Source organism: Phytoactinopolyspora halotolerans, from assembly GCF_010550675.1.
In the GTDB taxonomy this organism is placed as follows: Bacteria; Actinomycetota; Actinomycetes; order Jiangellales; family Jiangellaceae; genus Phytoactinopolyspora; species Phytoactinopolyspora halotolerans.
In genome coordinates this window covers 1-57671 of the sequence record NZ_JAAGOA010000019.1, presented here as the reverse complement: position 1 = coordinate 57671, position 57671 = coordinate 1, and the positions used below count along the sequence as shown (strand labels likewise).

General features: G+C 67.6%; 49 protein-coding genes and 1 pseudogene (1 of these 50 running past the window's edge). 17 read left to right on the top strand and 33 right to left on the bottom strand.

Annotated elements, in window-relative coordinates; translation table 11 throughout:
* The 4 genes from G1H10_RS23250 to mraZ form a co-directional block, all read right to left on the bottom strand.
* Positions 1-555: the start of a penicillin-binding transpeptidase domain-containing protein gene (locus tag G1H10_RS23250; RefSeq protein ID WP_163742292.1), read on the bottom strand. 1473 nt of this gene lie to the left of the window's left edge; only the first 555 of its 2028 coding nucleotides appear in the window; it begins with the start codon at positions 553-555; its stop codon lies off the left edge, out of view.
* 359 nt (positions 556-914) lie between these two features.
* Positions 915-1292 (bottom strand): cell division protein FtsL, encoded by a 378-nt coding sequence (ftsL, locus tag G1H10_RS23245; protein WP_163742289.1) that lies wholly within the window; start codon positions 1290-1292, stop codon positions 915-917.
* Positions 1293-1294: 2 nt separating this feature from the next.
* A complete protein-coding gene (gene rsmH / locus G1H10_RS23240; protein ID WP_163742286.1) occupies positions 1295-2383 on the bottom strand; it encodes a 16S rRNA (cytosine(1402)-N(4))-methyltransferase RsmH in 1089 nt (362 codons plus the stop codon).
* A 263-nt stretch (positions 2384-2646) separates the two neighbouring features.
* Positions 2647-3078 carry a division/cell wall cluster transcriptional repressor MraZ gene (gene mraZ, locus G1H10_RS23235; protein WP_163742283.1) on the bottom strand — a complete coding sequence of 144 codons (432 nt, stop codon included), beginning with the start codon at positions 3076-3078 and terminating at the stop codon, positions 2647-2649.
* A gap of 1215 nt (positions 3079-4293) precedes the next feature.
* On the opposite strand from mraZ, the gene G1H10_RS23230 reads away from it, so the two are divergent.
* Genes G1H10_RS23230 through G1H10_RS23220 form a run of 3 tightly spaced genes read left to right on the top strand, consistent with a single transcriptional unit; the run spans position 4294 to position 8918 of the window.
* On the top strand, positions 4294-5235 hold the full coding sequence (locus G1H10_RS23230) for an AAA family ATPase (protein WP_376778655.1): 942 nt from the start codon (positions 4294-4296) through the stop codon (positions 5233-5235).
* Positions 5236-5241: 6 nt separating this feature from the next.
* Positions 5242-6576 (top strand): DUF58 domain-containing protein, encoded by a 1335-nt coding sequence (locus G1H10_RS23225; protein ID WP_163742278.1) that lies wholly within the window; start codon positions 5242-5244, stop codon positions 6574-6576.
* A complete protein-coding gene (locus tag G1H10_RS23220) occupies positions 6573-8918 on the top strand; it encodes a transglutaminase TgpA family protein (RefSeq protein ID WP_163742275.1) in 2346 nt (781 codons plus the stop codon). Before G1H10_RS23225 ends, G1H10_RS23220 begins: the two co-directional genes overlap by 4 nt.
* Positions 8919-9324: 406 nt before the next feature.
* Here the strand turns inward: G1H10_RS23220 and G1H10_RS23215 are convergent, their stop codons facing one another.
* The 3 genes from G1H10_RS23215 to mgrA all read right to left on the bottom strand — a co-directional run bounded on the left by G1H10_RS23215 (position 9325) and on the right by mgrA (position 11910).
* On the bottom strand, positions 9325-9771 hold the full coding sequence (locus tag G1H10_RS23215; RefSeq protein ID WP_163742272.1) for an SCO2097 family morphological protein: 447 nt from the start codon (positions 9769-9771) through the stop codon (positions 9325-9327).
* Positions 9772-9972: 201 nt separating this feature from the next.
* Positions 9973-10719 (bottom strand): methyltransferase domain-containing protein, encoded by a 747-nt coding sequence (locus G1H10_RS23210; protein ID WP_163742270.1) that lies wholly within the window; start codon positions 10717-10719, stop codon positions 9973-9975.
* A 129-nt stretch (positions 10720-10848) separates the two neighbouring features.
* On the bottom strand, positions 10849-11910 hold the full coding sequence (gene mgrA, locus G1H10_RS23205; RefSeq protein ID WP_163742267.1) for an L-glyceraldehyde 3-phosphate reductase: 1062 nt from the start codon (positions 11908-11910) through the stop codon (positions 10849-10851).
* Positions 11911-11928: 18 nt separating this feature from the next.
* On the opposite strand from mgrA, the gene G1H10_RS23200 reads away from it, so the two are divergent.
* Entirely contained in the window at positions 11929-12894 is a 966-nt protein-coding gene (locus G1H10_RS23200; protein ID WP_163742264.1) for a spermidine synthase, read from the top strand.
* 175 nt (positions 12895-13069) lie between these two features.
* Here G1H10_RS23200 and G1H10_RS23195 read toward each other — a convergent pair whose 3' ends face one another.
* From G1H10_RS23195 to G1H10_RS23185, 3 genes are all read right to left on the bottom strand, one after another.
* The gene (locus tag G1H10_RS23195; RefSeq protein WP_163742261.1) at positions 13070-15973 is read right to left on the bottom strand and encodes a vitamin B12-dependent ribonucleotide reductase; all 2904 of its coding nucleotides are present in this window, start codon (positions 15971-15973) and stop codon (positions 13070-13072) included.
* Between the two features lie 101 nt (positions 15974-16074).
* Positions 16075-16548, bottom strand: coding sequence for a transcriptional regulator NrdR (gene nrdR / locus G1H10_RS23190; protein WP_163742259.1), 474 nt, complete (start codon positions 16546-16548; stop codon positions 16075-16077).
* A gap of 410 nt (positions 16549-16958) precedes the next feature.
* On the bottom strand, positions 16959-17219 hold the full coding sequence (locus tag G1H10_RS23185; RefSeq protein WP_216853590.1) for a LysM peptidoglycan-binding domain-containing protein: 261 nt from the start codon (positions 17217-17219) through the stop codon (positions 16959-16961).
* Positions 17220-17843: 624 nt separating this feature from the next.
* On the opposite strand from G1H10_RS23185, the gene lexA reads away from it, so the two are divergent.
* Positions 17844-18641: a transcriptional repressor LexA gene (gene lexA, locus G1H10_RS23180; RefSeq protein WP_163742254.1), complete on the top strand. Its 798-nt coding sequence runs from the start codon at positions 17844-17846 to the stop codon at positions 18639-18641.
* Positions 18642-18743: 102 nt separating this feature from the next.
* Here lexA and G1H10_RS23175 read toward each other — a convergent pair whose 3' ends face one another.
* The gene (locus tag G1H10_RS23175; RefSeq protein ID WP_312856626.1) at positions 18744-20924 is read right to left on the bottom strand and encodes an ATP-dependent DNA helicase; all 2181 of its coding nucleotides are present in this window, start codon (positions 20922-20924) and stop codon (positions 18744-18746) included.
* A 95-nt stretch (positions 20925-21019) separates the two neighbouring features.
* Between G1H10_RS23175 and G1H10_RS23170 the strand changes: the two genes are divergently transcribed.
* Positions 21020-22864 carry a S9 family peptidase gene (locus G1H10_RS23170; protein WP_163742251.1) on the top strand — a complete coding sequence of 615 codons (1845 nt, stop codon included), beginning with the start codon at positions 21020-21022 and terminating at the stop codon, positions 22862-22864.
* 224 nt (positions 22865-23088) lie between these two features.
* On the opposite strand, the gene hflX is transcribed toward G1H10_RS23170, so the two are convergent.
* From hflX to G1H10_RS23140, 5 genes are all read right to left on the bottom strand, one after another.
* Positions 23089-24597: a GTPase HflX gene (gene hflX, locus G1H10_RS23165; RefSeq protein WP_163742248.1), complete on the bottom strand. Its 1509-nt coding sequence runs from the start codon at positions 24595-24597 to the stop codon at positions 23089-23091.
* A gap of 200 nt (positions 24598-24797) precedes the next feature.
* Positions 24798-24962 carry a hypothetical protein gene (locus G1H10_RS23160; RefSeq protein WP_163742246.1) on the bottom strand — a complete coding sequence of 55 codons (165 nt, stop codon included), beginning with the start codon at positions 24960-24962 and terminating at the stop codon, positions 24798-24800.
* 238 nt (positions 24963-25200) lie between these two features.
* Complete coding sequence (locus tag G1H10_RS32530) at positions 25201-26214, bottom strand: diaminopimelate epimerase (protein WP_216853589.1); 1014 nt, start codon at positions 26212-26214, stop codon at positions 25201-25203.
* 60 nt (positions 26215-26274) lie between these two features.
* Positions 26275-27198, bottom strand: coding sequence for a tRNA (adenosine(37)-N6)-dimethylallyltransferase MiaA (gene miaA / locus G1H10_RS23145; RefSeq protein WP_163742243.1), 924 nt, complete (start codon positions 27196-27198; stop codon positions 26275-26277).
* A gap of 125 nt (positions 27199-27323) precedes the next feature.
* The gene (locus G1H10_RS23140) at positions 27324-27734 is read right to left on the bottom strand and encodes a sensory rhodopsin transducer (RefSeq protein ID WP_174264593.1); all 411 of its coding nucleotides are present in this window, start codon (positions 27732-27734) and stop codon (positions 27324-27326) included.
* A gap of 405 nt (positions 27735-28139) precedes the next feature.
* On the opposite strand from G1H10_RS23140, the gene G1H10_RS23135 reads away from it, so the two are divergent.
* Both G1H10_RS23135 and G1H10_RS23130 read left to right on the top strand, forming a co-directional pair.
* Entirely contained in the window at positions 28140-29558 is a 1419-nt protein-coding gene (locus G1H10_RS23135) for a helix-turn-helix domain-containing protein (protein WP_163742240.1), read from the top strand.
* A 154-nt stretch (positions 29559-29712) separates the two neighbouring features.
* Positions 29713-29949, top strand: coding sequence for a hypothetical protein (locus G1H10_RS23130; RefSeq protein WP_163742237.1), 237 nt, complete (start codon positions 29713-29715; stop codon positions 29947-29949).
* Positions 29950-30025: 76 nt separating this feature from the next.
* Here G1H10_RS23130 and G1H10_RS23125 read toward each other — a convergent pair whose 3' ends face one another.
* From G1H10_RS23125 to G1H10_RS23105, 5 genes are all read right to left on the bottom strand, one after another.
* Positions 30026-31015, bottom strand: coding sequence for an AraC family transcriptional regulator (locus G1H10_RS23125; protein ID WP_312856625.1), 990 nt, complete (start codon positions 31013-31015; stop codon positions 30026-30028).
* A gap of 984 nt (positions 31016-31999) precedes the next feature.
* Entirely contained in the window at positions 32000-32242 is a 243-nt protein-coding gene (locus G1H10_RS23120; RefSeq protein WP_163742230.1) for a helix-turn-helix domain-containing protein, read from the bottom strand.
* A gap of 174 nt (positions 32243-32416) precedes the next feature.
* Entirely contained in the window at positions 32417-32866 is a 450-nt protein-coding gene (locus G1H10_RS23115) for a helix-turn-helix domain-containing protein (RefSeq protein ID WP_163742227.1), read from the bottom strand.
* 667 nt (positions 32867-33533) lie between these two features.
* Entirely contained in the window at positions 33534-34589 is a 1056-nt protein-coding gene (locus G1H10_RS23110) for an AraC family transcriptional regulator (protein ID WP_163742224.1), read from the bottom strand.
* A gap of 274 nt (positions 34590-34863) precedes the next feature.
* Positions 34864-35787 (bottom strand): helix-turn-helix domain-containing protein, encoded by a 924-nt coding sequence (locus tag G1H10_RS23105; protein WP_216853588.1) that lies wholly within the window; start codon positions 35785-35787, stop codon positions 34864-34866.
* Positions 35788-35877: 90 nt separating this feature from the next.
* On the opposite strand from G1H10_RS23105, the gene melA reads away from it, so the two are divergent.
* The 4 genes from melA (at position 35878) to G1H10_RS23085 (ending at position 40526) form a co-directional block, all read left to right on the top strand.
* Positions 35878-37260 carry an alpha-galactosidase gene (gene melA, locus G1H10_RS23100; RefSeq protein ID WP_163742222.1) on the top strand — a complete coding sequence of 461 codons (1383 nt, stop codon included), beginning with the start codon at positions 35878-35880 and terminating at the stop codon, positions 37258-37260.
* 173 nt (positions 37261-37433) lie between these two features.
* Positions 37434-38702, top strand: coding sequence for an ABC transporter substrate-binding protein (locus G1H10_RS23095; RefSeq protein WP_163742219.1), 1269 nt, complete (start codon positions 37434-37436; stop codon positions 38700-38702).
* A 4-nt stretch (positions 38703-38706) separates the two neighbouring features.
* Positions 38707-39642 carry a carbohydrate ABC transporter permease gene (locus G1H10_RS23090; protein WP_216853587.1) on the top strand — a complete coding sequence of 312 codons (936 nt, stop codon included), beginning with the start codon at positions 38707-38709 and terminating at the stop codon, positions 39640-39642.
* Positions 39639-40526, top strand: coding sequence for a carbohydrate ABC transporter permease (locus tag G1H10_RS23085; protein ID WP_216853586.1), 888 nt, complete (start codon positions 39639-39641; stop codon positions 40524-40526). The genes G1H10_RS23090 and G1H10_RS23085 overlap by 4 nt, the downstream gene beginning before the upstream one ends.
* Before the next feature lie 149 nt (positions 40527-40675).
* On the opposite strand, the gene G1H10_RS23080 is transcribed toward G1H10_RS23085, so the two are convergent.
* The 4 genes from G1H10_RS23080 to G1H10_RS23065 all read right to left on the bottom strand — a co-directional run bounded on the left by G1H10_RS23080 (position 40676) and on the right by G1H10_RS23065 (position 44174).
* Positions 40676-41383, bottom strand: a complete 708-nt coding sequence (locus G1H10_RS23080; protein WP_163742216.1) for a VOC family protein — start codon at positions 41381-41383, stop codon at positions 40676-40678.
* 117 nt (positions 41384-41500) lie between these two features.
* Entirely contained in the window at positions 41501-41911 is a 411-nt protein-coding gene (locus G1H10_RS33290) for a helix-turn-helix domain-containing protein (RefSeq protein WP_163742213.1), read from the bottom strand.
* Positions 41912-42339: 428 nt separating this feature from the next.
* Positions 42340-42981, bottom strand: coding sequence for a VOC family protein (locus tag G1H10_RS23070; protein ID WP_163742210.1), 642 nt, complete (start codon positions 42979-42981; stop codon positions 42340-42342).
* Positions 42982-43184: 203 nt separating this feature from the next.
* A complete protein-coding gene (locus tag G1H10_RS23065; protein WP_163742207.1) occupies positions 43185-44174 on the bottom strand; it encodes an AraC family transcriptional regulator in 990 nt (329 codons plus the stop codon).
* 293 nt (positions 44175-44467) lie between these two features.
* Between G1H10_RS23065 and G1H10_RS23060 the strand changes: the two genes are divergently transcribed.
* A complete protein-coding gene (locus tag G1H10_RS23060) occupies positions 44468-44917 on the top strand; it encodes an Rrf2 family transcriptional regulator (RefSeq protein ID WP_216853585.1) in 450 nt (149 codons plus the stop codon).
* Positions 44918-45046: 129 nt separating this feature from the next.
* Positions 45047-46462, top strand: coding sequence for an MFS transporter (locus tag G1H10_RS23055; RefSeq protein ID WP_163742201.1), 1416 nt, complete (start codon positions 45047-45049; stop codon positions 46460-46462).
* A gap of 552 nt (positions 46463-47014) precedes the next feature.
* Here G1H10_RS23055 and G1H10_RS35125 read toward each other — a convergent pair.
* The 7 genes and pseudogenes from G1H10_RS35125 to G1H10_RS23025 form a co-directional block, all read right to left on the bottom strand.
* Positions 47015-47153 (bottom strand): annotated as a pseudogene (locus G1H10_RS35125) (UvrD-helicase domain-containing protein); the annotation flags it as partial.
* Positions 47154-47278: 125 nt separating this feature from the next.
* Positions 47279-47695 carry a very short patch repair endonuclease gene (locus G1H10_RS23050; protein WP_216853584.1) on the bottom strand — a complete coding sequence of 139 codons (417 nt, stop codon included), beginning with the start codon at positions 47693-47695 and terminating at the stop codon, positions 47279-47281.
* A gap of 4 nt (positions 47696-47699) precedes the next feature.
* On the bottom strand, positions 47700-48614 hold the full coding sequence (locus G1H10_RS23045) for a NotI family restriction endonuclease (protein WP_163742480.1): 915 nt from the start codon (positions 48612-48614) through the stop codon (positions 47700-47702).
* A gap of 87 nt (positions 48615-48701) precedes the next feature.
* Positions 48702-49706, bottom strand: coding sequence for a DNA cytosine methyltransferase (locus G1H10_RS23040; RefSeq protein WP_163742198.1), 1005 nt, complete (start codon positions 49704-49706; stop codon positions 48702-48704).
* A gap of 880 nt (positions 49707-50586) precedes the next feature.
* A complete protein-coding gene (locus G1H10_RS23035; protein ID WP_163742195.1) occupies positions 50587-53964 on the bottom strand; it encodes a DEAD/DEAH box helicase in 3378 nt (1125 codons plus the stop codon).
* Positions 53965-54177: 213 nt separating this feature from the next.
* Positions 54178-55020: an alpha/beta fold hydrolase gene (locus G1H10_RS23030; RefSeq protein ID WP_163742193.1), complete on the bottom strand. Its 843-nt coding sequence runs from the start codon at positions 55018-55020 to the stop codon at positions 54178-54180.
* Between the two features lie 7 nt (positions 55021-55027).
* Positions 55028-55408 carry a nuclear transport factor 2 family protein gene (locus G1H10_RS23025; RefSeq protein ID WP_163742190.1) on the bottom strand — a complete coding sequence of 127 codons (381 nt, stop codon included), beginning with the start codon at positions 55406-55408 and terminating at the stop codon, positions 55028-55030.
* A gap of 249 nt (positions 55409-55657) precedes the next feature.
* Here G1H10_RS23025 and G1H10_RS23020 point away from each other — a divergent pair, with 249 nt between their 5' ends.
* From G1H10_RS23020 to G1H10_RS23010, 3 genes are read left to right on the top strand one after another with little or no spacing between them, the layout of a single operon-like run.
* Positions 55658-55999, top strand: coding sequence for an ArsR/SmtB family transcription factor (locus G1H10_RS23020; RefSeq protein WP_163742187.1), 342 nt, complete (start codon positions 55658-55660; stop codon positions 55997-55999).
* A gap of 3 nt (positions 56000-56002) precedes the next feature.
* Entirely contained in the window at positions 56003-56518 is a 516-nt protein-coding gene (locus tag G1H10_RS23015; protein ID WP_163742184.1) for an SRPBCC family protein, read from the top strand.
* Entirely contained in the window at positions 56518-57138 is a 621-nt protein-coding gene (locus G1H10_RS23010) for a dihydrofolate reductase family protein (protein WP_163742181.1), read from the top strand. Before G1H10_RS23015 ends, G1H10_RS23010 begins: the two co-directional genes overlap by 1 nt.
* Before the next feature lie 2 nt (positions 57139-57140).
* Here G1H10_RS23010 and G1H10_RS23005 read toward each other — a convergent pair whose 3' ends face one another.
* Positions 57141-57440 (bottom strand): winged helix-turn-helix transcriptional regulator, encoded by a 300-nt coding sequence (locus G1H10_RS23005; protein WP_376778654.1) that lies wholly within the window; start codon positions 57438-57440, stop codon positions 57141-57143.
* Positions 57441-57671: the final 231 nt, after the last annotated feature.

Below are 57671 nucleotides of genomic sequence, written 5' to 3'. Positions count from 1 at the left end.
CGGGTTCGTCACCTGGGTCTGATCGACGAAGACGTTGTAGGCCTCGACGGCTCGCGCCAGCGGCTCACCGTTGCGGTCGACGATGTCACCGCGTTCCGCCGGCAGCGGCACCATCTTCCGGCCGATCTGGCTGGCCGTCAGCATGTACGTGGATGCGTCCAGCCCTTGCAGCTGGACCAGCCGGCCGGCGAACAGCGACATCAGCACGCACAGGCCGGCGAGCAGCACTCTGAGCCGCTTGCGCGAATCGGCCATCCGGAACAGCCGCGGCGTCTTGTGGCGTTGCCTGGCCGTTTTCGGCTTGGCCTGTTCCGGCCGGGCCTGCTTGGGCCTGGCGGCTGCGGGCTTGGTCAGGCGCGCGCTCGCCGGCTTGCGCGGACGTGCCGGCGTGCCGGACGCACGCTCAGACGGCTGGCGCGTCGCCGACGCGCGGGTGCGTGCGGAGGTGGGACGGGTCGTGCGGACCGCGCGCTTGATCGACGACGACTTGCCGGCATCCGATCCGGGCCGTTGCTTCGGCTGCGGTGTGGCCGACGTGCCGGCGTTGCGCGCCACGCCGCCACGGCCGCGGCCGCCTGTGCTGCCGGAGGCCGATCCGCGTCCGGTCTTCCCCGCGTTCGCGGCGTTCGTGGTTTTCCCGCGGTTCGCGGACTTCCCGCCGTTCGCGGCTCTCCCGCCGTTCGCGGACTTCCCGCCGTTCGCGGCTCTCCCGCCGTTCGCGGACTTCCCGCCGTTTCCGCCGTTGCGACCCTGGCCGGCCGCCGGACCGGCCGAACGCCTGCCCCCCGATGCGTCGGCACCGCGCCCGTTGTTCTTTCCACCGCTCCGCTGTCCCGCGGCGGTACGGCCAGAACGGCCGCCGCCACCCGGGTCACCGGTCCCTCGACGCCCGGAGCGGCGCGGGTCCGGCTCTCTCACTCGTCACCGCCGTTGGCCGGCGGGGGCGTGGTGATCTCCAGGATCTCCAGATCTTCGGCCGGTACCATGCCCAGTTCCTCGGCGCGCTCGGCGAGTCCGGCCGGCGACTCCTTCTCGGCGACCTGGCTGGCCAGAATCTCCGCGCGGTCCCGCAGGGCCGTGGTCTCCGCCTCCAGCCGGGCCAGCTCGAACGAGCCTTGCTGCAGCGCCGTGTTCAGCAGCAGGAGCCCCACCAGGCCGATGCCGAGCACCAGCAGGATCAGAACGACAAATGGCGCCCGCGGTGTCCGCGCGACGCCCGGCAGCACGCGTAGCGTCCGGCGCGTGCCTGGCCGGGCCGCTTCAGGCGTGGTCAGTGCCCGCTCAGCGCTCATGGTCATTCCTCCCCGTGTGTTCTGTCGTCCCGCGGTGCATCCGGTGGTGGCGATGCACCGGACGGCCGTGTCTTCTCCGTCGTCCGGGGCGACTCGGTCTGCCGTCGTGTGTCGGCCGACCGTGGTTCCGTGCTTCTCGCGCGCTCTGCCGCACGTAGCCGTGCCGATCCTGCGCGCGGGTTGGCCGCCACCTCGTCCGGCGTCGGCGCCTCGCCTCTGGTCAGCAGCTTCAGCACCGGCCGGTGTTCGGGCAGCTCCACCGGCAGTCCCGGCGGCGCGGTGCTCGCGGCTCCGGCAGCGAGGGTGCGTTTGACCATCCGGTCTTCAAGAGAGTGGTAGGCGAGGAAGACGATGCGACCGCCCACCGCCAGCGCGTCGATCGCGGCCGGCAATGCCGATCGCAGCGCCTCCAACTCGCCGTTCACCTCGATCCGCAACGCCTGGAACGTGCGCTTGGCCGGGTTGCCTCCGGTACGCCGTGCGGGGGCCGGGATCGAGTCCCGGATCAGCTCGACCAGGCGTCCGCTGGTTCTGAACGGTTCGCGGGCACGCTCGCGGACGATCGCGGACGCGATGCGGGAGGCGTACCGCTCCTCGCCGTAGTCGCGCAGCACCCGGGTCAGATCCGCGGCCGGGTAGGTGTTGAGCACGTCCGCTGCTGTGGGACCGCTCGACTGCTGGTCCATCCGCATGTCCAGTGAGGCGTCCTGCGCGTAGGAGAAGCCGCGGTCGGACTCGTCGAGCTGCAACGACGAGACGCCGAGGTCGAACAGGATGCCCTGCACCTGGTCGATGCCGCGATCGGCCAGCACCGCGCCCAGTTCGTCGTAGACGGCGTGGACGGCGGTGAACCTCTCACCGAACGGGTCGAGCCGACGGGTCGCCGCCTCGATCGCCTGAGTGTCCCGGTCGAGACCGATGACGTGCGACTGCGGGCATCGGCGCAGCAACGCTTCGCTGTGCCCACCCAGGCCGAGTGTCGCGTCGACGGCGATGCTGCCGGGTTCCTGCAGAGCAGGCGCCAGGAGCTCGACCACCCGGTCGAGCATCACGGGCACGTGCTCCGCGCCCGGCGCTTCCCGCTCCGACATCTGAACCCCCGTTCTCGCCTGTCGTTTCGGCCGCGCCGTTGAGTCGCTGCGCCGACATCTGCCGATCTGTTGGTCGCGTCCCTTCTGGTTCGTGCAACCAGGTCCCCGCCCGCTCGTGCTTGGTCGATTCGTCGGTACTGCCTGGCGCCGGGGAAGGTGCGTCAGCCAGTGGTGAGCGGGCCGGAGACCTCGTTGCACGAGACAGCGTGGTCTGGGGCGGCGTGGGCTGGATTGCCGTGGACTCGGTCGCGGCTGGTCGGCGGTTAGAAGATGCCGGGCAGTACCTCCTCGGAGATGTCGGCGAACATGGGTTCCTTCTCCGCCTGGTAGGTGTCCCAGGCTTCGGTGGACCAGATCTCGACGCGGGTCATCGCGCCGACGACGGTGCACTCCTTCTCCAGGCCGGCGTACGTCCGCAGGCCGGGCGGGATGGTGATGCGCCCCTGCTTGTCCGGCACCTCGTCGCTGGCGCCGGCGGCGAGCATCCGCGCGAAGTCGCGAGTGCCTTTGTGGGTGAACGGTGCCGCGCGGAGCTGCTCGGTGAACCGCACGAACTCGGCGCGCGGCCACACGTAGAGGCAACGCTCCTGCCCTCGTGTGATCACTACGCCCTCCGCCAGGTCTTCTCGGAACTTCGCCGGGAGGAAGAGCCGCCCCTTGTCGTCCAGGCGCGGGTTGTGGGTGCCCAAGAACATGTGCCCCACCTCCCCGTCGGCTAGGCCACTCTCGCTCCATTGCTCGCCACTCTACTCCACTTTCCCCCACTTGCAACCACAAACGACCCCGTCAGCACCACGATCTCCCCCACTTCACCTTTCGGCGTCGGCAAACACCGAGGTCAGGGAGGTGTGGGGCAAAGTGGGTGAGGAGTGGAGCAGTGGTGGGGCGGACGCGCGCCCGCCACCTCGCCCCACACCGACCGTTCCGCCCGCGTCCGCTGCCCCGCCCCGCCTCCGCTGCCCCGCGCCGCGTCGACTGCCCCGCCCCACATCGACCCACGCCGGCCGCCCCGTCCGCCTCAAGGAGGCCATTCGCCCCACTGACCGCCCCACCCCACATCGACCCCACCACAACTCGCCGACCACGGCGGGGAGCGGGAACCACGACCGGAGCCGTGTGAGGAGAGTGGAGCATCGTGGGGGACGCGAGGTGAACGACATTGTGGTCGCCGGGATGACCGCTTTGTCGTTCGTTACACGCTGAGAACCGACCGTGCGGTCTGCCGTGTGAGAAAGAGCGGTCTCAGAACCGACCGTGCGGTCTGCCGTGTGACCGGATGCCGAGTCCCGGCCCGGAAGATCACGATCGGGCGGAACGCGCGCTCGAAGGAACGACAATCTGGTCGTCAGAACAACCACTATGTCGTTCGGTTCCCCGCCCGCAGTCGGTTCCGCACGCCCGCCCGAAGGTCGCGAGCACTGGTCCAGACCGCTTGGGGCCCGGATTCACTCCCGCCGTTCGGCGGCCTACGTGCAACCGGCCGGCAGGCCGCCACACCGCACATCAAGGAACGCCATGCTCAGCCCGCGGGCGGGTGGCGCCGCGCGCCGATCCGGAATGCGCCGGATGCAACTCTTTTCGCCTGCCGTACGTCTGACAGATGATGCCGGCAACTCGATACGGCGGAGCCGGCCGTGGTACACGAGGGGAGCAAGTGGGTAACCGTAAGGCCGCCGCCGACGATGAGCGCAGCATCGGACTCGTTTATCGGCGCACAATTTGCGAGACTCGTGGAACAGAACACCCCACAGTGGGGCGCGGTGGAGCGCGCAAGCCTTGCATCCGCTCGCGGCGCCGGTGAGAAGGAGACGTCAGTGCCAGATCCCGTCACCCAAAGCCACCTCGGACCGCCGCCCGCGCCACCGGCCGGTGCCGCCGAGCCGGACGGCCATCGTCCCGGTGAGCTCGACCTGGCCGACCTCACCGACACCGCGGACCGGTTGCAGAACGCCATCGGCGGGGTCATCGAGGGCAAGGCCGACGTCATAGAGCTGGCACTGGCCACGCTGTTCGCCGAGGGCCACCTGCTGATCGAGGACGTCCCCGGTGTCGGGAAGACCATGCTGGCGAAGTCGGTCGCCCGCGCCATCGACTGCTCGGTCCGCCGCATCCAGTTCACGCCGGACCTGATGCCCAGCGACGTCACCGGGGTGTCGGTGTTCAACCAGGAGACCCGGGAGTTCGAGTTCAAGCCCGGCGGCGTGTTCGCCAACGTCGTCGTCGGTGACGAGATCAACCGCGCCTCACCCAAGACGCAATCCGCCCTGCTCGAGTGCATGGAAGAGCGCCAGGTCACCGTCGACGGCACCACCTACCCGCTCGACACGCCGTTCATGGTGGTCGCCACCCAGAACCCGATCGAGATGGAGGGGACCTACCCGCTGCCCGAGGCGCAGCGCGACAGGTTCATGGTCCGCCTCTCCATGGGGTACCCCGCCGTCTCGGACGAGATCGAGATGATCGACACGCACGGCTCCTACACCGGGCTGGACAGCCTGGAGCCGGTGACCGACGCGGCACACATGCGCAAGCTCATCGGGCTGGTGCGCTCGGTCTACGTGTCGTCCGCGGTGAAGCAGTACGCCGTCGCGATCACCAGCGCTACCCGCACCTCCCCGGAGCTTCGGCTCGGCGCATCGCCACGCGCCACATTGCACCTGGTCCGCGCCGCCAAGGCGTGGGCGGCGCTGGACGGCCGCGACTACGTCCTCCCCGACGACCTGCAGACACTCGCCGCACCGGTACTCGCGCACCGGCTGCTGCCGACGGCGGAGGCGCAGATCGGTCGCCGCGAGGCGTCGGCGGTCATCTCCGACATCGTCCGTCAGGTACCTGTGCCGGAGGGCCGGTAACAGCAGATGGGCCGATCCCTCTCGGGGCTCACCACGCGTGGCTGGGCGTTCGTCTCCCTCGGCGGCGGCATCACGCTGTCGGCGGTCCTCATCGGCCAGCGTGATCTGCTCCGGGTCGGCATCCTGCTGCTGATCCTGCCGCTCACCAGCCTGCTGGTCGCCGCACGCAGCCGGGTCCGGCTGGCCGCCAGCCGCACCGTCGAGCCGTCGCGCGTGCAGGTCGGCTCCAGAGCGACGGTCCATCTGGAGCTGTCCAACGCCACGCGCATCCCCACCGGGGTGGTGCTGGTCGAGGACACGCTTCCGTACACGCTGGGCAGCCGCCCCCGTTTCGTCCTCGACCACGTCTGGTCCCGGTTCCGGCGCGAGGTCACCTACGCCATCCAGCCGTCCATGCGCGGCCGCTACCCGGTCGGGCCGCTCGCGATCCGCGTCACCGACCCGTTCGGCCTGGTCGAGCTGCGTCGTTCGTTCGACGACGTCGGCACGCTGGTGGTCACCCCCACGGTGTGGCGGTTGCCCGCCGTACGACTCGTCGGCGAGTGGAGCGGCAGCGGCGAGACCCGGCCGCGCGCGATCGCCACCGCCGGCGAGGAGGACGCCACCATCCGCGTCTACCGGGACGGCGACGACATGCGGCGTGTGCACTGGCGCGCGACCGCCCACCACGGAGAGTTGATGGTGCGCCGGGAGGAGCAGCCCTGGCAGAGCCGGGCCGGCATCCTGCTGGACACCCGCCTGGGCGGGCATATCGGCGACGGGCCGGACTCGTCTCTGGAGTGGGCGGTGAGCGCGGCCGCCTCCATCGGTGTGCATCTGACCGAACGCGGCTACTCGGTGCAGCTGTTCACCGACGCGGCCGACGCCGCACACGCCGGCGACACGGACCACCGCTCCCCCGCCCACGCCGCGGACTCCCGCGTGGCACTGCTGGACCGGCTCGCCGTGGTGTCGGCGAGCCGGCACACGTCGGTGGCGCACTGGCAGGAGATGCTGGCGGGCACGGCCAGCGGGATGCTGATCGCCGTGCTGGGGCGGCTGCATCCGGAGGAGGCGAACATGGTGGCCCGGCTGCGGCAGGGTTCGTCGGCCGCGCTGGCCATCCTGCTCGACGTCCCGTCCTGGACGACCATGGCCAACGTGGACGCAGAACGGATCCGGCAGGCGGAGGTGGTGCAGAACATGCGGCGCGGCGGCTGGAGTGTGGTGACGGCGGGCCGCAACGAGCACCTCGCCTCGGTATGGGAAGGCCTGGGCCTGCAGCGTGGCGGCGGGCCGGCGATGAGTGACGACGGGCGGGCGACGAGTGCCGGCGGGCCGGCAACGAAAGGCGCGGCATGAACAACAGCAGCCGGTTGACGCTGGTGGGAGGCGTGGCCGCCCTGGTCTCCGTGCTCCCGCTGCTGGTGCTGACTCAGGACTGGGACTGGTTGCTGCCCGCCGCGCTTGCCATCGCGCTGGTCACGGCCACCGGATATCTGGGGCGGCTGCTGCGGATCCCGGGCGGGTTGGAAGCTCTGGTTCAGATCGCGGTGCTGACGTGGTGGCTCGGCTTGCTGATCGCCGCGGACCTGGCGTGGATGGGCGTCTTTCCCAGCACCGCCTGGCCGGAGCGGTTCGAACTCGTCTTCCGCGAGGGTGCGGAAACCATCAACATCATGCCGAGCCCGGTGCCGGTGACCGACGGCGTCCTGATCTTCCTGGTCGGCGGGGCCGGCGTCGTCGCGCTGCTCATCGACATGTTCTCCGCCAGCCTGAAGCGCACGGTGCTGACCGGCGCGCCGATCGCCGCGTGCTACGCGGTCACCGCCGCCGTCGAGGGCGGCAACATCGGCTGGTGGTGGTTCATCGCGCCGGCGGTCGCCTACCTGGCGATGTTGCTCACCGAGAGCCGCGCCCGGGTGGCCGCGTGGGGCCGGGTGGCCGCGCCGTCCGGCCCGCGCGGCGTCCAGGACCTGCCCGGTGTCGACGCTCTCGCCCGCAACGGCCGACGGGTCGGCGCGTTCGCCCTGATCGCCGCCGTGACCATCCCGGCCGCCGCACCGGCCCTGTCGGACGGGTTCGTCCAGGGCCGCGGGAGCGGCGGGGGCGGCGGCGACGGACGGACCATCCGCACCGACAACCCGATCCTGGACCTGCAGCGCAACCTGAACCGGCCGGACAACGTCGACGTGCTGCGGTATCGCGCATCCGACGACGCTCCGCACTACATCCGCACCGTGACGCTCGACTCGTTCGACGGCGACGTGTGGCAGACCTCGGACCGGCCGGTGCCGGAATCGCAGCGGGTGAACGAGGGTCTGCCGGACCCGCCCGGCATGGATCTGGACGATCCGCCGGAGATCGAGTTCGACTTCGAGATCACCGACAACTACAGCTCGCGCTGGTTGCCGCTGGCCTACCCGGCGCAGGAGATCGAGATCGCCGGCGACTGGCGCTACGACAACGACACGCTCGACGTGGTCTCCACCGACGACGACGTGCTGGGCACCGAGTACACCGCGGTCAGCCTCGACGTCACCGTCGACGCGGAGACGCTGCGCAACGCCGACGAGCCTGACTCGGACCTGTCGGACGCGACGGAACTCCCGGACGACCTGCCGCCGATCGTCACCGAGCTGGCGGAGGAGGTGACGCGCGACCGGGACACCGACTTCGGCCGCGCCGCCGCGCTGCAGGAGTGGTTCCGCGGTCCGGAGTTCACCTACGACACATCCACGCAGCCTGGAACCTCCGCCGGCGCCGTCGCCGATTTCCTCAACGACCGCACCGGATACTGCGAGCAGTTCGCCGCGACGATGGCCATCATGGCCCGTCACCTGGGCATCCCGGCGCGGGTCGCGGTCGGGTTCACCCCCGGCACCTACGAGGGCAACGACACCTGGCTGGTGCGCTCGCACGATTCGCATGCCTGGCCCGAGCTCTACTTCGACGGCGTCGGCTGGGTGCGCTTCGAGCCGACACCCGCGGGACGGACCGGAACGGCGCCGTCGTGGACGGTCCAGCCGGTCGAGCGGACGCCGTCGGACAACTCCCCCGTGCCCGACTCCACCGCCACGGCGGCGCCGAACGAGGACCCCGAGACGCCGATCGGCGGCCGAGACTTCGAGGGTGGCGTCGGGTCCACGGGCGATGGCGCGAGTCGCTGGCCGTGGGTGGTGGCCGCGGCCGTGCTGGGAGCGGCGATACTCGCGCTGGTGCCGACCGGCCTGGCCCGGCTGCGCAGCTGGCGTCGGTGGGCGCGGGCCGGTGACGATCCGGCGGATGTCGCGGCGGCGGCCTGGGCTCAGTTCCGGGAGACGGTCCGCGACGCTGGATTGAGCTGGGACGACGCGGCCACGCCGCGATCCGCCGGGCGCTCGGTCGCGGCGGGCGCCGGGTTGTGGGACGAGAGCCGTGAGATGCTCGACCATCTCGTCTCGGTGGTGGAGCGGTCGCGGTACTCCCGCTCGGCCGAACCTGTCGCCGGGCTGCGGGCGGACACGGCGATGCTGTGCCGCACCATCATGCGTTCGCGTCCGCTGCGCCGGCAGGTCCGCGCGTTCCTCTGGCCGTCGTCGTTGCGAGACGGCTGGGCGTCGCTGAGCCGCAAGGCGTCCTCCGGCCTGGACCGGATCGACACCGCGGGCGACCGAACCCGCGCCTACTTCGACCGCCGCCTGCGCACCGCCCTCCGCCGCTAGCCAACCCTCACCCACGCCCTAAATGATCATGTGAAGTGGGTTTTCTCGTGCTCTACCATGCCTCCAGACCCGGTAGAGCACGAGAAACCCTGGTAAGGCGCACGGCGGCACCTATGGGCAGACGCTCGCGACCCGCGTAGGGGTCGCGTCATAGCGGCAACGCGCAGGTGACGACGGATCCCGCCACGGACGGCCGCACGATGTCAACGGGTCACGGCAGGTAGCGCCGCACGTATCTCGTGCTCCATCCTGGCCTTGCCGACGGCAGCACGGATCGTCTCCACATTCACGTACGACGCGCGCACAACGACGTCAGCAGTGCGCGGACAGCTCAAACCCCAATGGGTCCGCGTAGTGACAGCAGGCAATGATGCCGCCAGAACCCGGCTGCACGCAGCCGATCAGATCAGTTGCCGTAGCCGCGCTCGCGACGATTCCGCCAGCGCTCTTCCATCCTCTGCATGAACGTGCCATCATGCTTCGGCCCCTTGGACCGGCCGCTTCGCCGCTGACGACGCGGCGAGCCGGGACTGATGTCTGGCACGTCTGCATCGTCCGACGCCTCCGGCGCACGGCGCCAGGATGTGACCCCCAGCCATGCGGACACAAGCATGACCACGAAGCCGGCAATGGGCAGGACAAGCATCTCGTTACCGTTGGTGCTGAACAACAGCGCGCCCGCCATCAACAGCACAACGCCCAGGACGAAACAGATCCCCGCCCACACGGTACGACGCACATAGCGTCGCCGTATGTCGGCGCCACGCATCGTGGTGGCGAACTTCGGATCCTCGGCCTGGAGCGCCTGCTCCATCTGCTCGAGCAGCCGCTGCTCATGATCGGAGAGAGGCACCGTATTCCCTCCAACGAACGCGGACTATCTGGGGCCTTTCCTGCTGTACCCTCCAGCATATGCGTACTGAGCGCTGGGGAAAAGCCGGGGTCACGGAGAGAGCGATATGAGCCTGGAGAAAATCGGACCAATCGTGCGGATCGCGCTCTAGCGATGGTCCGGGCCGGCCTCGAACCGGCGCCGCATCACTCATCCGGCCCATCACGGACGCGCCGCGATCACGTGTAGCACGGCGGCCATCGCGCGCATCTCCGGCACGCCGGCCGCGGCCGCCTCCAGCGCCGCCAGCGCCCGGACGTCGGCCGGCTCGTCGACCAGTGCGCCAGGCACCAGATCGGTGAAGATCCGCACCCCGTGGATCTCCTCGATGGTGAAGCCCGTCTCCGCCAACACCGCCCTCAGCTCAGCTTCGCGGAACCTCCTGGGCAGCGGATCGGTCGGCCCCCATCGGCCGTCCGGGTCGTCGAGCAGCCGGCGCGCCTCATGCAGGTGACCCGCCACCGCCTTGCTGATCACGGCAGCGTTGCGCTGCGCGACGACGATACTGGCCAGCGCACCGGGCCGCAGGCATTCGGCGATGCCGGCCAGGGCGGACGACGGCTCGTCCACCACCTCGAGCACACCGTGACACAGCACCAGATCCGCGGACTCCTTGCCGACCAGTGCGCCCAGGCCGGCAGCGTCCCCCTGAACCGCCGCGACCAGGTCGGTCACCTGCGCCTCGCTGGCCCGCTGCCGCAACGTGGCCAGCGCGTTCGGGCTTGGGTCCACGACGGTGACCCGGTGGCCGTCGGCGGCCAGTGGCACCGCGAAGATACCGCTGCCGCCGCCGACGTCGACGATGTCAAGTCCAGCCCGGCCCAGCGCCGACGTGCGCCGCGCCACCACGCCGGAGACCTGTTCCCACACCGCGGATCCGCGCACCCCGCGATGCGAATGGTCCGTCATCCCACCACCGTTGCCCATCGACCGAAGCCCTCCTGCGCCCGCCCACGTCCGAGCATCGCACCCAGACCCCACCCTACGTGTGGCCCGGCGATGCAGCGCCGGTTCCCCACCGATACGACGTCTGACGCGTCAGCTGTCGCTGGACCGCGCCCACAGGTTCAAACCGGCTTCCACAGCGTACTGATCGATCTCCGCCAGCTCGTCGTCGGTCAGCTCCGGCCGCTGCAGGATGCCCAGATTATCCATGAGCTGATCCACGGTCCGAGCCCCGACCAGCACCGACGTCACCCGCCGATCACGCAGCGCCCAGCTCAACGCCAGTTGCGCCAGCGATTGGTCGCGCCGCGCCGCGATCTCGTTCAGGGCCCGCAGCCGCCGCACCGCGTCGTCGGTGATGAGCGACGGGTCGAACGACCCCGGCCGGGCGGCGCGCGCGTCGTCGGGAATGCCGTTCAGGTACTTGCCGGTGAGCAAGCCCTGCGCCAATGGCGAGAAGGCGATCACGCCCATCCCGTGTTCACCGGTGACGTCCAGCAGGCCGTCCTCGATCCACCGGTTGAACATCGAGTACGACGGCTGGTGGATCGCGATCGGAGTGCCGAGGTCGGCCATGATCTGCACCGCCTCCCGGGTCCGTTCCGGCGAGTACGACGAGATACCCGCGTACAGAGCCCGGCCCGACCGTACCGCCGTGTCGAGCGCGCCCATCGTCTCTTCCAGCGGCGTGTCCGGGTCGAAGCGATGCGAATAGAAGATGTCGACATAATCCAGGCCCATTCGTTCCAGCGACGCGTCCAGACTCGCCAGCAGGTATTTCCGCGACCCCCACTCCCCGTACGGGCCGGGCCACATGTCGTATCCGGCCTTGGTGGAGATGATGAGCTCGTCCCGGTACGGCTTCAGGTCCTCGGCGAAGATCCGGCCGAAGTTCGTCTCCGCCGAACCGGGCGGCGGGCCGTAGTTGTTCGCCAGATCGATGTGGGTGATGCCGTGGTCGAACGCCGTCCTGATGATCTGGCGCTGGTTCGCCAGCGGGGTGTCGTCGCCGAAGTTCTGCCAGAGCCCGAGCGAGACCGCGGGCAGCTGCAAGCCGGTTCGGCCGCTGCGTCGGTACTCCATCGCGTCGTATCGCGACTCGGCCGCTTGGTACGGCGCGTTGGCATGCAGGTTCTTTGGAGGTCGTTGTGCCATGGTGCGAACCTATCGTCTATGCCGAACCGCCGTTCGTCCCGCCGTGCGGGCCCCTCCCACAGCCCCGGATCCGCATCGTCCTCGGCCGGCGCCGCGCACCCGCGGTCCCGCCCGACGCGTCGAGGGCGTCAGCGGGCCGAGCCGGCCGAGGGGTCGTTCGAGATCGACGGGGGCGTTGCGGACCTGATCCCCGACGACGAGCGCCAGCGTGGCTGGACCGTCGCGATCAACGGCGTGCCCAGCTCACACGTCGACCTCGACGATCCGACGCGGCTCGACTTCGAGTACATGCAATGGACCGGCCGGATCCTCGACGTTTTCGCAGCCGACGGAGCACCGATCGACGCCGTCCACGTGGGCGGCGCCGGGTGCACGCTTCCCCTGTACATCGCCGCCACCCGGCCGGGATCGAGGCAGTTGGTATTCGAGGTCGACGCCGGGATGGTGGCGCTGGCCCGTTCCGCGTTCGGGCTTCGCGGCGTCGCGGGCCTGCGGCTGAAGACCGGCGACGGCCGGGCGGGGCTGTCCGGGTTGGCCGACGACGATGCCGACATCATCATCCGGGACGCGTTCAGCGACCGGGTGCGCGCCGACGACCCCAGCGCCGACGACGACACGGACGCGCCCAAGGCACGTGTCCCCGCGCATCTCTCCACCGTCGGATGGTGCCAGGAAGTGGCGCGGGTGTTGCGTGGTGACGGGATCTACGTGGCGAACGTCGCCGACAGCGCGCGGGTACGGGAGTCTCGGGTGGAGGCGGCGTCGGCGCTGGAGGTGTTCCGGCACGTCGCGCTGGTGGCCGAACCGGCCCAGCTGCGCGGCCGCCGGTACGGGAACGTGCTGGTCGTGGCGTCCCAGGCGGAGTTGCCGGCCGAGGCGTTGATCCGCCGGCTGGCGGGCGGCGCCGTGCGGGCCAGATACGTGGAACCGCCTCGGGTCCGTGAGCTGGTGGCCGGGGTCCGTCCCCGGCACGATTCTGAGTGAGCCTCGGTGAGTGTTCCAGCTCGCACGACAGTGAAGCGGGGAACCGGGAGACAAGTCACCGGTTCCCCGCTTCCCTTTCCCAACGGACGAACGTGGGGTCTTGGGGGATGTCACCCGGCGAGCGCCAGCTTCAGCGTCCGTGCCCGAATCTTGGCGCCGCCGGGCGACTCATATATCAACTGCAGCCACTCGTCGAACCACAGCCCTCGCAGACATAGCAACTGCCGGCTGGGCGCATCTTGGTGCCGCAGGTCATGCACAACGGAGCATCGGTGCTGGTGCCCTGGATCGCTTCCAGAAGCTCCGCCGAGGTGTGCGCATCGGCCGGAGCAGGCTTGGCCGCGGCGGCCGTGGCCGTATCGCTCTCCGCGGACCGCTCCTCCTCCTGCGTCGCGGCCGAACTCTCCCTCATCGGCACCGACTGCCGATAGGACTCGACCTCGAACGCCGTGTCGTCGTCGACGGGTGCGTACTCACCCGTCTTCAGCTGCTGAGTCCGCTCCGCCGCGGTGTAGATGCCGAGCGCGGACCGGGTCTCGAACGGCAGGTGATCCAACGCCAGCCGACGGAAGATGTAGTCGACGACGCTCTGCGCCATCCGCACATCCGGGTCGTCGGTCATGCCGGCCGGTTCGAAGCGCATGTTGGTGAACTTCTCGACGTAGGTCTCCAACGGCACGCCGTACTGCAGCGCTATCGAGATGGCGATGGAGAACGCGTCCATCACCCCGGCCAGCGTCGAACCCTGCTTGCCCAGCTTGAGGAAGACCTCACCCAGGCCGTTGTCCGGATACGAGCCGGCGGTCACATAGCCCTCCGCGCCGCCGACCGTGAACGACGTGGTCTGGCTCGGGCGGGACTTCGGCAGCCGACGGCGCGTGGGCCGGTACTCGACCACCACTTCCTTCTCCGGCTCATTGCTGTCCTTGCGGCTGCTGCCGTCCGACAGCGGCTGGCCCACCTTGCAGTTGTCCCGGTACACCGCCAGCGCCTTGAGGCCGAGCTTCCAGCCCTCGAGGTAGACCTCCTCGATGTCCTCCACTGTGGCGGATTCGGGCATGTTCACGGTCTTGCTGATCGCACCGCTGAGGAACGGCTGGACCGCCGCCATCATCCGCACGTGGCCCATCGGCTCGATCGCCCGGGGCTGGCCCGCCGCGCAGTCGAAGACCGCGTAGTGCTCCGGCTTCAGGCCGGGCGCGTCCACCACATTGCCGTGCTGGGCGATGTACTCGACCACGGCCTCGATCGTCTCCTCGGTGTACCCGAGCTTGCGCAGCGCCTCGGGCACGGTGTGGTTGACGATCTGCATCGAGCCGCCACCGACCAGCTTCTTGAACTTCACCAGGGAGAAGTCCGGCTCGATCCCCGTGGTGTCGCAGTCCATCATGAAGCCGATGGTGCCGGTCGGCGCCAGTAGGCTGGCCTGGGCGTTCCGCCAGCCGTTCGTCTCGCCGAGCTTGTTTCCCTCCTGCCAGTACGTGGTCGCCAGCTTCTGCACGGCCCCGTCGAGCGACGAGTGCGTGCGCAGCGCGTCGTTGGCGGCCGCGTGCTTGCGCATCACCCGGGCGTGCGCCTCGGCGTTGCGAGCGAAACCGTCATACGGTCCGACGACGCCGGCCAGTTCGGCGGAGCGCTTGTAGGCCGCACCGGTCATCAGCGAGGTGATGGCCGCCGACATCGCCCGGCCCGCCTCCGAGTCGTATGCGAAACCCGACGCCATGAGCAGCGCACCCAGGTTGGCGTAGCCGATACCGAGCTGGCGGTACGCCCGCGTGGTCTCGGTGATCTTCTCCGTGGGGAAGTCCGCGAAGCAGATCGAGATGTCCATCGCGGTGATGATCAGCTCGACCGCCCTGGCGAACGTCTCGCCGTCGAAGCTGCCGTCCGGGTTGAGGAACTTCAACAGGTTGAGGCTGGCCAGGTTGCACGACGAGTTGTCCAGGCTCATGTACTCCGAGCACGGGTTGCTGGCCGTGATGCGGCCGGTCTCGGGGTTGGTGTGCCAGTCATTGATGGTGTCGTCGTACTGGATGCCGGGATCCGCGCACTCCCAGGCCGCCTGGGCCATCTTGTTGAACAGATCGCGCGCGTCGACCGTGTCGATGACCTCCCCCGTCATGCGTGCCCGCAGGCCGAACTTCTCGTTCTGTTCGACCGCACGCATGAACTCGTCGGAGACCCGCACGGAGTTGTTCGCGTTCTGGTACTGCACCGAGACGATGTCCTTGCCGCCCAGATCCACCTCGAAGCCGGCGTCGCGCAACGCCCGGATCTTGTGCTCTTCGCGTGCCTTCGTCTCGATGAACTCCTCCACGTCGGGGTGGTCGACGTCGAGCACGACCATCTTGGCCGCTCGCCGCGTCGCACCGCCGGACTTGATCGTGCCGGCCGAGGCGTCCGCACCGCGCATGAAGCTCACCGGGCCGGATGCGGTACCTCCGGAGGAGAGCAGCTCCTTGCTGGACCGGATCCGGGACAGGTTCAGGCCGGCACCGGAACCGCCCTTGAAGATCATCCCCTCCTCGGCGTACCAGTTCAGGATCGACTCCATCGAGTCGTCCACCGAGAGGATGAAACAGGCCGACACCTGCTGCTTGGACGCGGTGCCGACGTTGAACCACACCGGCGAGTTGAAGCTGAAGACCTGGTGGAGCAGCATCCAGGTCAGCTCGTGCTCGAAGATCTCCGCATCGTCCGGCGTGGAGAAGTAGCCGTGCTCCTCACCCGCGCTGCGATAGGTCTTCACTACACGGTCGATGAGCTGCTTCAAGCTCCACTCGCGCGCATCGGTACCGAGCGCACCGCGGAAGTACTTGGTGGTGACGATCGTCGAGGCGTTCAACGACCAGAACTCCGGGAACTCGACGCCCTTCTGCTCGAAGACCGTCTCCCCCGTCTGCCAGTTCTGCTGGGAGACGTCCCGTCGCTCCCAGCTCACCTCGTCATATGGATGCACGCCAGGTGTGGTGTAGAGCCGCTGGATGGTGAGTCCCCGTGCGGCCCCTTTGCCCCTGCCCCGCCCCGGACCCTTCGCCCGGGAACCGCCGCGGCTCGGACCGCTCACCGTCTCTGTCATGGAATGCTCCCTCGTGTTCGTTCCCCCGTTGCCGACACCCGCCCGGAGTGAGCATGGCGTGCCGGAATCGAGCCGGATCTTCAGTTCTCTGCGGTGGACGTTCAGTGCTGTGGCTCTGGCATGTGCTCCGTCCGGTCGCCCCGCAGTGCGGCGATCTCGGCTTCGAAATCCGCCAGAGTGTCGAAACTCCGATAGACGCTTGCGAACCGCAGGTACGCCACCTCGTCGAGCTCCCGCAACGGCTCGAGAATGGCCAGCCCTACTTCGTTGCTCGGGATCTCGGCGGAACCCGAGCCGCGGATGTGGTCTTCGACGCGCTGCGCGAGCCTGGCCAGCGCGTCCTCGTCGACGCCCCGGCCCTGACACGCCTTACGCACCCCGGCGATGACCTTCTCCCGGCTGAACGGCTCGGTCACCCCGGACCTCTTCACCACGGCCAGCGTCAGCTTCTCGACAGTGGTGAACCGGCGCTCACACGCCGGGCACTGCCGCCGCCGCCGAATGGCCGCGCCATCATCGGCGGTCCTGCTGTCGACCACCCGGCTGTCTGGGTGCCGGCAGAAGGGACAGTTCACGGCAATCTCTCCCTTCCGTTACCTGACCTGTGGATGAGTTGGGGACAACCTGTGCACTACCGACCACAATCTGTGGACTACTTACAGCTATGTAACTACTACATCTAGGGGTACGGTACGTCGCAACGAGTGGGCATGCAACCGAATCCGAAGGAACGGCCGCCACCTCTTCATCCGAGCAGGTCACACGCCACACGACGGCCGACACTCGGCGCGTCGCCGCCACATCGGCCCACGTCGCTCGAGCCGAGAGTGAGCAAGCACACCTCGCCGAATCGCCGTGAGCAAGGCCACGCTCGGCACATACGCTTTCCACGTTCCTCCATGTGGAGACCCCGCCGTGGCTCAGGGAGAACCGCGCGCCGCGGTAACCGAGCCGTCAGAACTCGGCGGTCGGCCGCCCAGGCGGCTCAGCGGCCCTCAGCGGGAACCGTCAGCGTGTCACCCGGGCGGATATCCGCTCCAGACGTCAGGCCATTGAGACCCATGATCGCGTCCACCACTGCGCGCGGGTCACCGTCAGGGTCGACCTCCCGCGCCAACTGCCACAGCGTGTCACCGGGCTGGACCTCGACCCGAACCGTCTCGACCTCAGCGCTCGTTCCGCCCACGTACTGGACGATGGGCAGCGCCGCCAGTGCCACCAGCACCATCCACAGGGCGGCGACCACAACACGACCGCGACGAGTGAGCCGCGACCCATGCATACTCGGCGCGGCAGACGTGGCGCATCCCGCACGGCGCGACCGCCCCGACTCTGCCCCGATGCGTCGCAGACGTGGCTCGTCACTCACCGCGGGTCGCCGCGGTCGGAGCGTCGGAGACGGCGCTACCACCGGCGCCCGGCCACGATCACCGGTCTCGGCTGGTTCGGCGGTCCGCGCCGGCCGAGTGAACGGAAGCACCACCGCCATCCCGGGCTGGTCTGACAGAGAGTCCCAACCACCGTCCTCGCGCGTGTCGACCAACTGTCGCCCATGTGCCGAGCCCGACCCATCGGTGCGGGGGCCGACACGCCGCGACGCGTCGGACTCAGGCGCCTCACTCGCTTCGCGGGCAAGCGCGACGGAACGCGCCGCCGGCCGCGTCGACGTGATCGACATCGCCTTTACCTCCAGCTCTTTCCGGACACGACACACGGAAGGTACCGAACAGCCGTTCGATAGAACATCCGTGCGATTATTTGTACACCGTGGCACCGACAATGTCGAGAAACCCTCGAACAGATGTTTGATCGTGTCGCGTTTTCGAGCTAGCCTGACGTCGATAGATCAACAGGCACAGGGCTCTGGCACATGCCACGGCGTGTCCAGGGCCGTGCGGCAGAACTACCCGGAGGTAGCGTCGTGGCCAGACAAGGCAAGAATGAGCAGGAGGTGAACTCGGGCTCCGCACGGGGTGCCTCTGTTCACCAGTTCCCCGACCCGACCACGGGCGGTCGTCCCATCCTGACGCCGCGCCAGTGGAAGGTGCTGGAGGTCATCCGTGATGCGGTCGAGCGTCGCGGATATCCGCCGAGCATGCGTGAGATCGGGCAGGCGGCCGGCCTCGCCAGCCCGTCCAGCGTGTCGCATCAGCTGAGCGTCCTGGAGGCGAAGGGGTATATCCGCCGGGACCCGCACCGGCCGCGCGCGTTGGAGGTGCTGGCCCCGCCGCAACGCGATCAAGAGACTGCGCCGGTCGAGGCCGAACCGACACCCGAGGACACGCCGTTGCCGGCACCGTCCTACGTCCCGCTGGTCGGCCGGATCGCCGCCGGTGGCCCGGTGCTGGCCGAACAGGCGGTCGAGGACGTCTTCCCGCTCCCCCGCGAGCTGGTGGGCGAGGGCGAACTGTTCATGCTCAACGTCACCGGGGATTCCATGATCGACGCCGCCATCTGCGACGGTGACTGGGTGGTCGTGCGCCAGCAGCAGGTCGCCGAGAACGGCGAGATCGTGGCGGCGATGATCGACGGGGAAGCCACCGTCAAGACGTACAAGCGTCGCGACGACGGTGTCTGGCTACTGCCGCACAACGACGCGTACGACCCGATCCCGGGTGATGACGCCGCCATCCTCGGCCGCGTGGTCGCCGTGATGCGACGCATCTGATCTGTCTGTGCGCAACGCGGTAGCGCGAGTTCAATACCCTCCGGCTTGGCCACGGCCGTCGGCTGTCAGGCGCGATCATCGCGGCCTGGCAGCCGGCGGTCATCAGTCGGGCTGTGCCGGCGCCGGCTCGTTCAGTCGCCGCAATGCTCCCGTGACGACGGCGCGGTCGGAGGTGAACCACATCGGCGGCAACGAGGCGCGCAGGTAATTGCTGTAGCGAGCGGTGACCAGGCGGGGGTCCAAGACGGCCACGACGCCCCGGTCGGTCGACCGCCGTATCAGCCGCCCTGCCCCTTGGGCCAGCAACAGCGCCGCATGGTTCGCCGCGACCGTCATGAAGCCGTTCCCGCCGTTCTTCTCCACCCAGCGCTGGCGCGCGGAGCTCAACGGTTCGTCCGGACGCGGGAACGGCAGCCGGTCGATGATCACCAGCCGGCACGAGTCGCCCGGCACATCGACACCTTGCCAGAGTGAGAGCGTGCCGAACAGGCTGGTCGCGCTGTCTTCACTGAATTTGCGCACCAGCGTCGGCACCATGTCCTCGCCCTGACACAGGATGGTCAGCTCCGGCAGTCGCTGACGCACCGCTTCGGCCGCTTCTTCCGCACCTCGCCTGGAGGAGAACAGCGCAAGCGTGCGTCCGCCCGCCGCCGAGATCAACTCGACGAGGGCATCGACCGCCTGCGGACGCAGACCATCTCTCCCGGGTGTCGGCAGGTCCCGGGCGACATACAGAATCGCCTGCTTGGCGTAGTCGAACGGCGACCCGACGTCCAGGCCACGCCAGGCGGGTGCCTTCTCTCCGGTCAGTCCGAACGCGCCGGCGGCCGCCTCGAACGAGCCTCCCAGCTCGAGCGTGGCCGAGGTGGCGATCACCGTCGTTTCGCCGAACAGCTTGTCTCGCAGCAACCCGGCCACCGTCAGCGGAGCGATGCGCAGGATCTTGCCGCCCCGATCGCGGTCTTCCACCCAGACGACATCGTGCTCGCTCTCGGCCAGGATCCGTTCCGCGGTCTCGAAGATCTCGTCCACCATGGTCTTGGCCGCACGTCGGGCCGCCTCCGCGTCCGGTTCCTTCTCCCGATCGCCGGACGCCGCGAACCCCGACTGCACCGCCCGGGCCGCATCACGCACACCGACCAGCGCCTCCAGCAGCGCGTCCGGCAACTCGTCGATCCGCGCGGCCGGAGCGTCGGCGAGGACCTGACGCAATCGCTCTCCGGCCAGGCGCAACTCGCCGGCATCGCCTTCACCGGCGTAGGAGCGAGATCGCGTCGCCGCACGGTCCACCACGCCCGGCCAGAGGTCGGCCGCCGCTACGCTGGTGACCCGCGCAGCGAGCTCATGGCCCTCGTCGACCACCACCACCTCGTGCTCCGGCAGCACCGGCACACCCTCCAGCGCATTGATCGCCAACAGCGCATGGTTGGTCACCACGATGTCGGCGTCGCCGGCCCGAAACCGAGCCCGCTCGGCGAAGCACTCTGTGCCGTACGGGCAACGCTGCGCACCGAGACACTCCCGCGCACTCACCGATACCTGGCTCCAGGCACGGTCGCTGACGCCGGGCTCCAACCGGTCACGGTCACCGGTACCCCCGCGCTCCGCCTGCTCTTCCGCCCAGTCACGGGCTCGGATCACCTCGGCGCCCATGGCACCGACGGAAAGATCGTCCGCCGCGACCAACTCCCCCTGATCGTCCGGAACCCCGTTGCGGACCCGGTGCAGGCAGGCGTAATTCGCCCGTCCCTTCAGCGTCGCCCACCGTGGCCGCCGGCCGAGCAGCGGTTCCGCCGCGTCGGCCAGCGCCGGCAGATCACGGTCGACCAGCTGCGCCTGGAGCGCGAGCGTCGCCGTAGCGACGACGGTGGGCTCGTCCATGTCGGCGGCGAACAACAACGACGGCACCAGGTACGCCAACGACTTGCCCGTTCCGGTACCCGCCTGGACAAGCAGGTGTTCGCCGGTCCGGATCGCCTTCTCCACGGCCTCTGCCATCTGCACCTGGCCCGGACGCTCCGACCCGCCGAGCGAGGTGACCGCGGCATGCAACAGTTCCTGCACGCTGACGTCCTTGGCGCGGGAGATGCGGGGAGCCTCGCCCCGGTCCGCGGCATAGGGGTCCACGATGCCGGCGGCGTTGTGTTCCTCGTCGTCCGCGCTGCCGCCCGATACGTCGTCGTCGATCAGCTCCTCGCCGTGGGCCCGTGGCGCGGCGTCGAGACCCGCGTCGTCGAGCGCCGTGTCAACGTCATCTGTCAGCGAGGGTTGATCGCGGTTCACCGACGTGAGGCTACCCCTTTCGGCGCGCTCGGACGATCGTGGCCCGCCCGCCACCCCGCGACTCGTCTGTCGGACCGCCGTGATGGAATCGGTTCATGAGTGATGACCGGCCGCAACTGATCCCGCGCGACGTCCTCTTCGGAAATCCGCAACGTGTCTCGCCCACGCTTTCGCCGGATGGGACGCGCCTGGGCTTCGTCGCACCCGACGAGGGTGTCCTCAACGTGTGGGTCGGTCCGGCGGATGATCCGTCGGCGGCGCGTCCGGTCACCGCGGATCGCGGTCGCGGCATCCGCATGTTCGACTTCTGCCACGATGACCGCACGCTCGTCTACCTTCAGGACACCGACGGCGATGAAGACTGGCGGCTCTACGCCCTCGACCTGGAAACCTCAGAGGCGGTGCTGGTCACGCCGCAGACCGGGGTGACCGCCGGGGTGCTCGCGCACAACCGTTGGCACCCGACCACCATGCTGATCGCCCTCAATGCGGACAATCCGGCGCTGCACGACGTGTACCGCCTGGATCTGACCACCCGTGAGATCGAGAAGGTCGAGACCAACCCCGGCTACGCCGGCTGGATGGTCGACTCCGATCTCAACATCCGCGGCGGGGTCGCCATGACCGAGGACGGCGGCGCGGTCGTTTATGTGCGCAACCGACAGACCGGCGAGGACGAGCCCTGGCTCGAGGTGGGGCCGGACGATGTCACCGCAACAGGCGTGTACGGGTTCAGCCGCGACGGCAACACCGTGTACATGACCTCCAGCATCGGCGTGAACGCCTCACGGTTGCTGCGGGTCGATCTCGCCACCGGCGAACAGAGCGTGCTCGCCGAGGATCCCGAGTACGACGTGGCCGGCGTGACGTCGCACCCGGAGACCCTGGAACCGCAGGGAGTGACGTTCGTCAAGGAACGCAAGGAGTGGGTCCATCTGGATCCGGAGTTCGGCGCCGAGGTCGACTTCCTGCGTGCGCAACTCCGCGGTGAGGTCGGCATCTCCAGGTCGGTGCGGGACGACCGCCGCTGGGTCGTGCACGACGTGCTCTCTGACGGGCCGATCCGGTACTACATCTTCGACCGCGACACCCGCGAACTCACCTACCTGTTCTCGCACCGGCCCGAGCTGGAACAATACGAGCTGGCCGAGATGGAGCCGTTCAGCTTCACCGCCCGCGACGGACTCACCGTGCACGGGTACCTGACCTTCCCGGTCGGTGCGGAACGTAAGGATCTGCCCGCCGTCCTCAACGTGCACGGCGGACCGTGGGCACGGGACACCTGGGGATATGACCCCGAGGCGCAGTGGTTCGCCAACCGCGGATATGTCTGCGTCCAGGTCAACTTCCGCGGCTCGTCCGGCTACGGCAAGACGTTCATCAACGCCGGGAACAAGCAGTGGGGCCTGACCATGCACACCGACCTGCTCGACGCCGTCGAGTACCTGGTCGGGCTGGAGTGGATCGACCGGAAGCGGGTCGGGATCTACGGCGGCTCGTACGGTGGCTACGCGGCACTGGCCGGCGCGGCGTTCACACCGGACGTCTTCCGGTGCGCCGTCGACCTGGTCGGACCGTCCAACCTACTCACGCTGCTCACCTCGATCCCGGAGTACTGGAAGCCGCAGATCTCGCTGATGTACAGCCGGGTGGGCAATCCGGAGACGGAGAAGGACCTACTCTGGGCGGCGTCGCCGCTGTCCAAGGTCGACGACATCCGCATCCCGATCCTGGTCGCACAGGGCAAGAACGACCCGCGCGTGAAGGAGGCCGAGGCGGAGCAGATCGTCAATGCGCTCGCCGAGAAGGGCCTCGATTACGAGTACCTGCTCTTCGAGGACGAGGGGCACGGCATGGCGAAGCCGGAGAACCGGGAGCGCTTCTATGCCGCCGCCGAGAAGTTCCTCGCGCAGCACCTCGGCGGCCGCTCCGCCGACTGAGCACCGTCACGTCACGTCACACCACCACCCGCTGCGCCGCACCCCTCGACCCTGCCCTAAATGATCATGTGAAGTGGGTTTTCTCCAGCACTACCATGTCTGCAGACCTGTTGAAGCACGAGAAAACCCACTTCACATGATCATTTAGGCGACAGGGAAGCGCCCGGGAGAGCACCGGTGACGGGCCGCTCCCGGGCGTTCGTGATACAGGTACGCCCTGGCTGCTACGTGGCGTAGGGCTGCAGGGCCGCGGCGAGCGGTTCGGAGACGCGCGCGTGGATGCGTGTACCCGTCGGCTCGTGGTCGACGGTGAGGATCTCCCCGGTGGAATGCACCTTGGAGATGAGCTCGCCCCGGTCGTACGGAACCAGCGCGTCGACCTCCACCGGAAGCTGCGGCAGGCTCTCCTCGATCACCGAGCGGAGCTTGTCGATGCCCTCCCCGGTCCGTGCGGAGACCGCCACCGCACCGGTGTCGGCACGCAGCAGCCGGGTCACGACGTAGGGGTCCGCGGCGTCGAACTGGTTCACGGCCACGATCTCCGGCACTTCAGAGGCGCCGACCTCGGCGAGCACCTCGCGCACCGCGCTGATCTGGCCTTCCGGATCGGGATTCGAACCGTCGACCACATGCAGCAGCAGGTCCGCCTGGGCGACCTCCTCCAGCGTCGACCGGAAGGCCTCCACCAGTTCGTGCGGCAAGTGGCGGACGAATCCGACCGTGTCGGCGAAGGTGTACACCCGTCCGTCCGGCGTCTCCGCGCGACGCACGGTGGGGTCCAGCGTCGCGAACAACGCGTCCTCGACCAGCACTCCCGCGCCGGTGAGCCGGTTGAGCAGCGAGGACTTGCCCGCGTTGGTGTACCCGACGATGGCGACCGCAGGCACCTGGTGCCGACGACGGTCGGACCGCTTGGTCTCCCGCGCGGTGCGCATGCCGTCCAGGTCCCGGCGCAGCTTGGCCATCCGGGTCCGGATCCGGCGCCGGTCCGTCTCCAGCTTGGTCTCACCGGGTCCACGGGTCCCGACGCCGCCGCCCGCGCCGCCGGCCCGACCACCGGCCTGCCGGGAGAGGCTGTCACCCCACCCGCGCAGACGCTGTGACAGGTAGTCCAGCTGCGCCAGCTCGACCTGTGCCTTACCTTCACGGCTCTTGGCGTGCTGCGCGAAGATGTCGAGGATCAGCATGGTCCGGTCGATGACCTTGACCTTGATCCGGTCTTCCAGGTTGCGCAACTGCGACGCGGACAGCTCTCCGTCACAGATGACGGTGTCCGCTCCAGTGGTCAGGACCACCTCGCGCAACTCCTCGACCTTTCCGGAGCCGATGAACGTCGCCGGGTCTGGCGTCCTGCGCCGCTGGATCAGGCCCTCGAGCACCATCGAACCGGCCGTCTCGGCGAGGGCGGCGAGCTCGGTCAGCGAGTTCTCCGCGTCGGCGGACGTGCCGTCGGCCCAGACTCCGGCGAGGACCACACGTTCCAGGCGCAGCTGCCGGTACTCGACCTCGCTGATCTCTTCGAGTTCGGTCGACAGGCCGGCGACGCGGCGCAACGAATAACGGTCTTCGAGGTCGAACTCGCCGGTGGTGAGCTCAGCATCGGCCCGATCCGCATCCTGCGGGTCGATCTCAGACGCGCGGCCATCGCTCGCGGCGTCATGCGTCCCAAGGTCGTTCTCTGGCGTCTCGGTGTATGGATCGAAAGTGATGACCCGCTGCGGGTTTGTCGTCATGCTCCTTCTTCCGCCCCGGCTGGCTTGGACCGGGACATGAGGGATGTCCAGTTATGTCTGTAGGAATAACGCGAACGACGCGCCCACGCTTCCCGTAACCCAAGGATGACACGTGAGCGGCCGTCAATCACCATCTTTTTGCGCCGACGGCGCCGGCCGCACGGCGCCGACGGTGTGGTCACCGCCGACGCCGTGGGCCGTCACCGCTCGGGACTCATCCGCGTGGACGCCGCCAACCGCAACGCCGACGTGGTCCGCACCGAAGCCGCCAGGCGGCGGCCTCTCCGCTGCGCAGCACGTCGACGGGAACGGAGAACGGCGCTGGCGAGCACCGCCTCACGGCGTTCCGACTCGATCTTCATCATGTTGCCACCTCTCAAACCGGTAGCCCTCCCCCGCAGAAGGCCACCACGTACGACGCTAGTGTGCGGATCACAGCCCGAGATCAGACTGTGGTCGGCAATCGGCGTCGTCCTATGGGAGGAGACGCCCCGGAGACGCATAAGGATTCTGTAACCTACGTCACATGCTCCTGAGCTGCGCAGAAGCGCTGGCGCAGGGCGTGCCGATCAGCGCGGGTGCGACGTCAGCGCGGGCACGACGTCAGATCGTGACGCTACCGCGGACACCGAGCACGGCGGGTCCCGTCAGCAGCAGCTCGCCGTCGTCGCGCCGCGTCACGCGCAGCCGACCGCCCGGCACATCGACCACGTACGACGTCGACGCCGCAGCGCCGTCACGCACCATCGCCACCCACGCCGCGGCGCACACGCCGGTGCCGCACGAGCGGGTCTCGCCGACCCCGCGCTCCCAGACTCGCAGCGCGATATGCCGCTCCCCCGCCACCGTCACGAACTCGACGTTGGCCCCTTCCGGGAAGATCTCTTCCGGACTCAGGGTAGGCGGCTCCGCCAACATGCCGAGGCGGGCCAAGACGCTCGTCGGATCCATCCGGCCGTGCTGATCGGCTCCGCTGTGCCCCGGCCGCCCTGCCGCATCCGCGCTCGCGCTCGCCCCGGAGCTCACCCCGTCCGGGTCGGTGGGCGCGCCATCCAAGGCATCCTCCACGAAGACAACCGCATGTGGGTTCGGCGCGGCCACCGCCACGGCCGGCCAGGTACGGCCGGCCCCGATGTCGACGGTGACGCGGGCAACGTGCGCGTCGCCGTCCGCCACGGCTGCCGCCCCATCTTCCCCGCCACCCATCGGTGTGGCACGGCCCATGTGCACCGTGTACTCGCCATCCGCTTCGGCACGCACGGTCCGCGGACCGCCGCGGGTGGCCACGGTGAGCGTGTCGTCGTCGGCCATGCCGTGGTCGAACAGGTAACGGGCCATCACACGCACGCCGTTACCGCACATCTCGGCGAACGAGCCGTCCGCGTTGCGATAGTCCATGAACCACTCGGCCTCGGAGGCCTGCTCGGCGACCTCGTCGACGCGCGCCGTGCGCACGACGCGGATCAGACCGTCGGCCGCCAGCCCCGAGTAGTGGTCGGTCAGCCGCCGAACGGTCGGCGGATCCAGAACCCGGTCCAGCTCTCCGTCCGGGTCCGGCACCACCACGAAGTCGTTCTCCGTGCCGTGCCCCTTGACGAAGTCCACCAATGCCTCCATACGACGTATCGTTGCTCCGACTCTCCTACCCCCATGATCATGAACAGTAACCGTGCCATATCAACGGTAAGTGTTCATGATCATGGGGAGGTGAAGTGCGCGTTCTGCCCGGTCCGGCGCGTCGAACGGGATCCACTCGATCCGCTCGTCCTTGCGGAACCACGAGTCCTGCCGCCGGGCGAAGCGCCGCGTCGCTCGCACGGTCTCCTCCCGGGCCTCGTCCTCGGTGCATTCGCCGGCCAGGAAGGACAGTACCTGCGCATAGCCCAGCGCCCGGCAGGCGGTCCGGCCGTCGCGTAGCCCGGCGGCCTCCAACCGGCGCACCTCATCGACCAGCCCCGCGTCCCACATCGCGTAAACCCGGCGCTCGATCCGGTCGTCCAGCACCGGCCGCGGAACGTCCAGCCCCGCCTGCACGACGCCGTCGTACGCGTACTCCCTGGGCGGCAGCGTCGCGGAGAACTCCCGGCCGGTCAATTCGATCACTTCCAGCGCCCGCACGATGCGCCGTCCATTGCTCGGCAAGATCGACGCGGCGGCGTCCGGATCCCTCTCGGTGAGGCGCTGGTGCATACGCGCCGCCCCGACCTCGGCCAGCTCCGCCTCCAGCCGCGCCCGGATGTCGGGGTCGGTGCCCGGAAACTCGAACCGGTCCAGGATCGCCCGCACATACAGCGCACTGCCGCCGACGACGACCGGCACGACGCCACGCCCGCGGCAGTCGTCGATCGCCGACCTGGCCATCCGCTGAAACTCCGCGACGGTCGCCGTCTCCGTCACATCCAGCACGTCCAGCAGGTGATGGATCACGCCGCGCCGCTCAGCGGGCGGAACCTTGGCGGTGCCGATGTCCATGCCACGGTAGATCTGCATGGAATCCGCGTTGACCACCTCTCCCCCGAGCCGCAGGGCAAGCTCGATGGCCAGGTCGCTCTTGCCGGCGGCCGTGGGGCCCACCACGGCGACGATCGGCGTCTGCGTCACGTCCGCCGTCTCCCCTCTCCACCCATGCTCATCAGTCCAGTTTCACACGGCGCCGCGCACGACGACGACGCGCGCCGGCGGCCGGTTCCACAGGTGCGCCGCGGCCGCCGCCGACGTACGAGCCGTCAGGCGATCGGCATCGCGGCGGTGGTCATGAGTTCGTAGCCGTCTTGCGCGTCCAACCGGCTGTACTGCACGGTCACCGGCACCGAGCTCTGGATCCGGCAGCCGTACGGCACGTCGCGCGGGATGGTGACGCCGACCATCTCCGGCTGGTCGGTGCGGATGTGCACGTTCCGCCGCGCCGGCACGGTCACCACGGACGTCACCGGCTCCCGGTCGGCGAAGAACAGCTGCAGTTCCAGCCGCGCGTCCTCGTCGGAGACGTTCAGCACGCACAACGCCTCGTGACTGGGGTGCTCGCCCACCGACCGGCTCGGCAGGAAGCAATCCGGCACGTGCCAGACGCGGTGTCCCTCACCCGCCGGAGAACGCTCCGCCTCGACCGGCTGCGATGTCGCGATGGTGTCTGTCAACGATCCTCCCGAGTCGACCCTGTCATGGTGGCCGATTACGCCACCCGTACGCCGATTGTCTCGTCAAGGACATCGGCATGGCGAGAGAGGTCCGGCCCGGCGCCGCACTCACTCCGCCCTGACGCTATTCGACACGCGCGAAAAGACGCACAAAGTACCCAAATGCGATGCCACATTTCGCCGCCAGGAAACCGCAGCCGGACTCGACAATCATCATGAACGCGCTGTTCACAGCGATGTCACTAAGACGCCGCACCATCTCGCCGGTCTTCGCAAAATGAACGAGTGCCGTCGCGTACCGCACTCACTTCGCGTCCGTTTCGGGCCGTAATGTCGATCCCGGAGAACCGGCCCCGGGACACGTTTACGGGGGTTCGGAAGGTGGAACGAAGGGGTGCATGTGAGATGACTACAACCGTCGATCAACCCATTGGGCAGATCATCCGCTCGGCACGCCAGCGCCTGGGATTGAGCCAGTACGTGCTGGCCGATCAACTCGCGGCGATATCCGGGAAAAGCACCATGGGGCGCGACCGGATCGCGCGCTGGGAGCGCGGCAGCCAGGTGCCACGAAGCGAGTGGCGGCAATGGCTGGCCGCGGTCCTGGATGTGCCCGCCGAGCGCCTGGACGCCGGCGCCGAAGCCGCCCGTCGGCAGAACCGGCTCGGCCATGCCATGGTCACCGCCACGGCACCGAACGGCTCGCACACGGCCCGCCGCTCGCAGGGCACGCCCGCGCTACTCCCCGTCTTCCGGTCCCGGGTCCAGGCCGGCATCCTGGCCGCCACACTGCTCAACCCGAACCGCGCGTTCAGTCTCTCTGAGCTGGCTGAGCAGGCGGGCGGCTCGCTCGCCTCAGTCTCCAAGGAGAGCAAGCTGCTTGAAGAGGCCGGCATCCTGTACACCAGGTACGACGGGGCCATCCGGCTGATCCGCGCCGCCACCGACGAGCCCATGCTGACGCCGCTCACCGAACTGATCCGAGTGACCTACGGCGTGCCGCAGGTCATCGGCGAGGAGTTCGGCCGCGTGCCGGGTATCGGCCGCATCGCTTTGGTCGGCACCTGGGCCGAGCGGTTCGCCGGGCTGATCGGCCCCGAGCCGGACTCGATCCAGGTCCGCATCGCGCCGCAGCGAAACGAGAAGGTCAGTGACCAGGATCTCGCCGCCGCCGCACGGCGCGCCCAAACCCGGCTGCACCGCCCCGTCACCTACAACGTCGTCCATCCACCGCCGCGCGCCGGTGACGCCGCGAACGGGCGCACCCCCAACAGGACCGCGCCCGCGCGCGTCCCAGCGCAGCGCCGCCGACGGCCGGTGGTCCAGATCGTCTCGCACTCCGCCCTGAATGCACTGCCGCCCGCGGCAGACGCCTGGACCACCGGCGCCGACAAGATCAGGAAATTCCTCGACGACGGCCAACTCGAGCTTTTCAGCGGCGACTCGGCCGACGCCCGGCCATACTTCGAGGTCGCCGACGCGCATCTGACCTCCGCCGAAGAAGTCGCCGGACACTCGCCAGGATCGGCGTTCGTGCTGCTCTGCCAGGCAGTCCGGTCCATCGCGCTCGGCCTGCTCGCGGCGCAAGGGCTCCGCCCAGTGGCCGGAAGCCGGGCCAGCGTGCTGGGGCAGGCGGTGGTCGCCCAGTTCGGGCCGCAATTCCGGCAGGTTGAGCTGTTGCGCGAACGTCTGCTGGAGCTCGACGACCCCACCTGGCGTGATAACCGGATCGGCGACCTGGACGTGCACGGCGCGATACCCGCCGCACGATCGCTCCTCAAGACCTCACAGGACCTGGCGATCGAGCTCAACCTCTTCACCTGAGCACACCCGTCACGACGAGGTTTCCGCACCTAACATCACCAACGGGCCCTTTCTCCACGTCGTCGGAGGCGAAGCGCGACATGAGACGCAGAACACACGTGCCCGTAATGTCCGCTATGGCGGTGACGCCACGATTGGAGCCACACTCAGGGACATGAGGCGCGTAGATCCGTCCAGGCTGGCCGGCGCACACGAGGCGCATTACGCCACCCTGTTCGCAGAGGTGACTGTGCACGAGGTGAAGGACATGGACGGCCGGTCGTATTGGCGCGTCGTCACCACGGACCATCGATCCGGCTCCGCAGACGTCACGACCACCCTGCTGTACGAGGACTGCGAACCGGAGGAAGCGGCGGCCGACGCCCTGCAATACACCTACGTCAACGAGTGACGCCGTCGGCGGTCGTGCCGTCGGCGGTCGTGCCCATGACGGTCCCCACCGACGACGGTCGCCGCAGACGATTGGGTCATCGCCTCCGCGTGCGTTCGTCATCGCGGTCGGCGGTGCCGCTCCGCTGGTGTGGAATCGACGTCGGCTCCGGGCTTGTGCGCAGCGCGATACGCGGTGATTCGCCATACTTCTCGCGGTAGACGCCGCCGAAATAGCCGTAGTGATTGAACCCGAACGAGCGCGCGATCCGGTCGACCGTCACGCTTCCGGCCGATGCCTCGAGCAAAGCCTCACGTACCCGCTCCAGCCGGACGTCGCGATGGAACCGGCCCGGCGTGGTGCCGAGATAGTCCTTGAACGCGATCTGCAGCATCCGCGGGCTGATGGATACCCGGGCGGCCAGCGTCTTGGTCTTGTGGTCCTCCTCCGGATTACGCTCGATGATCTCCACGGCCTCCCGCAGGTAGCGGGGGAAGGTCGCCCAGCGCGGATCCGCCCAGGCTTGCCCGGCAGTGGCCTCGAATCTCTCGTCCAGGGCACGCGCGTAGTTGTGCGGCTGCACGTCCAGCAGCGTGTCCATGATCAGAAGCTCCGATCGGCGCGCATGCCTGGGATCCTCCAGGAGCGAGCCGGGCGTATCCAGCTCCTGGACCATGAACAGCCACCCCCGGAACCAGCTACCCGCGTGGCCGCGGAAGTCCATCAGGCGCTCGAACTGGAGCGGCGTGGCGACGATGCCGTCCTTGACGCGCTTGCTGAGCATCACTTCCAGTGCTGCCTGTCTGATCTGCAGCACCAGCATCCGGCACCCCGCGTTGACCCGCATTGACGGGCGAGCAGCCGGCCCGAATACCACGGCCCGATTCCGGGCCAGACTGTACTGCTCCGGACCGAGCGTGACCTCCGCGACGCCGGACAGCGGCGCGTGGATGACGTGCCGATCATCCGGGATGCGGTACGTCAGGTAGACGTCGCCGCCCAGCTCGACGTATCCAAGCTGAACGTCTGGCATCAGGTAGCGGTGGACACGGGGACGGAGAACGGGCTCCTGGGAATCGACGCCCACGACGTCCCATCCCAGAGCAGTGTGGAGGACCTCACGGACGCCCTCGGGGCCTACGGATTCACATACCTCATGGCGTGCAAGCGGCAAGAGCCTTGCCTGCTCTTCATTCACGGACTCTATCCCCTTGTAACGGGCTTCGGTGGCTTCGTCGAACAGGCCCCCTGTAGCGAACCGAGTCCCGCACCCCACGGCGGTTCTGAACGCTCCACCGCTACATGATCAGGGACGACGGCGAACCCAACAATCAAATAGGCGAAACGCGCAGTCGTTGATGCGCAACCGCGCCCCGTGAGCACCGTGACAAATCAGTCTACATAACGTCGAATTGTCAAAAAAGGGCATACGTGAAACTTCACCTCGCGATCGTGCGCAGAGCTGCATTAATGGCACGTTATAACGGAACGGCATCTCTTCACTAACGAGGAGATTCCGCAACGCGAGTGACAATTGCTCGCGCCGGCGGAGCATCTCACGCACCGCAGGCTCGGGCGCGATGTCAGAGCGCGGCTCACCGCCGCGCAGACCGCATCGTCGCCGTCCCACCCCGGGGGGAACAGCGGCGCGGGGGCATCGTGACCGCGCCGGCCTGGCTCGCGCTCCGATCGACGAGCGCATGACAAACGCCGGTTCGTCGCCCTTCCCACCCTAGGGCGACGAACCGGCTGTGCAGCACGCAACGCCAGCACGAGGCAGCATGCACCTGCCTGACGAGGTAACGAGGTGGCGGTAGGCCCTACCTCGGACTCAACGTCCGCTACCGCTGCCGCCGAGCGCGCACGAGACAACAGACTCGTACATCTCGACCCGGAACACTAGGGCCGAAGGTCCTTGACATCGACGCTATGCACAATCGCGACCGAGCCGCGACATTTATCCCGCCCCTTCGAGCACGCTCATCTACGACGCCGCAGTTCCCGCTTCTCGGCCAGTCGGCGCCGCACGACATGATCGCTGCCGCGCGGAATCCAGGGCGATCGATTGGCGTCAGGAACGCTTACGGCTCCCTCGCAGATAAGGAATCTCGAGCGCCGAAAGGACGGGAAACAGCGGCTCCGGCCCGGACTCATTCTGCTCGAGCGCCTGAACGTCTTGCAGCGTCACGCCTGCCATGCGGGCCACATCACGCTGCTCCAGGCCGCGGCGGAGGCGCCTGTTCCGGATGACGTCTCCAAGCGTGCGCTCGTCATCGACAATCTTCTCGGCATTCGTTGTGTCATTAGCGGACATGGCCACATCCTGACCGAGCGCAAATCGCCTGCACACAACGGCCTGCGCCCCACCGCTAGGGTGCGGCCTGACGTGGCCAGCAGGAGCGCTGGTCATTGATTTCTCGATCGATATCCCGGCGTCTCACATTTTGAACGCGAAAGCCCTCGATGCCAGAAATGCCCAGAAACCGCGTCAGTTCCGTGCGTCGTGCTCGCCGTCGCCGACACTCGTGTCCGCACTCTCGTCGACGCTCGTGTCCGCGCTCTCGCCGGCCGCAGTGGCAACCACCGCACCGGCTCGGTCATCTGAGGCGCCGCCGTCGCGCGCACTGCCCATCCGGCTCAGCGTGTCCATGGGTTGTTCGCCGAACCGTCGCACGTAGTGCCGGATCAGATGGCCGAAGCTGCTATACCACAGCCCCGTCGCCACTTCCTCGACGGTGGTCGTATCCGGCGACCCCTGCACCAGCAGGTCGTGGATGCGATCGAGGCGAGCCTCGATCACGAACCGGGACGGCGTCGTATCCAGGTATTGCCGGAACCGGAGCTCAAGCGTGCGCACACTGACGGCGCCGTGCTGCGCCAGCGAGATCACCGTGTGGTTCCATTCCGGATGCTCGTCGACGGTATTGAGTACCTGCACCAAATCCGCAGGATAGTGTGCTGGCCAGCGTGCCCGCTGGTCCAGCCGGTAGGCATTCACATTGCCTCCCCGACATCAACTGGTAGGGACAATGCACCGCGGAGTGCCGCGGTGCGCGCGAGCGGCCCCGGGGCCATGACTCACCCTCGGTCGGAACAGCCCGTTGGCCAACGGATCCCGTCACATTCACCTGCCCACGCCATATGCCATGGGCCTGACCGGCGCGGATTCTCTTCCGTGCCGCCGGTCGTCTTCCTCGTCACTCACCGCCTCTGGCCGGCGATTCAGGGTTCCGTCCAGGACGCGGACGTGACCGATCCGCCTCCGACGCACGGTCCATCTCGGCGTCGTCGCGGACAGGCGGCGCACTGAATTTCTCAAGCGCTCGCTCCGCAGCTTCCCGCACCGCGTCGGCAGGGCTACGGTGTGCGTCGTGCTGCGTCATCGATACCGTGGCCTCTCTCGTGTGGCCGTGCCATCACCCATCGCTACGAACTGTGAAATAGCCACTTCAAGAATCGTAAGGTATGCCCGCAGCCGCCACAACCGTCACACCGAAGATCTTTCCCGGTCATCGGTGCCGCGCCGCACGTGTGCGGCGCGGCACCGCACCCACACCACGCATCCTTGAGCCGCCAGTCCCACGCCCACCACACCAAGCTGGGCATCAGGTGACGCGCGCGTCGGAGTTCTCCCCCGGCGGCCGCGCCAGCGTGATGCGTGGGTGCTCGCCGAACCGCGCCGTGTAGTGGTTGGTGAAGTGCCCCTGATGCCGGAAACCCCAACGCCGGAACGCCTTCTCCACGGTGGTCTCGTTCTTGGTGGACCTCAGCAGGGTCTCGTGCACCCGGTCCAGCCGGGTGTTCCGCACGAACGTCGTCGGCGACACGCCCAGATGCTCCTTGAAGCTCATCTGCAGGCTCCGCTCACCGATGTTCACCCGGCGCGCCAGCAGCGGCGTGGTGTGGTCATCCTGCGGCTGCTCCCGGATCAGCCGCAGGGCCGTACGCAGATACGCCGGATATGCCAGCTCAGGGTCACGCGGACGCTGCACCGGCACCCCAGCCGGGCCGTCGCGGACGATCGCCTGCGCGTAGTTGTGGGCATGCACCTGGAGGAACAACGTGAGCACCTGACGCTCGGACTGCTCGGCGTACCACTGCTCATGCATCAGCGCGCCCTCGCGCGCGAACTCGTCCACCAGCATCCGCCACCGCAGATACCAGCTCTGCCCGTGTCCGCTGCCGATGTTCATCCGGCGCTCGAAACGCAACGGCTGACCGAGCGGCTGCCCGGTCATCTCCCGCGTCAGCCCTTCCAGGACGCCGCGGTCCGCCCGCAGCGTGAGCATCCGGAAACCGTCCCGGCACCGCATGGTCAACTGCCCGGCATCGGAGAGCACCGCCGCCCATCCCGGCGTGATGTTCATGTGCTCGCCGTCGACGGAGACCGCGGCGATGCCGGACATCGGCACCAGCACGACGACGGAGCTGCGGTCGACCATGAACGTCGCATCGGTGTCGGTCACCAGCTGCACATAACCGAAGATCGCGTCGCGGATAGCTCGGCGATGCACACACGGCTCCCCCGCAGGCGCGCTGGCCACATCGCGGGGTTCCCAGCCGAGCACCTGACGGAGCCCCTCCCGCAGGCCGTCGTGCCCGCCGGGGAGGCTGAGTCTGAAACGCGCGAGCGGCAACGGCTCGTCGTCCTTGTGATTCACTCCTCGGCGCCCTTAGACCGTCACCTGCCAGCGTCTGTGCTGGACAGTACTGTCATATGTCGCTGACACGACAACTCGCCTAACGGTCACGCCCACTCTCTCCCACACCGTGCCCGATCTCGGTCTAGCGACTCATCATCTGGCACTTAAGCGATCATGACCATCAAAAGTCCGAAAAGTTACTTCCCGTCCCCGAAAGTTCCGGATTGCGGCACTACCGCCGGGGCCCGCATCGGATCAGCAAACCCCCGCATACCGGCACGAAACATACAGGTCACCGCAGTTCCCGGCGGTACGCGCCCGGCGATCGTCCGCACGCTCGGGCAAAATGCTCGTAGAAGCTGCTCTGCGACCCGAATCCCGCCGCATACGCGATCTCCGCCGTCGTCATCGCCGTGGTGATGAGCAGTCGCTGCGCCTCGGCCACCCGGCAGCGGGTCAGGTAACTGCCCAGCGTCGTCCCGACCGCCCGGCGGAACAGGGTCATCGCATAGTTCGGATTCAGATGCGCGGCCTCGGCGATGTCCACGGTGGAGATCGGCTCCCGGAAGTGGGCGACGGTGAACTGCGCCATCGCCGTCACGTTGCGCATCGCCTCGCCCGTGCCGAGGGCAGCGCGCCCACTGTCCGTATCGGATGCGTCCCGGGCGTGCCGGAGCGCACGACGGACCAACGCCTGCGCCTCCAGCAGCACGATCGTGGCGGTGTCGTCGTGAGTCAGCTCCTCGCACCAGGCGGTGAACATCGCCGCGACGTCCCGCCCGATCGCCGTCGCCGGCACGATCACCGGGCGCATCGTCAGCACCTGGCCGAGATCGCGGTCCGGCAGCCCCCAGCCCAGCACCGTACTCAGCGGGACATGCACCCAGCACACGTCGCCGTCGGCATCCTCGCCGGCGCCCACCAGGCGGTGCGGCGTCGCCGCCCAGAAGATCGCCATCTGCCCTGCCGTCACGCTCAGGTAGGAGCCGCCGAACAGGTAGTCCAGCCGCCCCTCGAGGACGAGGTTGACCTCGACGTCATCGTGCCGGTGCGGCTTCGGCATCGCCGGCGGGGCGCCCCGGCGCACCCACAGCGACGACTCCATCGTGACCACGGGGTCACCGGCCGCGACGGACTCCTCCACCACTGGCAGGTCCCCGGTCGGGGAGACGTCCGCGTCAGCGACCGCCGTCGCCGGCGGCGCGGGCATATCCATCCCGGGATGGTAGCGCGGGACCTGAGCATCCCGGAACTCCTGCCGCGCGGCACGGAAGTGTCCCGGGATTCACATCACTAGCGTGCAGTCATGAGCTACTCCGGAAAGATCACCATCATCGGCGCGGGCGGGTTCGTCTTCCCCTTCCGCCTCATCGGCGACCTCGTCAGCTTCCCCGCGCTGCGCTCCAGCACGCTCTGCCTGATGGACGTCGACGCCGATCGACTCTCCCGCACGGCGACGGCGGCCCGCGAGCTCGTCGCACACCACGGCTTCGACGCCGACGTCGTCGAGACCACCGACCGCCGCGAGGCCCTGCGCGGCGCCGACTTCGTCATCATCACCTTCCAGGTGGGCGGCGTGGAGTCGTACCGGCACGACGTGGAGATCCCGCGCCGGTACGGCATCGACCAGCCCGTGGGCGATACGGTCGGCCCCGGCGGCGTGTTCCGCTTCCTCCGCTCCGTCGAGGCGTACACAGCGATCGCCGCCGACGCCCGCGAACTCTGCCCGGACGCACAGTTCATCAACTACGCCAACCCCATGGCCATGGCGACGGCGTTCCTGAACGCGCAGGGCCTGAACACCGTCGGGCTGTGCCACAGCGTGCAGGGCACCACCCGCATGCTCGCCCGCACCCTCGACGTGCCGTACGACGAGGTCAGCTATCTCTCCGCCGGCATCAATCACCAGGCGTGGATCCTGGAGTTCCGGCGCGGCGACGAGGACCTCTATCCGCGCCTGCGGGAGACGATGCGCGCCCGCCACCTGCGCGGACGTGGCGCCGCCGGACTCGCCTCCGACGACGGCGACCACAGCGAGGCAGCCGAGGCGGCCAGCACCTACGAGGGCGGCAACGAGCAGGTGCGCACCACCATCATGGACGCGTTCGGCTACTTCCAGACCGAGTCCAGCCACCACGCGTCGGAGTACCTGCCGTACTTCCGCAAGAACCCGGAGCTGGTGCGCGAGTACATCCCGCAGCGCTGGGACTACTACGAGATCTGCGCCTCGCACGACGAGCAGGGCGACATCGACGAGCAGCTCGCCAAGCTCAAGGAGCATCTGGCCCCGTCGGTGGAGTACGGCGCCAGCATCGTCAACTCCTCAGTCACCGGGGTGCCCAGCGTCGTCTACGGGAACGTGCCGAACAGGGCCGGCATCATCTCCAACCTGCCCGCCGACGCGTGCGTGGAGGTGCCCTGCCTGGTGGACGCCAACGGCGTACAGCCGACGGCCGTCGGGGCACTGCCCCCGCAGCTGGCCGCGGTGAACCGGACCAACATCGGCGTGCAGACGCTGGCGGTGCGGGCCGCGCTGAGCGGCAACCGCGAGCACGTGTACCACGCGGTCATGCTCGACCCGCTCACCGGTGCGCTGCTCACCGTCGACCAGATCCAGCAGATGACCGACGAGCTGCTCACCGCGCACGCGGACCTGCTGCCGGCGGCGCTCAAGCCCGACGCCGCCTGATTCCCAGGCCGTCCGGCAACCGATCAACTTCCCGGGCAACCTCAACGGAGAGGACGACGGTGAAACGAACACGACACATCTCGTCCGTGCGGGCACGGCGCGCACCATCGGCGGGGCCTCGGCCCGTCTCGCCCGCGCGGACACGCGACACCTCACCCGCGGCGCGAGCGGAGATGAGCCGGCGAGGCTTCCTGGCGCTGTCCGGCATCTCGCTCGCCGGGGCACTGGCCGCCTGCGCCGGAGAATCCACCTCGACGACGCATCTGCGGCTGTCCTCCTGGAACATCCCCACCGATCTGGAGACGTACCAGCGCATCGCGGACGAGTTCGTCGCCGACCACCCCGGCACCAGCGTGTCGGTGGAGGTCACCACCGGCCAGTTCCACCAGTGGTTCATCACCCGCCTGGCGGCCGACCTGGCGCCGGACATCATCCGGATCACGCCGCAGCAGATCGGCCGGTACGCCGCGAACGGCAGCCTGGTGGACCTATCCGGTGCGATCCCGGCCGACTATGCCGACGACTACTCGGAGCCGTTCTGGGCGATCGGCGCGCGCGAGAACGGCGTCTTCGGCATCTTCCAGCACACGGACACCTTCATCACGTTCTACCACCGCGACGTGATGAAGCAGATCGGGGTGACCCCGCCGTCGTCGCTGGACGAGGCATGGCGCTGGGACGAGTTCCTGCAGATCGCCGCCGAGGTCAAGAAGGTCACCGGGCGCTACGCGTTCGGCTTCGGCTGGAGCGGGACGCAGACCGCGTACCGGTGGCTGCCGATCGTCTACCAGAACGGCGGCGCGTTCCTCGGCGAGGACGGGCAGACACCCAGCATGGACACCGACGAGGCCATCGAGGCGCTGGAGTTCGGCCGTCGCTGGTACGCCGACGAGCTGGTCTCCACCAGCAACATGTGCAAGTCCGGCGGCGGCGACGTCTCCCGGAACATGTTTCTCACCGGGCAGATCGGCATGATGCTCAACAACCCGGAGCCGATCACCCAGCTCGACGAGGAGATGCCGGACCAGTGGGGCACCACCTACATGATCCGCAACACCGACGAGGCGTCCGACCTGGGCGGTAACGCGCTCGCGGTGACCAAGTCGAGCAAGCACCCGGGACTGGCGGCGGAGCTCGTCGCCTACATCACCAGTCGGGAGAAGATGGTCGACTTCTGTCACGAGGGCAACTGGCTGCCCGCCCGAGCGTCGCTGGACGCGGCCGACATCGATTACGCCGCGCACACCGACACCATGCAGCAGTTCATCGACCAGGGCGCGCGGATTCCGCTGAGCCTGGTCAAGGCCGAGTCCGGCCAGTACTTCAGCTCGCTCAACACGGTCTTCGCCGACTACGCGGATCTGTGCTTCCTCGGCGAGCTCTCTCCTTCCGACGCATCCGCGCAGATGATGGACGCGATGCGCAGCGTCACAGCGGGGTGACATCGTGACCACACCATCCGGAATCGCCACCAGACCCACCGCGACGACGGCCGCCGACGACGACGAGCCGCGCCGGCGCTCCCGGTCGAAGGCGCCGTACCTGTTCGTCGGACCCGCGGCGTTGCTGTTCCTGGCGTTCTCGCTGGTGCCGATCGTCGTCGCGATCGGGCTGGCCTTTCAAGAGACGGCGACGCTGGGCGACGGCACGTGGGTCGGCACCGACAACTTCGAACGGCTCGGCTCCGATCCGCTGTTCCTCACGTCGCTGCGCAACACGCTGATCTTCACCGTCGGCACCGTCCCGACCGCCATGGTGATCGGCCTGGCGCTGGCGGTGGCGTTGAACCGGCCGCTGCCGGGACGGGCGGTGCTGCGCGCGCTGTTCTTCGTGCCGATGGTGGCGGCCGGCGTCGTCGTCGGCGTGATCATGTCCTGGATCTTCAACACCGACTACGGCGTGGCGAACAACCTCCTCGGGGTGGTCGGGCTGGACCGCGTCCCATGGCTGACCTCGCCGCAGTGGGCGATGTTCACGTTGATCCTGGTGGTGGTGTGGACCCGGGTGGGCTTCTGCATGGTCATCTACCTGGGCGCGCTGCAGTCCATCCCGAACGAGCTGAAGGAGGCGGCGGCGATCGACGGCGCGTCGCGCTGGCAGCGGTTCTGGAGCGTGACCTGGCCGCTGCTGCGCCCGACGACGTCGATCCTGCTGATCCTGAACGTGGTGTTCTCGCTGCAGGCGTTCGACGTGATCTACGTGATGACCGGCGGCGGGCCCGGATTCTCCACGACGGTGCTGATCCAGTACGTGTTCCGGGCGGCGTTCATCGACGCCCGGATGGGTTACGCGGCGGCGCTGGGATTGGTGCTGGTGGCGATCCTGCTGCTGTTCACGCTGCTGCGGCAGCGTGCCACCCGGAAGGCGGAGGAGGTCCTGTGAACGGCGTACGCAACCGCAACCTCGGCGGCGACCGCACCGGTCACGAAGGCGGCGCTCGTCGCGGCGGCCGCAACCGCCGCTGGCTGCTGTTCGCCGCGCTGACCGCGCTGGCGATGCTGATGATCTTCCCGGTGTACTGGATGGCCGTGTCCGCGCTGACGCCGGGCGGGCAGTCGCAGAGCAGCGAGTTCTACCTGTGGCCGTCGGATCCGACGCTGGCCAACTTCGACGAGGTATTCGCCACCCAGCCGGTCTGGCACTGGCTCGGCAACTCGATGTTCATCGCGACGGTCGGCACGGCGCTAAGCGTGTGCGTGTCGCTCGGTGCCGGGTACGCGCTGGCCAAGTACTCGTTCCGCGGGCGCGGCGTGCTGTACGCGGCGTTCCTGGTCACCATCATGATCCCGATCCAGGTGACGCTGGTGCCGGCGTTCCTGATGGTGGCGCGGGCCGGGCTGGTCGACTCTCCGTGGGCGGTGATCCTGCCGACGTTGTTCGACGTGGTCGGGATCTTCATCGCACGACAGTTCATGCTGGGTGTGCCGGATGCCCTGCTGGAGGCGGCGCGCATCGACGGCGCCGGTGAGCTGCGTACCTTCGTCCGGGTGGTGTTGCCGACATGCGGCCCGCTGGTGGGTGTGCTGGTGATCCTGGGGTTCATGAACCGCTGGAACGACTTCCTGTGGCCGCTGGTGGTGCTGCAGGGCAACGAGAACCTGACCGTGCCGGTGGCGCTGTCGACGCTGACGAACAACCCGGCGTTCAGCTCGCCGTGGGGAGCGGTGATGGCGGTCGCGACGGTGACCGTGCTGCCGTTGCTGCTGGTGTTCCTGGTGTTCCAGCGGCAGTTCGTGCAGGGCATCGCCAGTACGGGCATCAAGTAGGCAGCCGCTGGCGACGCTGGGTCGCGGATGCGTGCGGCCGGTCAGCTCGCACCGGGCTGACCGGCCACACCGCGTCTATCTCACGCCCGGCTGCCCCATGAACGCGCGGCCGGTAAGCACGGGGCCGTCGAACGGGCGGCCGTCGAGCGTCAAGCGTCGCCGCCGTGCAGCATCGCCAGCGTCACCTCGTTGCCTTCGGCGTCGGTCAGCAGCCAGCAGTCCGGTTCTGTTTCGTCCGGGACGATGGTGGCGCCGGCGTCCTTGGCCGCGCGGAGCCGCCGGTCGGTCTCGTCACCGCCGACGGCGACGTCGATCCGGACGCCGCTCCCCCGCCCTGCCGAGCCCGGGTCGATGCGCCGGAACGAGACGGCCGGGCACTGGCCGAGCGGGTCGACGAGGGGGTCTTCCGGGTGGGCGCTGTCGCGCTCGTCGTCGTAGCCGAGTGCGGCCTGCCAGACGGCCCGCACCGCCGGGATGTCCACGGCGTCCACCACCAGCTCGACCACCTGAGCCGAGCTCTGCGTGCCGTCGCCGGTTCCGAGCCAGGTGCGTAGCCCCATGTCGGCGATCGCGGTGGAGATCCGGCCGGCCAGTTCGACGTCGTACGAGGTGACTTCGGCGTCGGCGACCGAATGCAGGGTGAGCACCACCCGCCCGTGACGGATATCGACATTCAGCCGGCCGTCGCCGTCCGCACCGCAGGCCTCGGCGGCCCGAGCGGCCACGTCGACCGCCTGGCTGAGATTCTCTACTTCGACGGACGTGCCGAGCACACCCAGGACGCGACGCCAACCGAGGTCGGCGCTCACGTCGTGTCCGTTGCTGAACTGCGCTGGTTCTTTCCAGGAATCGTCCATGCCGACGAATCTCGCACAGCGCCGCCGCGGTCACTGGGTCCACGGGCGGCGGACCGCGGTGGGACGCGGTCAGCCCACACGTGGCACGGCGCACTGCGTCACGTTGCGGCGAGACGCTTACGTCGCCGTGGCGTCCGGTCGCCGCCGGAGGGTCTCGTTGGGTCGCTCGCCGAACCTGTTGCGGTACTCCGCGGCGAAATGCCCGTAGTGATTGAAGCCCCACTCCCGCGATATGCGGTCCAGCGTCGGGCCGTGGCCGGGCCGGGAGTCGATGAGGATCTCCCGGATCCGATCCAGGCGCACCGCACGCACGTAGGCCATCGGTGTCACACCGAGATGGCGTTTGAACCTCAGTTGCAGGCTGCGCTCCCCGATGCTCACTTGCTGGGCGAGTTGGGCCGTGCTGATCACCTCGGTCGGGTTCTTGTGGATGATGCGCAGCGCATGTTCCACGTAGTCGGGCACGTCGAGGTCGAGTTCGAGGTCCGGTACCGGTTGTCCGTCGGGTCCGATGGCGTCGTCAAGCACATTCCCTCCCTTCAGGCCTCAGCCGAGCAGGCTGGAGAGCCGGCCATGCGGCGCGCCCACGACGTTGTGGACGGTGCGTGACGACCCCAGCGAGTCAACAGCTCCGACACAAGCGCCTGCCTGATCTCGGAATCGAAACGTGCTCGGGCGCTGGTCAAAAGCCGCGCCACACTCCATCGGACTGCTTTCGGCGAGAGGCCCCCCTTGTTCGGCTGTCGAGCCCGGGCAACAGCGCCGGTCAGAACGCGCGAGAAACAGCGGCAAAGTCCCCGCGGATGCGGCGGGCCGCAGCCTTGGCTCGGAGCATAGTCTCCTGTGCTGAACGTCCCGAGACAAGGGTTTCCACCAAATCACCCGAAGTACGTGGAAACTATGTGGAAACTACCTACCCGGCGAAGGGTCGACGGCGAAGGCTCCCGGCGCCGGCTTCACGGGTGTAGCGGCACGATGCGCACCTCGTTGCCGGCGGCGTCGGCGAAGACCGTGTGCAGTTCCTGCGGGCAGTCCGCCACCACGCGCGCGCCGAAGTCCCGGAGCGCCTGTATCCGGCGCTGAGCCTCGTCGCGTCCGACATTGATGTTCACGCAGACCGGCGGACCGCCGTCACGATCGTCGAACTTGCGGAAGTAGATGGTCGGGCCTTGGCACAACGGGTCGACTAGCGGATCTTCGGGATCGGCACTGCCGCGCTCGCGGTCGTACCCGGTGGCGATCTCCCAGAATTCGCGGACCGAGGGATCGCGCGTCGGGATGATGACCTCCATCACCTGCCTCGAATGCGGCGGACCGTGCCTGACACCTGTCGCCCACATGAGACGGTCACCCAGAGACACGGAGATGAGCGCGGCGAGCTCGTGATCACGGTGGGTGACGGAGGCCGAGCGTGCCGACTGCAGCGTCATCGTGACCTTCTTGCGCTGCATCTCGACCGACAGGTGCTCGTCCACGTCGTCACCGCACGCTTCCACCGCGCGTTTCACGACGTCGGCGCCTTGCGCCATGGATGTCACCCGCACCGATGTGCCCAGCGCGCCGTGCACGTACCGCCAGCCGGAGCCGGCCGTCGTCATGTCGACCATCGTGGTTCGCCTTTCGGAATAAAAGGTTCATTTGCCGTCGATCTAGTGATATCACGCCCCCTATCCTCTTCGCCGTCCGAAATGCGAAGCAACGGCGGTAACACCCCAGCGCGCCCGGTCGCGTCACGGCGCGGCTGTCCACGGCAGTGCATAACGGCGGCGGTGCCCTACCCACCAAGGCACCGCCGCCGTCGTCATCGCGCAAGCGTCTCTGACGGCAACTCGCCGTAGCGCTTGCGATACTCGCGGGCGAACCGGCCCATGTGGGGCATACCCCACTTCGCCGCCACGCTGGTCACGGTGGTCACGGAGCGATCGGCCGCCACGAGCTCGTCGTGGGCACGCTGCATCCGCACCCGCGTGAGGTATTCCTTAGGCGGTACGCCCAGATGTTCCATGAACGCCTTCTGCAGCGTCCGGATCGCCACGTGGGCCTCGCGCGCCAGGGATGCCACCGTGTGTGGCCACTCCGGGTGGCTTTCGATGAGGTCACGAACGACGGCCACGGTGCGGTTCGAGACCGACCACTGCCCGGCGTCGTCCAGCATCGCCGAGTAGTTGTGCCGCTGCGACAGCAACAGCCCCGTCGTCAGCCAGTCCTCGAACTCCACGGCGGCACGCGGATGATGGATGATGCTGTCCGGCCGGTCCAGCTCGTCCACCAGCATGCGGAAGCGATGTGCCCAGCTCCGCCCGTATCCCTTGGCGATGTCCATGTCCAGCTCGAATCGCAGCGGGTCGCCCAGCGGCACGCCGAGCAGATCCCTGAGGTGTGCTTCAACGGCGGGCCGCTCGAACCGCAGGACAAGGCTCTCGCAGTCACGTGACCAGTACAGGCGCAGTGGATCCGAAAGGGAGACCACCGCGGCGCAGTTCGCGTCCGACTGGATCTCCCGGCCGCCGCTGCGGATGGTGCTGTAACCGCGTAACGGCATCTGCACCGCGATGATGGGCCCCAGTTCCTGGGGCTCGATCTCGAAGTCGCCGCCATAGGCGACGTAGCTCGCGGCGAGATTCGACATCCGCGCCATGTGCATCCGCGCTTCTACGCGCTCCGCCCGCCCGACGAGGTCCAGCCGGTGGGCGACAAAGCTACGTCCGACCACTTCGCGAGCATGATCAAGGTTGGACGTATGGAACAGCTCGTAACGCTGTAGCGGTAGCTGTCCGTTGCTGCCTTCCACTGGTCCATCCATCCTCGGAGTGACGGCCTGAATTACAGAGCGTAGCGACATCCTCACGCTGTGCAAACACCCTGCGGAAAAATGTTACGTTCACTTACAACCCTCACAAGCCGCCGCCAACCGTGGTGAGTGTCGTGTTGTGGCTGGTAGCGGGCGCAGATCGGCGGGCAAGGAGCATGCATCACGGTCACCATCGTGGGCACGATGTCGCCGCCTGCACTCCTGATGGCACTTGATCTCCAACCGAACTGTAACTAGTATCGTTCTAGTTCTCTTCGAGCGCGAGGTTCATGATGGCCGTAAGCAGCAGGACCGCGGTGGCGGTGCATGCGTTGACGTTCCTTGCCCAGTGGGAACGGGAGGGCCTGCAATCGTCGGCGAAGATCGCCGAGAGCCTGGAGAGCAATCCGGTGCTGGTGCGCCGCGTCCTCGGCCTACTCCGGGACAACGGCCTGGTCTATCCGGTCGAGGGCAGTGGCGGCGGCTGGCAGCTGGCCATGCCCGCCGAGCAGATCACGCTGCATGACGCCTACGTCGCCGTCGAGCCGGGCGCAACCGTCCTGCCCGTGCACACCCATCCACCGAATCAGAGCTGCGTGATCGGACGTCACATGCCGCCACTCTTGGAGGCCGAGTTCGCCGCGGCGCAGCGCGCGATGGAAGACCGCCTCACCCAGACAAGCATCGCCGACCTGCTCCGCAGCGTCATCCGGCGCGAAGGCGCCACACCCGCACCGCACTAAGAACACCACTCGGGCGGAGGGACGCACCCTCCGCCCATTCTCATGACCGCAACTGCAACTTTTATAGTTACAGTAAGATTGGAGCACCCCGTGCCGTCCACCCCTGACTCGCCGAGCACCGCAGTCCCGATGCGTCGCCTGCTGACCGTGCTCGTGCCGGCGATGCTGCTGATCCCCATCGCCGCCGACATGGTCTCCCTCGTTCTTCCCGTCATCGCCGAAGAGTTCACTGCGTCGACGGCCCAGGTGGCCTGGGTGGTGACCGGGTTCCTGCTGACGATGGCCGTCGGCGTCCCGATCTACGGACGTATCGCGGACCGCTACGGCCTCCGGCGGCTGTTCACCGTGGCCTTGGCGGTGTTCGGGGCCGGAAGCCTGATCTGCGCACTGGCGCCGAGCCTCCTGGTCCTGGTGCTCGGCCGGGTGGTGACGGGAGCTGGCGGGGCCGCGATTCCGGTGCTCGCTATCGTGGCCGCCGCGCGCCTGCTGCCCCGCGACAAGACCGCGGTCGGCGTCGGGTTCATCGGTGCGGCCGGAGGTGCCGGCGCGGCGGCCGGGCCCGCGGTGGGCGGGGTCTTCGGGCAGCTGCTGGGATGGCGGGCTCTGTTCTGGATCATGACCGTAGCCGCGTTCGCGCTGATCCCGGCCATGCGGCGGATTCTCAACGACGACGCGCCCGACGACGCCCGTCCGTTCGACGTGTTCGGCGGCATGTTGCTCGGACTCGGCGCGGGCCTGCTGCTGTATGGCGTCACCCAGGCCGAGAGCGCGGGACTCGGCTCCGCGTCCTCACTGGGAACCGTGCTCGGCGGAATCGTGCTGGTGGCGCTGTTCGCCTGGCGCACGCGTACGGCCGCGCACCCATTCGTGCCGCCATCGCTGTTCACCAATCGCGGGTACGTGGCTGCGGTCGCCGTGATCTTCCTGGCGATGGTGGTGAACCTGGCGACGCTGGTTCTAGTGCCGATCCTGGTCATCGACGTCAACGGCCTCACACCCGGCGAAGGCAGCCTGGTCATGATCCCCGGCGGGCTCGCGCTGGCGGTGCTGGCTCCCGTAGCCGGACGCGTCGGCGCGCGCGGCGCCAACGAGGGCACCGTCGCCCTCATCGGCCTGGGCATGATCGGCGCGTCGACGCTGTTCCTGTCCACGGTCGCCGTCGGCGCCTCCCCCGCGCTGGCCGGTGTCGCCGTCGTCGGCCTCGGTGCCGGTTTCGCCTTCGTCGTCACCCTCGCCACCAGCGCGGTCAGCCGCGTGCTACCGCCCGAGCAGGTCGGCGTCGGAGTCGGCATCTTCCAGGCCGCGCAGTTCCTCGGCGCAGGGGCGGGACCGGCCCTGTTCGGAGCGCTGCTGTCGGCTCGCGAGGCCGGCGAGCACGACGCGCTCAATCCGCTCTATGCCCACGACGCGCCGGCCTACTCCGACACCTTTCTCGCGCTGACGTTGATCGCGCTGTTGGCCATGGTCGTCGCGCTCACACTCAGGAAAGCGCGAGTTACGACGCCCGCCCAACCAGCAACACCGGCGAAGCAGCACGCGCCATAGGCCGCGACACCGCTACGCCGCGTGCCTGCGGCACATTGCGACCCGGGGCTTCCCAACCGGAGAGGCTAAGCGTGTTGCGGGAGGACACGGTTCAAGGTCGCCCCCGCGAGGCCGTGGTCATCTAGCGCCCTCAACACATCGAGCGCAGATCTGTCCACCACGGTCGACTTAGACATCCATGGCGCCCCCTGGGCTAGATGAGTACGGCCGTGCTCATGTTCCGTGTCCAGGTCTCCACCGAGCTCGATCAGATCGGCGTGTACGCGGTGCTCGCGACGCTGCCCGGGAGTGCGCGTCACCGTGAACGACGAGACCGTCACCGCCGCACCCGGCCGCAGTGCCGTCGTGTCCGCGCCGCATCGCGTGCGTACGACGTGGTCGCGCGACTTCGCGCTCCCCCTTCAAGTTCGACCAGCCCGGCACTTGATGCACACGCGGTCGAACGCTGGCATGAACCGATGCTATTCGACCTGACTCTCGACAGCGCCAGCGACGCCGGACAGCGCTTCGAGCGCGACGCGCCGTGGCCGGCGGTCCACGAAGTGGAGGACAGCCCAACCTGCACACCGATCCGGTGCGTGATGGCCCGCGTCTTTCCCGTGCCGGCACCGGCGATAACGCAGGCGACGTGGAGGAACTGGGTGCGGACTACTGGCCGGAGACACGATGACGGGCCAGGCCGCGATCGCAGTCGGCCACCAGCATGATCGGTCCAGTCCAGGGGTTCTCTCACGATCTGTTCGAGACGAACGCTCGTTCAGAATGACGCAGTAGACTTAGCAAAATGCCGCCGGTGCGAGTCAGGCCACCGAGCGTTTATAAGCGACGCAAGGCCAGTGCGACACGCTCAGCTACATCCTCCGGTGCCTCGTGCTCCCAGGCTCTTACTACAGTCCAACCACGTTCGGCGAGCGCCTCATTGAAGAGCTCGTCACGCTCCTTGTTGGCTGCTATCTTTGGGGCCCAGTAGTGAACATTCGTCTTCGCTGGCCAATAGTGCTCGGGGCAGCCATGCCAGTAACAGCCATCGACGAACACTGCAACCTTCGCCTTCGTGAAGACGATATCAGCACTGTTTCGCTTGTCTCGCAACGGTCGATAGTTAACTCGATAACGATAACCGCGTCCATGAAGAATCGAACGCAGAGCAAGCTCAGGCCCTGTGTCGCGACTTCGGTTCGCTAGCATGCTCTTCCGGGTGGCCCTGCTCGACGCCCACGACTTAACTTCCATGACTCTAGGCTACAGCCCCGAGCGCTTGCTTGATCGCTTCGCGATAGCAGTCCTTAGGCGGCATAACTCCGGGGCCAGCGAACGCTTGCGCGACCTGACCGATATTCGTCGTGAAAACATCGCTCTGCTCTAACTGCAGTGGTTTTCCGGGTTGAGCATTATTGTAGTCGATGTCGTACGCCATAAAGGTTATACTGCTTGACTGGAGAGGATACGGCAACAATCCGTCCGCGCCACCGAGCCGCTGCATTACCTTAGCGTAAACAGGAGAAGGCGTAACGAAGAAAAGCCCCTTTTGGCACAGCTCCTCGCGCTGCAGAACGTTCCCTTTGTATATGATCTGTGGAAGTATCCGCTTACTCACGTTCTCCCAATTGAAGCCAGCCGTTGCCTTGGCGACTCTTCTGCCCGATTCCAGTAGATGCCGGCGTGAATCCTGATAATTGCCAGTTGTGTCAATTGATTGCACTTCCACCGCGACGAATTCGGCGAGGCTACCGTCTGGTTCGAGTCGCGCAAGAATCCAGTCGACAAAGTATGAGCCACGCCCTTGGCGCTGAGGCAAGCGCAGTTCACCTCCCCAGCGCTTACCGAACACGGACACGACGGAAGAGCCGCCCCGTTTTGCCTTGTAAACCGCTGCGGCGCCCGGCACTAGCGGAAGGTGCTGACCGAAAGCCAGCTTACAAACATCCTTAAGGATTCGATAATTGTCGGCATAGAGGCGAATAGGACAACAGATGACGGGGCCGGAGGTCGCGGGCTTAAGGCTACAGACACCAGACGTTTCGCCATTGCGTAGCGTCTTCTCGCAAGTATCGAGGATGAATGGGCAACGCCCATCTCGCGCATGTTCAAGCGCTATTGGAGATTGATCGGTCGATTGATATCCATAGAATTCGAAAATTGTAGTGCTCAACCCGGCTCCTTTGATGGGGACCGCACCAACGAGCGTGCGACAGTCGAATAATTCCTCGAGCGCGCCCACGACGAGAGGCTTCCTCCCTTACGCCGACCGCACCGACGCATCGGCGTCCCTACTGCGGAGGAAGTCTACTACATGCTTGGCAATGGCCTCTGCCAACAGAACGGGCACGGCATTTCCGATCTGGCGACCCTGAGCCGTCTTACTGCCTTTCAGAATCCAGTCATCTGGAAAGGACTGGATTCGAGCAGCCTCGCGGACAGTCAACTGACGCGGTCTAGTGGGATGAATCGGTGGGTGGAAGCCAGCAAGGTGATCGCCCCTCGGTCCGTACCCCCCGCCCGCTCTTATCGTAACGCTAGGCTTGTCGTAATCTAGCCGTGCCCGGCGATAATTGGGATCCACCTCGCCGGCCTTGAGTTTCGCCCAGCGCTCAGCGACGTGCTCCGCGTGCTTCGGTGGTACGTGATTCCAGGACTCATCAAACTTGTTATCAATGTCTTCAATTGCTTCGCGGACTGTCCTGGGGCGATCGGCAGTCGTCGGGACGGGAAGGCCGGGGTTTCCGTCGCGCAGGCCTATTACGATGAGACGACGTCGATTCTGCGGAACGCCATAGTCGGCCGCATTTAGAACATCCATGGCGAAGTGGTAACCGGCCTCTTCAAGGGCGCTGATTATGCCGGTTAAATGATCGCCATTCTTGCGGTGAGTAAGGGCAGAAACGTTCTCGAGAACCAACCCTCGCGGACGCACCGCCTTGACGATTCTGAAATACTCTTTCCAGAGGAAATTCCTTGGGTCATTCGGGTCTCCCTTCCCGGCCGAAGAGAATCCCTGACATGGTGGCCCTCCGATTACAAGATCAACATCCCGCAGCACCGGGCTATACTCGCGAACGTCGCCTTCGAATACGTTCCAGTCAGGACGATTGTGGCGTAGTGTCCTGCAGGACTCGGGATCGTTGTCGACTGCCGCGATGGTATGACAGCCTGCTGCTTCAAATCCGAGATCAAGACCGCCGGCTCCGGTGAACAGCGAGATGATTCTCAATGGCTCGTTGGCCGCAGCTAGCTCCTCTGTCAAGATCAGCTCCTCTCACCGGGTCAGGGTAGAACAGTAGTCGACCCTCGTGCGGGGCGCTGCGCTGGCCCCACCTGGATGCTCGTCGAGAATCACATACGTGTAATTAGCCTACAACCGAACCGGCCACGCGTCAGGAGGTGTCCCAGATGGGTGGCGCAGTGGCGGGTGGGCACGCTACCGCATCAGCCTAAGGTCCGGCTGGTGGCGCCCATTCCCGGCGTCATGCCAACGACGGCACGGCTTCAACTCCTCGAGCATGCATTTCGGTCGCGATCGCCGCCACGATGTCGTTCCCTCCGGTGGCCGACGGCGCGGGTCAACCGAACGCCGGGAAGATCTGACTCGAGGGTCCGAGGGGAAGACCAAGATCACTACATCCGGATCGATGCGCCATCAGCGGCGTTTTCACCCATGTCGAAGGTGAACGCGAGCAGACCGCACGCGGCTACGCGTCGAGACAAGTCAACAAGCGGCTGGACATCGTCAACAGCCAGCAATGCCCAGACAGCAGCCGCAGCCTCCTCAGCTTCCTTCGCTGAAGTAGGGTCTCGAACGGGTCAGGCGGCTCGAGCCGCAGACCGCCATGGCTCACTGTAGCCTCGCCGTGGCGGGCGATCTGCTCGACAACCTGGTCTACTGCGGGACTCGATGCCCCCGGCTCACGGACATCACGCAGCGACACGATCGCCGGCGGACTGTCCTCAACGAACCACTCGATACGCTCCCCCAGGACGCGCCGCGCGATACGGTGCACCCCCTATGCGCCGAGAAGGACATGCGTTGTGGTCGCGATGGTGACCGAAATGTCATTCGCTTCGTTGGCCGCCCGTGTCTGTAGCCGACCGCGCGAGTAGGCCGTACATCCGCCGACGGTAGCCGGCTACTCGAACAGGCCGCGGATGTCGTCGACGTCGAGGCTGGAGCCGAAGGCGTTGCCGTCGTCCATCACACTGGTGAACAGTTTCGCCTTGCGTGCCTTGAGGGCCATGACCTTCTCTTCGATGGTGTCAGCGGCGATCAGGCGGTACACCATGACGTTGCGCGTCTGCCCGATGCGATGGGTGCGGTCCACGGCCTGCGCCTCGGTCGCCGGGTTCCACCACGGATCGAGCAGGAAGCAGTAGTCCGCCTCGGTGAGGTTCAGCCCGAACCCGCCCGCCTTCAGGCTGATCAGGAACACCGGTGCTCGTCCTTCCTTGAACCGGGCGATCACCTCTTCCCGGTTGCGGGTGGAGCCGTCCAGGTAGCAGTACTCGATGCCGGACGCCTCCAGGCGCTCCCGCGCGATGCTGAGGAACCCGGTGAACTGGCTGAACACCAGCGCCCTATGTCCCCCATCGACGACCTCGCCCAGCTGCTGCATCAGCACATCGATCTTCGCGCACGGATAGCCACCGTGCGCCTCGTCGACCAGCCCGGCATGCAGGCTGAGCTGCCGCAGCAACGTCAACGAACGCAGGATGGTGAACCGGTTCTTGTTCACGTCGTCGAGCAGCCCCAGCACCTTCTGCCGCTCGCGCTGCAGGTACTTCTGGTACAGCTTGCGATGCTGCGGATGCAGCTCAACCTCGATCACCTGCTCCTGCTTGGCCGGCAGGTCCGTGGCCACCTGCTCCTTCGTGCGACGCTTCACCAGCGGCCTGATGCGCCGTCGCAGCTGCGCAAGCAGTCCGGCGTCACCCTGCTTTTCGATCCGACGGGCGTAGTACTCGTCGAACTTCGTGGGGCTGGGGAACATGCCGGGCGCGGTGATCGAAAGCTGCGACCACAGCTCCATCAGGTTGTTCTCCATCGGGGTGCCGGTGATGGCCAGCTTGAACGGCGATGGAAGCTGCCGCACGGCCTGATACGTCTTGGACTGGTGGTTCTTCACGTACTGGGCCTCATCCAGCACGACGCCCGCCCACGAGACCTGCCCATAGTCGTCGGAGTCCAGCCGCAGCAATGTGTACGTGGTCACCACCACGTCCGCGCCGGCCGTCACCTCCTCGATCGACTCCCCTCGCCTGCGCAGAGTGTCGGTCACAGGAACGACGCGCAGGCCAGGCGCGAAGCGTGCCGCCTCGGCAACCCAGTTCGACACGACGCTCGTCGGCGCCACGACCAGAAAGGGGCCGCATTCAGGGTCGGCCACCTTGGCATGACAGATCAGCGCCAGCGTCTGCAGCGTCTTGCCCAGGCCCATGTCGTCGGCGAGGATCCCGCCCAGCCGGTGCTCCCAGAGGAACGCCAGCCATCGGAAGCCGTCCAGCTGGTAGGGGCGCAACTCCGCAACCAGGGAAGCAGGCGGTTCGGCCTGCTCTACCGCATCGATCGACAACAGCCCTTCAACCTGCTGCTGCCACGCCTCGGCCTGATGGGTCACGACGCCGAGCGCCGCCAGCTCCTCCCACAGCCCCGCCTGGAACCGGCTGATCCTCGTCTGCCCGTTCAAGCCCTCGCCGAGTGCCCGCGCTTCCTCGATCAACCTGCGCAGCGCCTGCAGCTCCGGCTTCTGCAGCGAGAAGAAAGCGCCGTCTGGCAGCAACATGTGCTGTTCATCCCGTGCGAGCGCGGTGAACACGTTGACGAACGGAACCTCCCGTCCCTCGACCGAGATGGTGACGCCGAGGTCGAACCAGTCGGCGTTGTCCGCCACCGCTTCGGTCGACACTCCCACGGTCAGCGAGTCGGTCGCCTCACGATAGTCAGCGGGCTCTCCGCTGATATCGACGACGACGTCCTCCGCGTCTTCCAGCAGCGGCAGCACCTCCGTGGTGAACCGCATCGTGTCCATGCCACTGAGCCGCGTGTGCGGTACCAGCGACGGGCCGTCGGCACCCGCGATGAAGGCGCCCGCTACGGAGCGGATACCACTGCTCGTCACGATTCCCAACGGCTCGAGTCCAGCGTCGATACGCTGCAGCACGGTCTGCTCCGCTTCGACGTCCCGAAACCCGAGGCCCGCAACACCCTCCGGGGTTACGGGGACCCGCTTCTCGAGTTCGCCGACCTCATAGAGCCACTCCCACGTCAGATCGAGCACATGCTCGTCGTCGTATGCGGCATGGGCGACCAACGTCGGCCCGGACACGACAGGCGGCGTGAACGATCCGTCGGACGACTCGACCGCGGCCACCCGCCGCAGCCGCGGAACGTACTCGTCGCGGAACCGCGGCGCCTCAGTCTCGGGAATCTCCAGGCGCTGGCCATCCACCGCCATTTGCTGTAGCTGCTGCGGTATCGGCTTGCCGAGTCTCGCCAGCCCCAAGCGCCAGTCACTGGTTGGCATTTCCGCCTCAACGGCCGCCCGGTCTGTGTAGACGACGCCGTGGGCCTGTACCCCGATGAAGCTCACCGGGACGACGTCAGCGTCGACGCCGTCGATCCGCAGGACCGGCTCAGCGGCCAGCATGCCGGACCTGTCACCGTCCGTGACGTCGACACACATCCGCGCCATCCCCGGCGACTCCACCTCCCCCAGCGTCCTCCTCCCGTGAACCATCCGCAGCCCGATCGACTCGGCCTCATCCAGCATCGGCCACAGCTGCCGGGAGTCAAACCTGGACAGGTCGATGTGCTTCTCATCCCGGCCGTATCCGTACGCGTAGTAGGAGTTGCTCCGACCCGCCTGATACAGCGCATACAGCTCCTGCAGCAACCGCGCCTGCTCCGCCACATACTCCCGCGAGTAGTGAAGCTGCCCCAACTTCGACCAGTTCAGCCCTCCCGCGACCCAGCCACCGTTCTTGCCGGGACGTACCAGCCGGGCCATCAGCGGCCAACCCACGGGTCCCGCTCCAGAACGTGCTCGCGCCGCAGACGGCGAGGTAGACAGCGTCAGCTCCAGCCCCAACGGAGTCAAGCCCCGGGCGGCGTCGCCTCCATCGGATCCGTCGAGCATCGCTTCCAGGGAGTGCTCCCACGTCGGTTCGGGCGATGCCGCCTCGGCGACGGCCAGCTGGTCGCCCTTCCCGTTCCCTGCAGCCGTGAGCACCAGTGCGACGACGTGCTTGCAGTTCGAGCCCACCGGACAGTTGCACATGCCGTACCCGAACTCGTAGCCCCCGCCAACTGCCTCGTCCAGGTGCGCAATCACCGAGTAGGTCTTCCTCCCGCTGCCGCGAACCTGACCGAGCAGGGTACCGGCCGCTCGGTCCCACGAGATGCGCGTCACCGCGCCCTCGTGCGCATAGATCACACCGCGCAGGTACGACGCCTCATCGACATGGTCGACGAGACCGGTCGGATCGCGCTGCTTGAAGGTTTCGAGGAGCATGCCTCAGCACGCTAGCGGCCGGCACCGACAGCCTTAGTTCAACCCGCCGACGCCACGGGAATCAGGTACAGATGAGGTCAGTGTGGCTGCTGACACCCACGTCAGCACGGAGACGTGACCGCCGAAACGAGCATGCATAGCGGTCGTGATCGCGACCAGAATGTCGTTCTTCCGAGGGCGACAGCCGCGCGCTCCAACACGCCGCGAGAGACTCTACCCGAGCGAGAGCATCGCCTCCGCGACATCGCCGGCTGCCTCATCGGGGATCGCGGTGGCAGCTTCCTCGAGGATGAGCAGCCGTGCCCCGGGGATCTCGCGCGCGATAGCCTCGCCGTTGCCGACGGGGAAGAACGGATCTCGGCGGCCGTGGACGACGAGCGTGGGGACCTGGATCTCGGGGAGACGCTCGCGCCAGCGGGGTTTGCAGTCGAGCTTGGCGAAGACCATGCCGAGCTGGTTGGCCATCTGGATCGGTGACGTCGTGCCAGGTGTGCGGTCCCATATGCGCGCGGCGATCGCACGTGCAGCGACGGGGTCGTCGCCGAGGATCTCCGCGCTGGCAGCAGCGAACTCCGCCACCGCCTCGCGGTCGGTCCAGTCGGGCATCGTAAGTGTGAACAGGCGCTTCATCGTCGCCCCGTCGTGGTCGGGGAGGTCAGCGTCGCACTTGCCCGGCGCGACCGCGCGGGTGCCGACCAGGGTGAGCGCCGAGAACGCGCTGGGATGGTCGAGCACGGCGGCCTGGGCAACCATCCCGCCGACGCCGATCCCGGCGATGTGCGCACGCTCGCCGCCGAGGGCGTCCACCAGGGCCGCCGCGTCGGCGGCGAGGTCGCGCAATGTGAAGGAGGGCGCGTCCGGGTCCGCCGTCGTCGACTCGCCGCTGTCACGTAGGTCGTAGCGCACAACGCGACGCCCGCCGGCGGCGAGGCTCTGGCAAAGCGCGTCGGGCCAGGACAGCATCGTCGTCCCGCCCGCGAGCAGGACCAGTGGTGCGTCATCGTCACCGAAGGACTCGATGCCCAGGGCGACCTGATTGGCGTTGACGGTGGCCATCGGTCGCTCAGCTCTCCAGGGCGGCGACAGTCGGCGCCGTCTTCGAGTAGCCGGCGGCCTCGACGATCTTGCCGTCGACGACCCGCATGACATTGACGCCCCGAACCGAGTCGGCGTCGCCGGGACCCCAAACGTAGCGCCAGCGGATAAGCGCCCACTCGTCACCGGTGTGGACGTCCTCGACCTCGAAGTGGCTAGTGGTGTCATCGATGAGCGCCTTCCACGAGCTGAACGAAGCGTCATAGCCCTCGTAGCGGGTGCCGTCGGGAGCTGGCTGGATGCTCTCCATGACGCAGTCGGGGGCGATGATCTCCTCGAGGAGGGTCGCGTCGCGCTCCCGAAACGCGCGGTTGAAGCGGTCGATGACCTCGTCGGTTGTTCTCGCCATGTCATCCGTGGGGCTCATCCGGTCCTTCTTTCTTGGGTCGCGGTCTGATCTCGCCCGCCTACGTAGACATCGGTGTAGCCAAAGGCGGGTCAACGTTTAGACCGGACCAACGCCCCGATCTCATCGGTGTCACCAGTCCGCGATCCCCACACGGACGCTGATAGCGCGGAGACGGGACCGCCCGGGGGTCGTGCCTCGCGCCTGATTCCTCCGTTTGACGCATGCCGATATAGGCATATGATTGCGTCCATGGCACGAGCAGCGACGACGTCGGACGTCTTCAACGCAATCGCCGAGCCGCAGCGCCGGGAGATCCTGGTACTGCTGCGGGCGGGCGAGCGGCCGGTGACCGAGCTGGCCGAAGAGCTGGGGATGACCCAGCCGCGGGCGTCCAAGCACCTGCGGGTGCTCCGCGAGGTCGGGCTGGTGCGGAACCGCACGGCGGGCAAGCAGCGCCTGTACGGCCTCGACGCACGCGGGCTGAAGCCGGTCCACGAGTGGACCGGCGGGTTCGAGCTGTTCTGGAACGAGAGCTTCGACCGACTGGACTCGTACGTGCAGGAACTAAAGCAGACAAAGCAGGAGGGGTAGCTGATGAGTTCGACAGGGCAAGGGCGGCCGGCGCAGGCAGCTCAACCAGTGACGTCCGACCGCGAGATCGTGATCTCCCGCGTCATCGACGCCCCGCGGGAGCTGGTGTTCGAGGCGTTCACCGAAGTCCGGCACCTGTCGCGGTGGTGGGGACCGGAGGGGTTCACCACCACCACGCAGTCGTTCGAGTTCCGCGTGGGCGGAGTGTGGGACTTCACGATGCACGGACCGGACGGGACGGACTACCCCGAGTGGATCACCTGGACCGAGATCACCCCACCGGAGCGCATCGCGCTGCTGCACGGTGAGTCCCGCGACGACCCGAACGCCTTCGAGTCGGTCTTGACCTTCACTCCCGACGGCGTGACAACCCGGATCGAGATGCGCACGGTGTTCCCCACGAAGGAGCTGCGCGACGAAGCGGTCGAGAAGTACCACGCGATCGAGGGCGGTCATCAGACCCTGAACAACCTGGCTGCCTACGTCGCCGAGATCGCGCACAACGGAGAGGAAGGCTGATGGCCGGGAAGGTGTTCTTCAGCGTGTCGATGTCGCTGGACGGGTTCATCGCGCCCGAGTCTGTCGAGGACTTGATGCAAAGGCAGTGGATGGAACTGCAGCGGTGGGTATTCCCGCAGCGGTTCTTCCGGGAGAACCTGAAGCTCGGCGGGGGCGGCGAGGAAGGTCGCGACAACGACATCCTGCGGGAGACGCATCTGCGCACCGGCGCGAGCGTGATGGGCAAGCGCATGTTCGACGCCGGCGAGCAGATGTGGCCGGAGGAGGCGCCGTTCCACACGCCGGTCTTCGTGGTGACGCACGAGAAGCGTGACCCCTGGGAGCGGCCGGGCGGAACCGTCTTCCACTTCGTCAACAACGGCATCGAGACCGCGCTCGACCAGGCCCGCGAGGCCGCCGGCGACCGAGACGTCCGCATCGCCGGCGGTGGCGCGACAATCCTGGAGTACGTGAACGCAGGCCTGATCGACGAGTTCTCGATCTCGCTCTCGCCCGTGCTGTTCGGCTCCGGGGTCCGCCTGTTCGAGGGCGTCGACGCGGGCCGCGTGGCCCTGGAGCAGGTCCACGCGGAGCCGACGCAGCGGGTGACCCACCTGACCTACGCAGTCCGGGAGCGGTAACGTCAGTGTCTGGGGACGTTCTCTTCGACCCAGTTCCGCAGGTCTTTCAGCGGCACCGACGCGCTGTGACCCAGGTCAGTGAGTTCATACTCGACTCTTGGCGGCACCTCGGCGTACACCGTGCGGGTGAGCATCCCATGATCCTCTAGCCGACGCAGCGTCTGCGAGAGAACCTTCGGGCTGACGCCCTCCAGCCGCCTTCTGAGTTGCCCGAACCGCTGCGGGCCATCCTCCAGCGCACCGATGGCCAACGCGCTCCACTTGTTCGCCAACAGGTCGAGCATGTCCCGGCACGGGCACATCGCCGCATAGACGTCGTTCCGCGCGCATTCGTCTGTCCGGATAGACGTCGTTCCGCGCGCATTCGTCTGTCCGGGCCGCCATACTCCGATAGTACCCGTTGGTTACTAGTGTCGTGAGTCAATAATTCGTTGGCAAATGGGTAGACTCGGGTCGTGCCGAGTCCGAAGCTTGATCAAGTCGTGTTGTCCGATGAGGAGCGTTCCGTGCTGAGCGGCTGGGCGCGGCGGCGG

Bases quoted from the DNA above. Each gene is read 5' to 3' on its own strand.
- G1H10_RS23105 (WP_216853588.1), bottom strand. From the start codon at position 35,787: ATGGATATGCCCGCGCCGCCGGCGACGGCGGTCGCTGACGCGGACGTC.
- G1H10_RS23010 (WP_163742181.1), top strand. From the start codon at position 56,518: ATGGCCGGGAAGGTGTTCTTCAGCGTGTCGATGTCGCTGGACGGGTTC.
- G1H10_RS23095 (WP_163742219.1), top strand. From the start codon at position 37,434: ATGAGCCGGCGAGGCTTCCTGGCGCTGTCCGGCATCTCGCTCGCCGGG.
- G1H10_RS23050 (WP_216853584.1), bottom strand. From the start codon at position 47,695: ATGGAAGTTAAGTCGTGGGCGTCGAGCAGGGCCACCCGGAAGAGCATG.
- G1H10_RS23020 (WP_163742187.1), top strand. From the start codon at position 55,658: ATGGCACGAGCAGCGACGACGTCGGACGTCTTCAACGCAATCGCCGAG.
- ftsL (WP_163742289.1), bottom strand. From the start codon at position 1,292: ATGAGCGCTGAGCGGGCACTGACCACGCCTGAAGCGGCCCGGCCAGGC.
- G1H10_RS23025 (WP_163742190.1), bottom strand. From the start codon at position 55,408: ATGGCGAGAACAACCGACGAGGTCATCGACCGCTTCAACCGCGCGTTT.
- G1H10_RS23225 (WP_163742278.1), top strand. From the start codon at position 5,242: ATGGGCCGATCCCTCTCGGGGCTCACCACGCGTGGCTGGGCGTTCGTC.
- rsmH (WP_163742286.1), bottom strand. From the start codon at position 2,383: ATGTCGGAGCGGGAAGCGCCGGGCGCGGAGCACGTGCCCGTGATGCTC.
- lexA (WP_163742254.1), top strand. From the start codon at position 17,844: ATGCCACGGCGTGTCCAGGGCCGTGCGGCAGAACTACCCGGAGGTAGC.
- G1H10_RS23015 (WP_163742184.1), top strand. From the start codon at position 56,003: ATGAGTTCGACAGGGCAAGGGCGGCCGGCGCAGGCAGCTCAACCAGTG.
- G1H10_RS23120 (WP_163742230.1), bottom strand. From the start codon at position 32,242: ATGTCCGCTAATGACACAACGAATGCCGAGAAGATTGTCGATGACGAG.
- G1H10_RS23060 (WP_216853585.1), top strand. From the start codon at position 44,468: ATGGCCGTAAGCAGCAGGACCGCGGTGGCGGTGCATGCGTTGACGTTC.
- G1H10_RS23210 (WP_163742270.1), bottom strand. From the start codon at position 10,719: ATGACGGACCATTCGCATCGCGGGGTGCGCGGATCCGCGGTGTGGGAA.
- G1H10_RS23130 (WP_163742237.1), top strand. From the start codon at position 29,713: ATGAGGCGCGTAGATCCGTCCAGGCTGGCCGGCGCACACGAGGCGCAT.
- G1H10_RS23135 (WP_163742240.1), top strand. From the start codon at position 28,140: ATGACTACAACCGTCGATCAACCCATTGGGCAGATCATCCGCTCGGCA.
- G1H10_RS32530 (WP_216853589.1), bottom strand. From the start codon at position 26,214: ATGGAGGCATTGGTGGACTTCGTCAAGGGGCACGGCACGGAGAACGAC.
- G1H10_RS23005 (WP_376778654.1), bottom strand. From the start codon at position 57,440: ATGTGCCCGTGCCGGGACATGCTCGACCTGTTGGCGAACAAGTGGAGC.
- hflX (WP_163742248.1), bottom strand. From the start codon at position 24,597: ATGACGACAAACCCGCAGCGGGTCATCACTTTCGATCCATACACCGAG.
- G1H10_RS23055 (WP_163742201.1), top strand. From the start codon at position 45,047: ATGCGTCGCCTGCTGACCGTGCTCGTGCCGGCGATGCTGCTGATCCCC.
- mraZ (WP_163742283.1), bottom strand. From the start codon at position 3,078: ATGTTCTTGGGCACCCACAACCCGCGCCTGGACGACAAGGGGCGGCTC.
- G1H10_RS23200 (WP_163742264.1), top strand. From the start codon at position 11,929: ATGCCGAACCGCCGTTCGTCCCGCCGTGCGGGCCCCTCCCACAGCCCC.
- G1H10_RS23220 (WP_163742275.1), top strand. From the start codon at position 6,573: ATGAACAACAGCAGCCGGTTGACGCTGGTGGGAGGCGTGGCCGCCCTG.
- G1H10_RS23035 (WP_163742195.1), bottom strand. From the start codon at position 53,964: ATGCTCCTCGAAACCTTCAAGCAGCGCGATCCGACCGGTCTCGTCGAC.
- mgrA (WP_163742267.1), bottom strand. From the start codon at position 11,910: ATGGCACAACGACCTCCAAAGAACCTGCATGCCAACGCGCCGTACCAA.
- G1H10_RS23160 (WP_163742246.1), bottom strand. From the start codon at position 24,962: ATGATGAAGATCGAGTCGGAACGCCGTGAGGCGGTGCTCGCCAGCGCC.
- G1H10_RS23070 (WP_163742210.1), bottom strand. From the start codon at position 42,981: ATGACGACGGCCGGCTCCGGCTGGCGGTACGTGCACGGCGCGCTGGGC.
- G1H10_RS23030 (WP_163742193.1), bottom strand. From the start codon at position 55,020: ATGGCCACCGTCAACGCCAATCAGGTCGCCCTGGGCATCGAGTCCTTC.
- G1H10_RS23170 (WP_163742251.1), top strand. From the start codon at position 21,020: ATGAGTGATGACCGGCCGCAACTGATCCCGCGCGACGTCCTCTTCGGA.
- G1H10_RS23195 (WP_163742261.1), bottom strand. From the start codon at position 15,973: ATGACAGAGACGGTGAGCGGTCCGAGCCGCGGCGGTTCCCGGGCGAAG.
- melA (WP_163742222.1), top strand. From the start codon at position 35,878: ATGAGCTACTCCGGAAAGATCACCATCATCGGCGCGGGCGGGTTCGTC.
- G1H10_RS23080 (WP_163742216.1), bottom strand. From the start codon at position 41,383: ATGGACGATTCCTGGAAAGAACCAGCGCAGTTCAGCAACGGACACGAC.